60 protein-coding genes (2 of these 60 cut by a window edge) are annotated in these 57,671 nt (G+C 48.6%); 8 read left to right on the top strand and 52 right to left on the bottom strand.

The genetic code is table 11. The features are described 5' to 3' along the window. The 4 genes in view from AC6RNO_RS07250 to AC6RNO_RS07235 are tightly spaced (at most 37 nt apart) and all read right to left on the bottom strand, a layout consistent with a single transcriptional unit that may run on beyond the window. Positions 1-150: the 5' portion of a hypothetical protein gene (locus AC6RNO_RS07250; protein ID WP_497105061.1), read on the bottom strand. Its footprint begins 1,542 nt before the window's first position; 150 of the gene's 1,692 nt are visible here — the first part of the coding sequence; its start codon is at positions 148-150; its stop codon lies beyond the left edge, outside the window. Positions 151-183: 33 nt separating this feature from the next. Continuing rightward, positions 184-1,458, bottom strand: coding sequence for an efflux RND transporter periplasmic adaptor subunit (locus AC6RNO_RS07245; RefSeq protein WP_474682686.1), 1,275 nt, complete (start codon positions 1,456-1,458; stop codon positions 184-186). A 37-nt stretch (positions 1,459-1,495) separates the two neighbouring features. Beyond that, positions 1,496-2,155 (bottom strand): CpsD/CapB family tyrosine-protein kinase, encoded by a 660-nt coding sequence (locus AC6RNO_RS07240; RefSeq protein ID WP_474682687.1) that lies wholly within the window; start codon positions 2,153-2,155, stop codon positions 1,496-1,498. Position 2,156: 1 nt separating this feature from the next. Beyond that, positions 2,157-2,903: a YveK family protein gene (locus tag AC6RNO_RS07235; RefSeq protein ID WP_474682688.1), complete on the bottom strand. Its 747-nt coding sequence runs from the start codon at positions 2,901-2,903 to the stop codon at positions 2,157-2,159. A gap of 546 nt (positions 2,904-3,449) precedes the next feature. Between AC6RNO_RS07235 and AC6RNO_RS07230 the strand changes: the two genes are divergently transcribed. Continuing rightward, a complete protein-coding gene (locus AC6RNO_RS07230; protein ID WP_474682689.1) occupies positions 3,450-3,779 on the top strand; it encodes a TM2 domain-containing protein in 330 nt (109 codons plus the stop codon). Positions 3,780-3,784: 5 nt separating this feature from the next. Then, positions 3,785-4,192, top strand: coding sequence for an NINE protein (locus AC6RNO_RS07225; RefSeq protein WP_474682690.1), 408 nt, complete (start codon positions 3,785-3,787; stop codon positions 4,190-4,192). A gap of 728 nt (positions 4,193-4,920) precedes the next feature. Here AC6RNO_RS07225 and AC6RNO_RS07220 read toward each other — a convergent pair. The 8 genes from AC6RNO_RS07220 to AC6RNO_RS07185 form a co-directional block, all read right to left on the bottom strand. Next, a complete protein-coding gene (locus tag AC6RNO_RS07220; RefSeq protein WP_474682692.1) occupies positions 4,921-6,714 on the bottom strand; it encodes an Ig-like domain repeat protein in 1,794 nt (597 codons plus the stop codon). 103 nt (positions 6,715-6,817) lie between these two features. Next, on the bottom strand, positions 6,818-7,918 hold the full coding sequence (locus tag AC6RNO_RS07215) for a GIY-YIG nuclease family protein (RefSeq protein WP_474682693.1): 1,101 nt from the start codon (positions 7,916-7,918) through the stop codon (positions 6,818-6,820). Positions 7,919-7,949: 31 nt separating this feature from the next. Continuing rightward, the gene (locus tag AC6RNO_RS07210; RefSeq protein WP_474682694.1) at positions 7,950-9,452 is read right to left on the bottom strand and encodes a PH domain-containing protein; all 1,503 of its coding nucleotides are present in this window, start codon (positions 9,450-9,452) and stop codon (positions 7,950-7,952) included. Further along, positions 9,439-9,918, bottom strand: coding sequence for a PH domain-containing protein (locus AC6RNO_RS07205; RefSeq protein ID WP_474682695.1), 480 nt, complete (start codon positions 9,916-9,918; stop codon positions 9,439-9,441). The genes AC6RNO_RS07210 and AC6RNO_RS07205 overlap by 14 nt, the downstream gene beginning before the upstream one ends. A gap of 147 nt (positions 9,919-10,065) precedes the next feature. After that, positions 10,066-10,923 carry a spore coat transglutaminase TGL gene (gene tgl, locus AC6RNO_RS07200; RefSeq protein ID WP_474682696.1) on the bottom strand — a complete coding sequence of 286 codons (858 nt, stop codon included), beginning with the start codon at positions 10,921-10,923 and terminating at the stop codon, positions 10,066-10,068. A gap of 180 nt (positions 10,924-11,103) precedes the next feature. Then, positions 11,104-11,430 carry a DMT family transporter gene (locus AC6RNO_RS07195; RefSeq protein ID WP_488435822.1) on the bottom strand — a complete coding sequence of 109 codons (327 nt, stop codon included), beginning with the start codon at positions 11,428-11,430 and terminating at the stop codon, positions 11,104-11,106. 176 nt (positions 11,431-11,606) lie between these two features. Further along, on the bottom strand, positions 11,607-13,214 hold the full coding sequence (locus AC6RNO_RS07190; RefSeq protein ID WP_497105060.1) for a stalk domain-containing protein: 1,608 nt from the start codon (positions 13,212-13,214) through the stop codon (positions 11,607-11,609). Between the two features lie 465 nt (positions 13,215-13,679). Next, positions 13,680-14,432: a GTP pyrophosphokinase gene (locus AC6RNO_RS07185; protein WP_474682811.1), complete on the bottom strand. Its 753-nt coding sequence runs from the start codon at positions 14,430-14,432 to the stop codon at positions 13,680-13,682. Positions 14,433-14,696: 264 nt separating this feature from the next. On the opposite strand from AC6RNO_RS07185, the gene AC6RNO_RS07180 reads away from it, so the two are divergent. Then, positions 14,697-15,512 (top strand): hypothetical protein, encoded by an 816-nt coding sequence (locus AC6RNO_RS07180; RefSeq protein ID WP_474682699.1) that lies wholly within the window; start codon positions 14,697-14,699, stop codon positions 15,510-15,512. 48 nt (positions 15,513-15,560) lie between these two features. On the opposite strand, the gene AC6RNO_RS07175 is transcribed toward AC6RNO_RS07180, so the two are convergent. The 3 genes from AC6RNO_RS07175 to AC6RNO_RS07165 form a co-directional block, all read right to left on the bottom strand. After that, positions 15,561-16,820 carry an MFS transporter gene (locus tag AC6RNO_RS07175; protein ID WP_474682700.1) on the bottom strand — a complete coding sequence of 420 codons (1,260 nt, stop codon included), beginning with the start codon at positions 16,818-16,820 and terminating at the stop codon, positions 15,561-15,563. Positions 16,821-16,985: 165 nt separating this feature from the next. Continuing rightward, positions 16,986-17,624, bottom strand: a complete 639-nt coding sequence (locus AC6RNO_RS07170) for a bifunctional 2-keto-4-hydroxyglutarate aldolase/2-keto-3-deoxy-6-phosphogluconate aldolase (protein ID WP_497105059.1) — start codon at positions 17,622-17,624, stop codon at positions 16,986-16,988. A 29-nt stretch (positions 17,625-17,653) separates the two neighbouring features. Further along, positions 17,654-18,448 carry an IclR family transcriptional regulator gene (locus AC6RNO_RS07165; protein WP_474682702.1) on the bottom strand — a complete coding sequence of 265 codons (795 nt, stop codon included), beginning with the start codon at positions 18,446-18,448 and terminating at the stop codon, positions 17,654-17,656. Between the two features lie 318 nt (positions 18,449-18,766). Here AC6RNO_RS07165 and AC6RNO_RS07160 point away from each other — a divergent pair, with 318 nt between their 5' ends. Then, entirely contained in the window at positions 18,767-19,336 is a 570-nt protein-coding gene (locus AC6RNO_RS07160) for an AAA family ATPase (protein ID WP_497105058.1), read from the top strand. Continuing rightward, entirely contained in the window at positions 19,336-19,578 is a 243-nt protein-coding gene (locus AC6RNO_RS07155; RefSeq protein ID WP_497105057.1) for a hypothetical protein, read from the top strand. Before AC6RNO_RS07160 ends, AC6RNO_RS07155 begins: the two co-directional genes overlap by 1 nt. Before the next feature lie 93 nt (positions 19,579-19,671). Here AC6RNO_RS07155 and AC6RNO_RS07150 read toward each other — a convergent pair whose 3' ends face one another. The 15 genes from AC6RNO_RS07150 to AC6RNO_RS07080 all read right to left on the bottom strand — a co-directional run bounded on the left by AC6RNO_RS07150 (position 19,672) and on the right by AC6RNO_RS07080 (position 31,164). Beyond that, positions 19,672-19,980, bottom strand: coding sequence for a helix-turn-helix domain-containing protein (locus AC6RNO_RS07150; protein ID WP_474682704.1), 309 nt, complete (start codon positions 19,978-19,980; stop codon positions 19,672-19,674). Positions 19,981-19,985: 5 nt separating this feature from the next. Next, the gene (locus AC6RNO_RS07145) at positions 19,986-20,393 is read right to left on the bottom strand and encodes a type II toxin-antitoxin system RelE/ParE family toxin (RefSeq protein ID WP_497105056.1); all 408 of its coding nucleotides are present in this window, start codon (positions 20,391-20,393) and stop codon (positions 19,986-19,988) included. A 183-nt stretch (positions 20,394-20,576) separates the two neighbouring features. Further along, entirely contained in the window at positions 20,577-20,936 is a 360-nt protein-coding gene (locus tag AC6RNO_RS07140) for a TfoX/Sxy family protein (RefSeq protein ID WP_497105055.1), read from the bottom strand. Between the two features lie 59 nt (positions 20,937-20,995). Then, entirely contained in the window at positions 20,996-21,418 is a 423-nt protein-coding gene (locus AC6RNO_RS07135) for a DUF6526 family protein (RefSeq protein ID WP_497105054.1), read from the bottom strand. Positions 21,419-21,447: 29 nt separating this feature from the next. Then, complete coding sequence (locus tag AC6RNO_RS07130) at positions 21,448-21,906, bottom strand: SRPBCC family protein (protein WP_488435817.1); 459 nt, start codon at positions 21,904-21,906, stop codon at positions 21,448-21,450. A 13-nt stretch (positions 21,907-21,919) separates the two neighbouring features. After that, positions 21,920-22,336 carry an ArsR/SmtB family transcription factor gene (locus AC6RNO_RS07125; protein WP_488435816.1) on the bottom strand — a complete coding sequence of 139 codons (417 nt, stop codon included), beginning with the start codon at positions 22,334-22,336 and terminating at the stop codon, positions 21,920-21,922. Between the two features lie 64 nt (positions 22,337-22,400). Beyond that, on the bottom strand, positions 22,401-23,774 hold the full coding sequence (locus AC6RNO_RS07120) for an MATE family efflux transporter (RefSeq protein ID WP_497105053.1): 1,374 nt from the start codon (positions 23,772-23,774) through the stop codon (positions 22,401-22,403). A gap of 11 nt (positions 23,775-23,785) precedes the next feature. Beyond that, positions 23,786-24,829, bottom strand: a complete 1,044-nt coding sequence (locus AC6RNO_RS07115; protein WP_497105052.1) for a substrate-binding domain-containing protein — start codon at positions 24,827-24,829, stop codon at positions 23,786-23,788. A gap of 30 nt (positions 24,830-24,859) precedes the next feature. Then, positions 24,860-25,582, bottom strand: coding sequence for a glycerophosphodiester phosphodiesterase (locus AC6RNO_RS07110; protein WP_474682712.1), 723 nt, complete (start codon positions 25,580-25,582; stop codon positions 24,860-24,862). A 76-nt stretch (positions 25,583-25,658) separates the two neighbouring features. Beyond that, positions 25,659-26,645, bottom strand: a complete 987-nt coding sequence (locus AC6RNO_RS07105; RefSeq protein ID WP_497105051.1) for a CehA/McbA family metallohydrolase — start codon at positions 26,643-26,645, stop codon at positions 25,659-25,661. Continuing rightward, positions 26,642-27,109, bottom strand: coding sequence for a hypothetical protein (locus AC6RNO_RS07100; protein ID WP_497105050.1), 468 nt, complete (start codon positions 27,107-27,109; stop codon positions 26,642-26,644). The genes AC6RNO_RS07105 and AC6RNO_RS07100 overlap by 4 nt, the downstream gene beginning before the upstream one ends. A 30-nt stretch (positions 27,110-27,139) precedes the next feature. Further along, positions 27,140-28,033 (bottom strand): ABC transporter permease subunit, encoded by an 894-nt coding sequence (locus tag AC6RNO_RS07095; RefSeq protein ID WP_497105049.1) that lies wholly within the window; start codon positions 28,031-28,033, stop codon positions 27,140-27,142. After that, entirely contained in the window at positions 28,030-29,250 is a 1,221-nt protein-coding gene (locus AC6RNO_RS07090; RefSeq protein WP_497105048.1) for an extracellular solute-binding protein, read from the bottom strand. Before AC6RNO_RS07090 ends, AC6RNO_RS07095 begins: the two co-directional genes overlap by 4 nt. A gap of 34 nt (positions 29,251-29,284) precedes the next feature. Beyond that, positions 29,285-30,325: an ABC transporter ATP-binding protein gene (locus tag AC6RNO_RS07085; protein ID WP_474682717.1), complete on the bottom strand. Its 1,041-nt coding sequence runs from the start codon at positions 30,323-30,325 to the stop codon at positions 29,285-29,287. A gap of 14 nt (positions 30,326-30,339) precedes the next feature. Beyond that, entirely contained in the window at positions 30,340-31,164 is an 825-nt protein-coding gene (locus AC6RNO_RS07080; protein WP_474682718.1) for an ABC transporter permease, read from the bottom strand. Positions 31,165-31,436: 272 nt separating this feature from the next. Here AC6RNO_RS07080 and AC6RNO_RS07075 point away from each other — a divergent pair, with 272 nt between their 5' ends. After that, positions 31,437-32,348 (top strand): Fic family protein, encoded by a 912-nt coding sequence (locus AC6RNO_RS07075; protein WP_497105047.1) that lies wholly within the window; start codon positions 31,437-31,439, stop codon positions 32,346-32,348. Positions 32,349-32,479: 131 nt separating this feature from the next. Here the strand turns inward: AC6RNO_RS07075 and AC6RNO_RS07070 are convergent, their stop codons facing one another. From AC6RNO_RS07070 to AC6RNO_RS07035, 8 genes are all read right to left on the bottom strand, one after another. After that, on the bottom strand, positions 32,480-33,496 hold the full coding sequence (locus tag AC6RNO_RS07070; protein WP_497105046.1) for a substrate-binding domain-containing protein: 1,017 nt from the start codon (positions 33,494-33,496) through the stop codon (positions 32,480-32,482). Between the two features lie 71 nt (positions 33,497-33,567). Next, positions 33,568-35,205 carry a hypothetical protein gene (locus AC6RNO_RS07065; RefSeq protein ID WP_497105045.1) on the bottom strand — a complete coding sequence of 546 codons (1,638 nt, stop codon included), beginning with the start codon at positions 35,203-35,205 and terminating at the stop codon, positions 33,568-33,570. Between the two features lie 43 nt (positions 35,206-35,248). Next, the gene (gene hxlB, locus AC6RNO_RS07060) at positions 35,249-35,803 is read right to left on the bottom strand and encodes a 6-phospho-3-hexuloisomerase (protein WP_488435805.1); all 555 of its coding nucleotides are present in this window, start codon (positions 35,801-35,803) and stop codon (positions 35,249-35,251) included. Then, positions 35,800-36,435, bottom strand: coding sequence for a 3-hexulose-6-phosphate synthase (gene hxlA / locus AC6RNO_RS07055; RefSeq protein ID WP_497105044.1), 636 nt, complete (start codon positions 36,433-36,435; stop codon positions 35,800-35,802). Before hxlA ends, hxlB begins: the two co-directional genes overlap by 4 nt. 12 nt (positions 36,436-36,447) lie before the next feature. After that, positions 36,448-37,407, bottom strand: a complete 960-nt coding sequence (locus AC6RNO_RS07050; RefSeq protein WP_474682724.1) for a sugar kinase — start codon at positions 37,405-37,407, stop codon at positions 36,448-36,450. Positions 37,408-37,457: 50 nt separating this feature from the next. After that, the gene (locus AC6RNO_RS07045; RefSeq protein ID WP_497105043.1) at positions 37,458-38,300 is read right to left on the bottom strand and encodes an ABC transporter permease subunit; all 843 of its coding nucleotides are present in this window, start codon (positions 38,298-38,300) and stop codon (positions 37,458-37,460) included. Next, positions 38,300-39,184 (bottom strand): carbohydrate ABC transporter permease, encoded by an 885-nt coding sequence (locus AC6RNO_RS07040; protein ID WP_488435802.1) that lies wholly within the window; start codon positions 39,182-39,184, stop codon positions 38,300-38,302. The genes AC6RNO_RS07045 and AC6RNO_RS07040 overlap by 1 nt, the downstream gene beginning before the upstream one ends. A gap of 117 nt (positions 39,185-39,301) precedes the next feature. Next, positions 39,302-40,627: an extracellular solute-binding protein gene (locus AC6RNO_RS07035; RefSeq protein ID WP_497105042.1), complete on the bottom strand. Its 1,326-nt coding sequence runs from the start codon at positions 40,625-40,627 to the stop codon at positions 39,302-39,304. A 337-nt stretch (positions 40,628-40,964) separates the two neighbouring features. On the opposite strand from AC6RNO_RS07035, the gene AC6RNO_RS07030 reads away from it, so the two are divergent. After that, positions 40,965-41,729 carry an SDR family oxidoreductase gene (locus AC6RNO_RS07030; RefSeq protein WP_497105041.1) on the top strand — a complete coding sequence of 255 codons (765 nt, stop codon included), beginning with the start codon at positions 40,965-40,967 and terminating at the stop codon, positions 41,727-41,729. A gap of 72 nt (positions 41,730-41,801) precedes the next feature. On the opposite strand, the gene AC6RNO_RS07025 is transcribed toward AC6RNO_RS07030, so the two are convergent. The 5 genes from AC6RNO_RS07025 to AC6RNO_RS07005 all read right to left on the bottom strand — a co-directional run bounded on the left by AC6RNO_RS07025 (position 41,802) and on the right by AC6RNO_RS07005 (position 45,495). Continuing rightward, complete coding sequence (locus AC6RNO_RS07025; protein ID WP_488435800.1) at positions 41,802-42,890, bottom strand: low temperature requirement protein A; 1,089 nt, start codon at positions 42,888-42,890, stop codon at positions 41,802-41,804. 72 nt (positions 42,891-42,962) lie between these two features. Beyond that, positions 42,963-43,574: a flavin reductase gene (locus AC6RNO_RS07020; protein ID WP_497105040.1), complete on the bottom strand. Its 612-nt coding sequence runs from the start codon at positions 43,572-43,574 to the stop codon at positions 42,963-42,965. A 41-nt stretch (positions 43,575-43,615) separates the two neighbouring features. Then, positions 43,616-44,566 carry a VOC family protein gene (locus AC6RNO_RS07015; protein WP_497105039.1) on the bottom strand — a complete coding sequence of 317 codons (951 nt, stop codon included), beginning with the start codon at positions 44,564-44,566 and terminating at the stop codon, positions 43,616-43,618. Positions 44,567-44,648: 82 nt separating this feature from the next. After that, positions 44,649-44,876 (bottom strand): DUF896 domain-containing protein, encoded by a 228-nt coding sequence (locus tag AC6RNO_RS07010; protein ID WP_474682732.1) that lies wholly within the window; start codon positions 44,874-44,876, stop codon positions 44,649-44,651. Between the two features lie 154 nt (positions 44,877-45,030). Then, the gene (locus AC6RNO_RS07005) at positions 45,031-45,495 is read right to left on the bottom strand and encodes a MarR family winged helix-turn-helix transcriptional regulator (protein WP_474682733.1); all 465 of its coding nucleotides are present in this window, start codon (positions 45,493-45,495) and stop codon (positions 45,031-45,033) included. Positions 45,496-45,626: 131 nt separating this feature from the next. On the opposite strand from AC6RNO_RS07005, the gene AC6RNO_RS07000 reads away from it, so the two are divergent. Further along, the gene (locus tag AC6RNO_RS07000) at positions 45,627-46,493 is read left to right on the top strand and encodes an SDR family NAD(P)-dependent oxidoreductase (protein ID WP_474682734.1); all 867 of its coding nucleotides are present in this window, start codon (positions 45,627-45,629) and stop codon (positions 46,491-46,493) included. On the opposite strand, the gene kimA is transcribed toward AC6RNO_RS07000, so the two are convergent. The 9 genes from kimA to AC6RNO_RS06955 form a co-directional block, all read right to left on the bottom strand. Beyond that, positions 46,484-48,394 carry a potassium transporter KimA gene (kimA, locus tag AC6RNO_RS06995; protein WP_474682735.1) on the bottom strand — a complete coding sequence of 637 codons (1,911 nt, stop codon included), beginning with the start codon at positions 48,392-48,394 and terminating at the stop codon, positions 46,484-46,486. The genes AC6RNO_RS07000 and kimA overlap by 10 nt on opposite strands. 252 nt (positions 48,395-48,646) lie before the next feature. Continuing rightward, the gene (locus AC6RNO_RS06990) at positions 48,647-49,102 is read right to left on the bottom strand and encodes a fibronectin type III domain-containing protein (protein WP_474682736.1); all 456 of its coding nucleotides are present in this window, start codon (positions 49,100-49,102) and stop codon (positions 48,647-48,649) included. A 490-nt stretch (positions 49,103-49,592) separates the two neighbouring features. Then, entirely contained in the window at positions 49,593-49,985 is a 393-nt protein-coding gene (locus AC6RNO_RS06985) for a type II toxin-antitoxin system death-on-curing family toxin (protein ID WP_474682737.1), read from the bottom strand. A gap of 1 nt (position 49,986) precedes the next feature. Continuing rightward, positions 49,987-50,388 (bottom strand): AbrB/MazE/SpoVT family DNA-binding domain-containing protein, encoded by a 402-nt coding sequence (locus AC6RNO_RS06980; protein WP_474682738.1) that lies wholly within the window; start codon positions 50,386-50,388, stop codon positions 49,987-49,989. A 99-nt stretch (positions 50,389-50,487) separates the two neighbouring features. Next, positions 50,488-50,874, bottom strand: coding sequence for an aspartyl protease family protein (locus AC6RNO_RS06975; RefSeq protein WP_497105038.1), 387 nt, complete (start codon positions 50,872-50,874; stop codon positions 50,488-50,490). Next, on the bottom strand, positions 50,871-51,128 hold the full coding sequence (locus AC6RNO_RS06970) for a hypothetical protein (protein WP_474682740.1): 258 nt from the start codon (positions 51,126-51,128) through the stop codon (positions 50,871-50,873). The genes AC6RNO_RS06975 and AC6RNO_RS06970 overlap by 4 nt, the downstream gene beginning before the upstream one ends. A gap of 298 nt (positions 51,129-51,426) precedes the next feature. Beyond that, complete coding sequence (gene sigI / locus AC6RNO_RS06965; RefSeq protein ID WP_497105037.1) at positions 51,427-52,161, bottom strand: RNA polymerase sigma-I factor; 735 nt, start codon at positions 52,159-52,161, stop codon at positions 51,427-51,429. 33 nt (positions 52,162-52,194) lie between these two features. Then, entirely contained in the window at positions 52,195-56,250 is a 4,056-nt protein-coding gene (locus tag AC6RNO_RS06960; RefSeq protein WP_497105036.1) for a glycosyl hydrolase, read from the bottom strand. Positions 56,251-56,312: 62 nt separating this feature from the next. Then, positions 56,313-57,671, bottom strand: the final stretch of a protein-coding gene (locus tag AC6RNO_RS06955) for a glycoside hydrolase family 48 protein (RefSeq protein ID WP_497105035.1). It continues 1,941 nt past the right edge of the window; only the last 1,359 of its 3,300 coding nucleotides appear in the window; the start codon falls outside the window, past its right edge; it ends in the stop codon at positions 56,313-56,315.

The following is a 57,671-nucleotide window of genomic DNA, read 5'->3' as shown; positions in this document are numbered from 1 at the left end:
GCTCTTCACTTCAACCTTTATCTTATCGGCTACATAATATTCGGCTGAATTTGCCGAAGTCGCTGCCTCGGCCGGATACGCCCCCGATAAAAGCAGCATCGAGGTCGAAATTACGGCGGCAGCCAGCTTTTTCTTCATGTATAGTTTCACGTTGTGTCACTCCATTTTCCTTTTTGCCTTACTCTACGGCCGCTCTACTTTCTCCTTGTCAACCAACGACTGTTGACCGGATGTAACGACTTCCTCGCCTTCTTTTACGCCCGACAGCACTTCCTGGTAGGGTTCGCTTATACGGCCGAGCTGTACCTTCCGTTTTTCGACGGTATCGCCATTGAGCACAAAAACGTAACTGTCGTCACCGTCTTTTACAACACTGTATGTCGGCACAGTCGTTGCAACCAGTTCATCGGCGCTGGTTAATTGAACTTGCACCTTCATTCCCGGTTTCAAATTCATATCCGGATTGGGAACTTGCAGGATAAGCTCGTAACCCTTGGTCTGCGGATCGATGATATCGGCGAAATAGCTGATTTGACCTTTTACATAGGTCTTCGTCTCGGCGCGATAATAGTTTAGCTCCTTTTTTCCGCGGACAAGCTTAGCCTCTTCTTCAGGCAGATGCGCTTTTATCAGGATCGGATCGAGCTTCTGGATTTGACCCAGCTGGACTCCCTGCTGTACGGCAAATCCCGGCTGTATCGGCTGCTCTCCGGTCAATAGGCCGCTGATCGGCGCTTTGATTTGAAGTGCCGCCGACGCTTGATCGGCTTGCGCCTGAGTAAGCTCAGCATCGCGAAGCTCCTTGTCCATCTCCGAGAGAGGGTCCTCCGCACTCAGCGTGCTTCGTTTATGTTTAAGCTCCTCTAAATCCAGCGTAACGCTCTTCCAATCTTTTTCCGCTTGCTCCAGTTGGGCTCTTGTCGTCATTCGATCGTCGTAGTCATTTCTCGCTTTATTGTATTTTTTTGTCGCTTCGTCAACCTTCTCCTCCATTTTGCGAATCGAAAAATCCATCTCGCTCTGACTGTTTGCCAAGTCTTTGGCCGCTTTCGCTTTCGCTTTAGCCATAGCATTCCGGACATTTTGCACGGCAAGCGCAGCCTTTTGGCTTTGCAGTTCGATTTCCTGCGAATGGAGGGTCAGGATGACCTCGCCTTCCTGCACGAATTCTCCGCGGTTCTTCATCACTTCCTGAATGGTCCCGGAAGCCTCGGCCAGAAGATTGAATTGAACGGAAGCCTGAACTTCGGCCGTACGTTCCAGCGGGTCGGCAATTTTTTGCTTGGACGACTTTTCCACTTTTACTTGTTTAAGCCCGGGCGTGGCTTCGCCGCCGTATGATTCGGGGTTAGCGTTCGAATTCAGGCATCCTGCAAGGAACAAGAAGCTCAGAACCACAATGCCGGCTGTTCTTATTCCTCGCAGAGCTGACCCCCGCTTCCCTCTATGTTGATTCATAATCGTTAGTCCTCTCTCTCGCTTTATCTCCAAACGGCTATGCTTCCTTGCCGCTCGTTCTGTTCATTACAATACCGAGCAAATTGGCATTCACCTGGTTAAGCTCTTCCTTTACCTTCAAACCGATTTCCCGCTTAAGCTTGCCCTGATCGACGACAAGGAGCACGCCGTCACATTTGGCCGCCATAATCTTCGCATCGGTGAGCCTGAGCACATGCGGGGCGTCAACAAGCACGATGTCAAAGCGATCCTTCATCTCGGCCAACAGCGCATTCATTCTTTCCGATGACAACAATTCCGAGGGATTCTGCGATGCGCTCCCTGACGGCAGGGCGAACAGGTTGTCGATGTCCGACGTGCGGATCGTCTCGGCCGCCGCACTTTCCCCAGCGAGGACATTTGCCAATCCTGCGCCCTGATCACTTTGAAGCGCAAGCGCCTCGCGGATTGCCGGATTTCTCAAGTTCGCATCGACCAGCAGCACTTTCTTGCCTGCCTTGGCGAATGCGACTGCCAAGTTGAGCGCCGTCGTAGTTTTGCCCTCCCCCCGGTTAGCCGAAGTTATCACAATCGTCTTAACCTCGCGTTCATTCGAGAGCGCTTCGATATTCAGGCGTAAGTTCCGGTACGTTTCGGAAATAAACGAGTCGGGATTCGACAGCATGATGATATTGGGCCTGGCGGCTGTTTGCGGCATACTAGGCATCCCCCGTTTTTTGTATAGACATGCTTCTTCCCGGCTTCGACAGCTTCGAATTCTTTTCCTTGATTTTGGGGATCATCGCAAGCGTCGGAGCTTCAAAGATAGCCCGCACATCCTTGGCCGTCCTCACGGAATCATCCAAAGTATCCAGAAAAAGAATGAGCCCGATGGCGGCAACGAACGATGCGGCAGCGGCCAATATGATGTTTCTGCTCGATTTTTGATTAACCGGTCTCGGATACTCGGCCTCTTTCGCTTTATTCAAAATCGCGATATTATCAATCTTCATAATCTTGGGCACTTCCGTCTGGAACACTTCGGTAACATAGTTGGCAATTCTTACGGCCCGCTCATGCGAGGAATCGGTAGCTACAATAGCCATTAATTGCGTGTCGTTTACGGCGGTCACGTTGATTTTCGAAATGATTTGTTCGGGGGTCATGTTCAAATCCGGGTGCCGCTGCACAACCTTCTCCATAATCGACGGAGTTTTAATAATTTCTTTATAGGTATTGATCAGCATGATGTTCACCCCAATAGCCCCGAAGTCGATCTGCTCTTTACCGATTTGATCGTCCCGGATCGTATTGTTGATAATAAGCTTGGTGGATGCTTGATACATCGGCTGATAATTGTAATTGCTGTAAAGCGCCATCCCGGTGGTGCATATAAATACGAATAAAAAAATAATCCATAAACGTTTCTTAATCATGTTGTAGTAAACCTTCAAATCTATTTCCATTGGTATCCTCCAATTTCATATTTTTCAAAATAAACATTTAAAAACAAAGGGGCCCTTACCAGATCGCACGGAACTGGAATGACCCAAAACATTTCCGCCGGCAAAGTGATGCCGGGAAGTTCATTTTGAAAAACAGGCTCGCATAAAAATAGGTCTAAATACCCATATATTTAGATGGACTATTTCCACTGTTCGTTTATTTCCGCGAATTTCAAGTTAACCGGCTTATATTTAAATGGCAGGTAGTTCCATTATGACATGAGACTATTGAACCAGTCCAGATAATATTTCTTTTTTGTGCCATAAAAAACCACCGTCTATCGTAAAAAAGCGCCGAAAGTCGAGCAGAGACGACATCCGCACTAAAATTTACTCATATGAATACCATAATTAACAATTCGGCATGTGTCGGTGCGCGGATGTGTGGTCGACCGACCGCCGTCATGCAGCGCAGCACCGCTCAAATAAATATGTATAGATTCCATGGCGAAATTTTGATATCATCGCTTTGATTGTAATTTTGTATATTTTGGGAGGTTTTGTCGAATGAATCATACGATAGCAAGAAAAAGCCAGTTGGACACGAGGGAATTGCTGCTGCTGGACTCGGAGTTGAAAAACCGCGGGAAAAACATGGTCGTCGCCTACGTACTCTGGTATTTTTTGGGCATGTTTGGAGGGCACCGTTTTTATATGGGGAAGACAGGCTCGGCGATAGCGCAGTTGATTCTTACACTTACGGTTATCGGCACGATCATTACTACAATCTGGTGGATTGTCGACGCATTCCTGCTCCACACTTGGGTTAAAGAGCACAACCAGGTCATTGAAGATCAACTGCTCGATCAATTCCTATCTCAAAAACATGTGTTTTAATTCCTATGAACATTAGCAAACATGAACTGACCACCAATGAGCTGCTCATTTTGAATTCCGCACTGCGGGACGCGGAGAAATCGCTGGCGATCGGATACTTGATGCTAATAGGCGGCCATCTCGGCGTCCACCGCTTCTATTTAAAACGCATCGGAACTGCAATTGTTCAACTTGTTTTGTTTGTCATTTCCGTGGTGAGCTATTTCCTTTTCTCTCTATTTCTCGGCTTTGAGCACACGCCGCTGTTCGTCGTCTTTTTGATTGTTTTATGTATCGCTGGAGGTACTTTATTTGTATGGGTGATTGTCGATCTGTTCCTTTTGCCGGGAATGGTTAGGGAGTGGAACGCTCGTGCGGAGCAAGAGATCGTCCATGAAATTTATAAACACCGCCAACGTCAACAGCATTTATGAGATAAACCTCTATCCAGGTCTTTTCGAAGATGTGAGGGCCTCTCGGCACTCAGAATATCGAGAAATTCGGCCCACGGGGAGATAGCGCAGCTGTTTGACGCCGCGAATGTCCCCCTGCGTTAGAGAAGATAACCATAAACCGTCCGCCTGCACAAAGAAAACCTGCAAAAATACATGAATTTGCGTCCTTGATCGCTGACCGCGAACAATTCCTGCAAAAGTGCAGGCTTTTCGCCAAACACATAGACTCATGCCCACTTTCAGCGAAAATTCCTGCACTTTTGCAGGTTTTTCACGAAAATAGGCCGCTTTCTCGGAAAAAAACTGCACTTTTCAGGCTGTTGAGAAAGTCTAACGGGTTTCCTCTCAGATCAATTTTTATGTGGGGGCACTCATCTCGAAGAGAAAAAATTGATTTAAAACGATCTGAGAGGGGTATTTGGCTCATGCTTTTGGTGCTTTTTTTGAGCAGCCGGGAAAAAAGGGGGTTTCTCAACAGCCTGACTTTTGCAGGTTTTTTCATTATCACGCTGCCTTCTGCCCATTTTGTTCGGTTCCGCAACCTCACAAGGAGAGGTGCGCGCCCAGAAAAAGCGACTGGGACTCACTGTTTCCCACAGCACTAACCGCGTATCGAGACTTTTTCAACAGTCTGAACGCTTCTCAGCGCTGTAAATGTTCAAAAAGCTCAGGACACCGCACGGTATCTTGAGCTTTTTGCTTTGCATCTATCCCTTTGGGGTTACGTATAGCGGCGGAATTTGCGAAAGGATGCGCCGCACGTCCGCCTCGTCAAACACCCCGTCCCCATTTATGTCAAACTGGGACGCAATTTGCCGCACGACGTCGGACATGTTCGCGCTGCGCTCGGGATGCCTGTAGACCGTCAGCGTATAAACGGAAGAGGTCTGACGGTCTCCGGACGTGACCTTTATATGAACGACGTTCATTCCTTCCCGAAGCGGAATGGGCGAGCTCGCCTGATTGGCGGATGCAGGCTGACCGTTGATTTCGAGCGCAGCGGCGCTGCTTTCTATGACCGGAATGAGCGTGATGCCGGCTGTGTCGTGACTGACGACCGCCGTGTAGTTCATAACGCTCCCGTCAAACGGCCGGCTAAGCTCCGCTCCGAGCACGCCGAGTCCGCTCATGCGGGCCTCGCTCCAGGACACAACCGGAACCGTCAGCGGACTGGAGACGCTGCCTTCAAAAACAGGAGATCCCGTATAGGAGGCCTTGATCGTATGATTCCCCACAGACAACGAGGTTAGCGTAATCACCGCGTTTCCTTCCGCGTTCAGAAGCTCCTTCCGCACGATCTGATCGTTGTCGCTGATCTCTACAACGCCATCAGGCACATACGCGCTTCCGGCCGCCCCTTTTACATATACGGCAAGCGTCACCGAATCCATCGCAGGAGGCGCGCCCGACGTTTCGATAGTCGTCGTTGTCGGCTGCTTCTTCGAGACGTTCTGATTCAGCACGAGCGAGACGCTTTCCAAGTAGTTGGCATCCCCCGAATAAACGGCATGAATCGCATGCAGTCCCGGCTGCAGGGAAGAGGTCGTGTAAGTAGCCGCCGCAACCGTATTGGCCTGATTCGCGGATAGTGCCCCTTCGCCTATCGGCTTATCGTCATCGTAAAAAATAACTCCACCTGACGGCACCGCCCCCGCCGTCGGAACGAATTGAGCGGTGAACGTAACCGGCTGTTCGAATACCGTCGATGCCGAGCTGCTGGCTACGGTCAAGCTGCTGCCGATTTTGTTCACGTTGATATCAAGCCCGCCGGACATACCGTCCGCATGGACATTATCATTAGGCACATATACGGCCTTAAACGTATGCCGGCCGGGAGTCAGATTGGACACGATAATATCCGCGTTGCTGTTGGCCGCCTTAAGTTCGCCCCATTCGATCGTGACGCTCGCGCTGCTCTGTCCTATAAAAGTTGCCGTTTGCGCGTTAGGGTTCACGGCGATTTGGTACAAATACCGCGCTCCGGCCTTCTCCAACTGGTTGACGAATTGACCTTTGCCGTCATATTGGACAATTCCAAACGAAGTTCTGTTGTCATTGTAGCTCAGCGCCCAGAAGGTGTAGTCTCCCCATTCCAGGACCGGGCATGAGGAAGCACTATCGAGGGCATCCGGTTTAGCCAGACAAACGGCGCGAAGCCCGAGCTCGGGCGGAGTTTGCGGAGGATATCCCGTTCTGGAAGATACGGACGGACTCCCCGGGGTTAAAACCGCTTCATTAACAACCCGTTCGTTATCCAGCAAAAGAACGCTTCCCCCCGGAGCAATCGTCGATCCCGTAGAATCGGTGACGGTCACATGAAAAGAAACGGTGTCGCCGTAATTCACAGTCGCCTTATCGGCCCGCAACGAAACGGCAACAGGCTGCGTGCCGTTCGCATAACCAAGCCCCGGAAATCCCATAATGGCAAGAAACACGATCAAAAAGACCGGCAAACCCAACCTGCTTACTCTTAAAAAGGAAAGCAATAATCTGCTGCGCATATGAAATCCCTTCCTGTAGCCTTAATAGTCCGCTTTCCTTAATTATACTACAAATTCGTATAATTCCCCGGCAAAAAATACAGGTAACCGAAAACATTCATGTTCAAGTGCCCCGGTTCAACCGGTATTCAAAATTGCTTTTGCACAGCTGAAGCAGATCGTATTTCACGCCCCGTTTGGGCACCGTGATGGCAGGGGCCTTCGCCCCTCTCCGGCGCAGAAAAGCGCGCACTTTCCGGATATCGCCGATCGTGTTGACGATGATTTCGTCGGGCCGCTCCCCCGCATACCGCGCAGCGAGAAAGCGGTCGCAGACCATTCCCCCGCCGGCCGCATCAAGCTCAAACATTTGAAAGTGCCGCAGCATGCCCTCTTGAACTTTGGCTACCATGGCTCTGTTTTCCCCGAAGTAGACGACATCCTGGTCGACGGCGGCATCCCTGTCTACGATTTGCTTGTCGGGCACTTGCTCCAGATTGCGGATATGGCCGAGCATGTTCTGTGCTTTTTCAAATTCGAGCCGCTCCGCATACGCATGCATTTTGGCCGACATCGCTTCTATTAAAGCTTGTCCTTCATTAGCCAGCATGGCCGCCGCCTGGCGGGCCCGGTCCCTGTAATCCTCTTCGCCGATCCGGCCTTCGCAAACGCCGCTGCATTTGCCGATATGATAGAGCAGGCATACTTGCTTCGGCATAGTCAGACATGAGCGCAGCCCGTAATGATCCGTCACGAACTCAAGCAGCGCCTCCAGAAACCGCCTGCTGCGGAACGGCCCGAGCCGATGCCCCGGCGCCAGCTCCTGCTCTCCGTTCTGATAAGCCGGCGCTTCCGGAGCGGCGCCGCGTTGATTCCGGTAAAACACTTCGAGCCTCGGCACCCGCTCCCCTGTCAGCTGCAGATAAGCGTAGCCGCTCTTGTCTTTTTTCAGGGCCCGGTTGTACGGCGGCTTGTGAAGCTTGATCAGATTGTTTTCGAGAAGCAGGCTTTCCGTCTCGTTATTCACCAGCACGACATCGATTTGAGCGATTTCGCGTACCAATTGAACGATTTTTTTGCGCGTGTGCGTTTGTTGAAAATAGGAGCGCAGGCGGCTGCGCAAGTTTTTCGCTTTGCCGATGTAAATAATGTGCCCCGCGCCGTTCAGCATCAAATAGCAGCCCGGGCTTTCGGGATATTCGCAAGCTTTGAATTCAAAAGACACGCAGGCTCCCCCTCCCGCACAGATCTTCAGCTTATTTGCGCTGCGGGCGATACCAGTCCATAACGGCGCAGCACTGCGATTCGCGCATTCCCCGCAGATGAAAGTGAACGCCCAGCGAACGCGAAGCTACGCTAATGCCGAGCGTCGCCAAGCCTCTGCGGCGCTGCAGCGGATTGCTCACGGTCCGGCACGACTGGATTCTGCCGCGCGGCACGATGACGGTGATAAGCGCAAGCCGGCGAAACCGCAAAATCAGCAAGTCGTTCGCAAGCAGCCAGCCCGCATCCTTCAACTGTTGGCGGCCAAGCACGGCCGCGGCCAGGCAGAGCGGTGCGCCCAGCCAGCCCCATGGCGTAAACGTGACCGCCACCGCCGTCGCTATCCCGAGGAACAGCGTCCATGGCACAACGTAGCCTATCCACGCTCTGCTCGGCAAGGTTTCGACCGGCGCAGGCCGCACGTGGAACCCGGGGGCCATCTGCTCCAGGAAGCCGCCGATTTCACTGCGCCGCAGCAGCGGAAACAGCAGGCTGGTTTCCCCTTTATCGCTGCCGTATCCGGCGCTTTCGACATGTACTGCGGCAAAGCCGAACGGCTGCCACAGCAGATCCTCCACGATGCGGATAGCTTGTATGCGGGCAAGCGGCAGCGTAACTTGCCTGCGCTCCAGCAGCCCCCGCGAGATCACCAATTCGTCCCCGGAACGAACGACGGTGAAATTCGCGAATTTAACAGCTGTGATGCCGACGCCCAGCAGCCAGGCAAGCGCGACCACGATCACAATGATGACGGGCACGGCGGCCGATTCGAAGATTTTGCCCGTATTCCGGTATACATGCAGGTTCGGAAAAATTTCATCCAATTTGGACATCAGCGCAAAAATGAACGAAATCGACAAGCCCATGCTGCCCGAACTCATGCCCGCCACCAGCAAGCGGCCGAAAGAGATAGAGAAAGCGGGCCTCCGCTGCTGCGGCGTTCCTTCTTCCATGGGTTCCATCGCCCGATTCGCCGCCTGCTCTTCGGCGCCAAGCGCTTCCCCGGCTTCCGCATACGGCTCGCCCTGGTTGTGGCCGCGCAGCTGTTTTTGCAGCAGCAGCGCCTCGTCCCTCGTTACCGCTGTAAAAACCGCCTCCGGTTTGCCGCCTCCCGCCGTCTGCACCTGCATACGGGCAAGCCCGAGCAGCCGGTGCAGCGGCCCTTCGGTCAAATCGATCGTTTGAATGCGCTCCAGCGGGATGAACTGCCTTTTCACTACGAAAATGCCGTGCTCCACTTTCAGCATGCCTTCGGCAACTTCGTAGCGGTAACGCAGCCACGACAAAATGCCGCAGCCGATCGCGCCGGCGATAATCGTCGCGCTTGCCGCCATTCTCCACCCCCCTGCTCCCGAATGCCCGCCGCCGTTGAAAACAGCCGTCGCCAAAAAGATCAACAACGGGAGCAGCATATCCTTGATCAGCTTGAGCGAAGAGAGCACGGCGGCAAGCGGGTGCAGCCTCTTGCCGTTCTGAATGGGCTTAGACATCATCATTCGCCACCCTCGCCAGCACGGCAATCCGGCTGCGCACCCGATCGGCGGTTTCTTCGGCCAGAGCCGGGATGTGATGCTTGCCTGCCGCCGTCGAGAACGATACGCTCGACAGCCCGTATCGGCGCAGCAGCGGTCCCTGGTGCGTATCGACATGCTGGATGCGGACCATCGGAACAACCGTTCTTTTCACGAATACAATGCCCTGCAGCAGTTCGATTTCTTCGTCGCGGATTTCGTAGCGCCACCGTCTCCACCTGATCGCCGGAACGACCAGCACACTAACGGCTGCTTCCAATACAGCCAGAACCCATGCGAGTACCGGAATCCATAGAGGCCAGCCGAATCGATGAGCGGCGAACGCGATCCCCACCGCAACGGCTATGAAAAACAGGCTGGAAAGCGCTTCGCTCCACCGCCAAACGGCGATCGCGCGCTTGTCTATCCTGTGACTTGGTTGCGAGTGCAATATTAACAGCCCTCCTTAAGCTAACCATGAACTAGAGTTTCGAAATGTTCCCTTCCCCTAGCATAACTCATCTTCATGCAGCCCGCTATCTAATACTAAATAACGCATAAAAGGACACCCCCCTTCGGTGTCCTCGCCGGCCGCGGTTCATAGGATGTAACCCCCCACAGCCTCCAAACCCGGCAGCTCCCTGTACAGGTAAACACTCGTGCCTATCTTCGCAAACACCGGCACTTCCAGTCGATCCGGTCTTACCGTCGGCTCCAGTCTCGCCGGCAGCTCCCGCAAATGCTCGAAATCCGGGTGCGCCACCAGCTCCGACAGGAATGCCGGTATGGTGCTTCCCGATCTCCTTTTCGTGTTCAAAGCCGCTATCATTTGCTCCCCGTTTTTAATGCCTATGCCATGCCCGTAATACAGATTTCTATCGAGCAAAATGACGTTCTCCCCCTGCCACTGCGGCTTTTTGGGATCGTGATCGGGGTTTTTAAAATATTGAATATCCCCGGGCAAAGCTTCGCTGACGTGATTTTTGCCAATTAACCGCATATCGTTGTCCAGATTCCAGTCATACAAAAGTAAATCCCGGAAATGCCGGTTAAACGCATCCTTGCCGATCATATCAAGCGTAGCCTTGTACAGAACTACTGTCATTGCCGTAGCGCATTCAAATGCATAACGGCTGCCGTTTTGAAAAATGTCCAATATCCCTTCGGACGGCGAAACGCCTTCTCTCAGCCGCAATCCTCCGTTTGGCATCCGCAACCACAATTTGTCGTTACCGTGGGAATCCTTGAATGTAGCGAACGATATGCGGCTGGCGTTTAAGGCTTTGGCTGCATCCACAATCCTGCTTCTCATCTTCAACTCGAACTCCAAAGCTTCGGGAGTCTGGAACCGGTACTCTACCGGGCTGTGTTTCATGTGCTGCAGCATTTCTCTTTCCATCCCCGAAAGCATGAGTCTGTCTACTTGCGCCGGATCACCGTTTGAAATGAAGATCACGATCATTTCCTCCATTTTTCAGAGTATAGGTTATTGTACGTGTATGCGCTCAAATGGTGCGGTCCAAAAAAATCGGTTGAATATAAACGGGCATAACGGGCAAAAAGCAGCCGCCACAGGAGGAAAGGAATCCTGCGACACCCGCTTTTTTCAAATCAAATCTTTGCTCCGGGGAAACGATCAATGCGCTCCGCCTTTAAGGTTAAGTATGACTACGCCGGCGATGATAAGCGCGATACCCAGAACCGTTGTTGCGCTCACCGTTTCTTTCCAGATCATAACGCCTATAACCGCCGTGATGGCCGTCCCTACCCCCGACCAAATCGCATAGGCAACGCCCAAAGGAATTTGCTGCAAGGAAAGCGACAGCGAGTAAAAAGCTACGCCGAAACAAATCACCGTGCCGATGCTCGGGAACAATTTCGAAAAGCCCTCCGAAGCTTTAAGCAAAGATGTGCCGAAAAGCTCGCTCACGATCGCAATGGTCAAAAACAAATAGGCTTTCAAGATCATCCCTCCCTTTCAACCATATTCGATATAGTTTGTTCAAAATGATCACCCCGTAATGGCGTGCGAAAAAGCGTTAAAAAAGAATGCCTCTTAGCGAGACACTCTTTTTGGCAATTCCTGCTCCCGTATTTAGCGGCAAATTGATTCCTCGCCGGACCGGCCGGCGAAAGCATTTATTTCAAACTCTTCAATTGTGCGACGATGGTCGAATGCTGATTGTTCTCTTGCTCCAGCTCGGTTGTGTAGCTGGTTCGCAGCGTCGTCAATTGATTTTTCAAAACTTCGATACGCTGCTGGGCCGTTCCCTTGGCATTGATTTGCCCGACCAGCGTCTGAACGTCGGTGAGCTGCTTGTTCAGCTCGGCCTTGGCCGCTGTCGCCGCCTGGGAAGTGTCCCCGGCCAAGGAGTTTATTCGACTGGTGAGATTCGTTTGCTGGGTAGTCGCTTCCTGCAGCGCTTTGTTATAGTCCGCTTGGCTGGCGTAAACGCCCGGATTGTCCTTACGGATTTGGGCGATTTGATCGTCCAACTGCTTCTTGTTTTGATCGTAGCGGTCTTTGATCGCAGCCAGCGCCTTGTTGTGGCGGTCGTTTTCAACGCCTAATGCATTCGACTGCGGAGTGGTATTCGTATTCGGCAGCGTGCTGGTTCCATCCCCCATATCCACCTTGCGCACCAACACATCGTTGACATATTCGCTTACAGATAAAAGCTTGCCCTTCTTATCGTAATGATAAATGATTCCGTTCATCAGATTGTTTTTAAAATCCCCAACGACCTTCTCGCCTTTCGAAGTCGTGTACGTCCCTTTTCCTTCGCGGTTGCCGTTTACGAAATCCCCTTGGAAAACGTCGCCGTTTTTATAGGCGATTTTGCCGGTGCCGCTCGGTTTGTCGCCGTCGAAAGCCCCTGTATATTTATCGCCGTTGTCGTAATATAACGTTCCGCTGCTCCTCTCGTCGTCCACGAAAGTGCCGTCGAAAATCAGCTTGCCCCCGGAGGAGTACTGCTTCCCCGCCCCGTTGTTCACGCCGTTTTTCAAAATCCCGTCAAATTCGAGCTTACCGTCGGCGTAGTAGCTTTTATAACGCCCGTCGCTCGGATTCCCGCTCGCTAGCGTTCCGTCGAACACCGGCTTGCCGCTTGCATTCACGATTTTCCCCTTGCCTTCCGGGACGCCGTTCTGCATTTGGCCTGTGTATTTGTTGCCGTTAGGGTACGCGTAGTCCCCTCTGTCCGGTTTCGTACCTCCTGTGGTGCTGCCGCCAGACTGCGTTCCTCCTGCACTGCCGCCTGTCTGCGTGCCCCCTCCGGTAGTCCCTCCCGAATTGGCGGGCTGCTGGCTGGCGGCCGGACTTTTCAAGTAGATCGATGAGGTGTTCCCATCCCACGTCACTTCTTTGCCGCTTGCCTCGCCGACGAGCCGGAGCGGCACCAGCGTATTGCCGTCCACCAGGCGCGGCGCAAGCTCAAGCTTGTTCGGGCGATTGTTGATATAAGCGTCATCGCTGTCAATCGTCAGTTCGATTTGCAAGTCGTCCTTCGTGCCCGTTACGGTTTGCGTAGCCTCGTCCCACTGAACGGAAAGCCCCAGCTTTTCGAAAATAGGCCGGAACTGGACCAAAGTCGTCCCGTTCTCAAGAATCGGCTGCACCGCAAATTGTACAGGTTTGCCATCTATGTAGACACGTATCTGCTTGTCAGCCGCAGCTGCAAAGTCCGGTACTGCAAGAGCCGTCCACAATAAACAGGCGGGCAGTAAGGTATACCATTTTTTCATGCGCGTTCCTCCTCAGGCTTCCTCTTCACCACTATTTTACAATATTCTACATAAACTGTCGAAACTTAAAACTTTACAAACCGACTTTCCGCCTTAAAAGGGTAAAAAGCAAACCCGTGTAACGGGGCACTGGAACTGGCATTGCGTGCTAAAAGCCTGCAAAAGTGCATCTTTTGGTCCGTCGATACGCTTGCAACGAAATATTCCTGCAAATCTGCAGGTTTTTCAGCGAATGCGCAGGGCTCAGGCCGTCTTGACCGGGAATTCCTGCACAATTGCAGGCTTTTCCCCTAAACGGGCTGTTTCCATCCGAAAAGCCTGCACTTTCGCAGGCTTTGCAGGTTTCGCACGCTTTGCACACGCCAGGCCGCTTAACGAACTGCCGCGCCGCCTTTGTGCGCATGCACGTAAAAAGAGCGCCGAATCGGCGCCCTCGCGTGAAGCAATATAGGGACGCGGAGTTCCCTATTCGTTTTTGTCGCCCAAAAGCCCCAGCAGCGCCTGCGGCAAAGCAAACTGCTGATTGTTAATGATAATTCGATTCAGCTGGTCTACGGATATTTCCGATTGCTCTTCCTTGATCATTTCGATCTCTTTATGGATGCGTTCCATTTGCCGGTCCAGGGCGGACGCGGCGGACGCGGCTTGTTTCAGTTCCTCAAGCAGCCGTTCCGGTACGGCTCGGTTGTCTTCGTTATATTTGTAATAAATTTTGTGCTCCAGGCTTGCCCAGAAATCCATCGCGATAGTACGAATCTGCACCTCGATGCACACGCTCTCCTGCCGATCCGACATGTACACCGGCACTTCGATCAAAAGATGCAGACTTTGGTAACCGTTTTGCTTCGGATACTTGATGTAGTCCTTTTCTTCAATTACTTTCAAATCGCTCTGATTTTTCAACATTTCGCTGATCAAATAAATATCCGAAATGAAAGAGCAGGTTATGCGCAATCCGGCGATATCTTTAATCTTGTCCTTCATGCTGGCAAACGAAATGTCGCAGGCTTTTCTGTACATCTTGTTCAAAATGCTTTCGGGCGATTTCAAGCGCGATTTGGTATGCTCGATAGGGTTATATTCGTGAAGCATCTCAAATTCCTGTACCAGAATATCAATTCTTGTTTCCATTTCGTCCAATGCGAATTTATACATCATCATGAATCGGGTTAACTCGTTTTTAAATTGTTTCAATTGATGGATGGAAAGTTGGTTCATCATCGATTCGTTCCTTCCTTTATTTATCCGCTCCTCGTTAGTTTAATGCACTTGTGCGGCATTGTGCAAACTTGACGTCCGTAAACAGCGTGCAGCTTTCTTGCTTGACACCCGCCAAGCCTTCTTGTATAGTATCACATATATCTTCAAAAATTGATCGCTTACGACGGAAGCACCCGTAAGAGAAGGCTGAATGCCTTTCTTACAGGTGCTTTTTTTGTTGCGGTCCGCTTCTCATTCTAACGATTCAAGGGAGGATTTACGTTGAACATCACTGGCAAATTTTTCGCAGTTCTACTCGCCGCTCTTTTGTTTGTTTCCGCCTTTCCGGCGGCCGCGGCAGCCGCTTCGCTCGATATCACCGCCTCCATCCGGACATCGCTCGACCAAACGATCACGAATGCGGACCGCACGCAGGCAGCCAAGATCAAATCCCTGTACGACGAACTGCTGACGCTGCAGAAACAGACCGGGGAATGGGATGAAAAAACCAGTGCGCTGCATACAGCGAACGGGGAAGCTTTGGCCGCGCTGCAGAAACAAATCAAGCAAATCGACGCCGCCAAACTTGAAAAGCTGGAAGCCGACGCCGTTCAAACGCGAGAACGATACAAACCGTTATTAGACCAGTACAGCTCATTAAATAAACAGCTTGATGCAGCGCGTTTGATTAATAACAAGGACCTCGTCGGCATGGTTCGTTTTCAGATCAACGTTTTGAAAATCCCGGTTCAGGTGGCGCGCGCCAACATAAAAACAAAAGAAGAAGCATGGCGAACGGCCAAAGAGACCGCCTCCAAGACTGCGAAAAAAATTCGCGCCACCCTGTCGGATGCGGACCCTGTCAATGTGCAGCTCAAAGCCAAGAAAAAAGCGATCAATACGATCGAAACGAACGTAACTCCAGTATGGACAGCGTTCAAAAAAGCGGCAAAAAAAGGAGACGCCGGCAGTGTGCTTGGCACGCTCACATCCGTAGTCTCCCTTTCACGCCAAATCTGTGAAGAACAGCAAAAAGTTTATAAGCTTGAAACCAAGATCAGCGATATTCTTTCCGCCGCGAAGGCACAAATACCATAGAATAACGACGATCACCGATTAATATCCGGCTTCCCCGGACGGAATCGCTTATTGAGCCGTTATCGGCTTTTTCAGGAAAATTCCGTAGCTGATCGCCGAAACTACAAGCAAGACCGCGCCGACGAGAAATACGTATTCAAATGAACCTGTCGCCTGAACGATCGCGCCCGTAACAATCGGCGCAAGCGATGCGCCCACAAATCCGCCGAAGTTTTGGATGGAGCCAAGCGAAGCTACCATGTTTTTCGGCGCTACGTCCGTTGCCAGCGTCCAAATAACGCCTGTCGGCACGGAGGAAGCGAAGTAAGCTACCGCCAGCAAAGTTACGCAAGCGCCAATGCTCGAAACATAAGGGATCGGAATAACCGCAGCCGCTGCCACAATCGCACCGCAAACGAGAGGAATTTTGCGCGCCTTGATCGGTTGATAGCCTTTACGGATAAAGTAATCGGAAATAATGCCGCCCAGCGGTACGCCGATAATGCCCACCATGAAAGGGATCGAAGCGATCCATCCGGTTTTCAAAATACTTAAGCCGCGATCGTGCACCAGGTAACCCGGCAGCCAGGTTAAAAACGTCCACATCGTATATACGAGACCGAAGTTGCCGATAATCATGAACCAGGTTGATTTGTATTTAAACAGATCGCCCCAGCTTATTTTTGCCGCAGCTTGTTGTTCGGCCGGTTGTTCATCCTCTTGAATGACTTCTCCATTCTTCGGATCTCTATACGTGAACAGCCATATAGCCATAACAACCAAACCGGCAGCGCCAATGATGATGAACATGATTTTCCAGGAAAAAGACAGCATTAACGCGGTCAGCAGCGGGGGCGCTATACCGTTGGCAATCTGCGAACCGGTGTTGATCACGGCGAGCGGCGTCCCGCGGTCTTTTTTGGAAAACCAGTTGTTAATCGCTTTTACAGCCGAAGGAAAGAAGGGCGATTCGGAAATGCCCAGCAATACGCGAAGCGTATAAAATATAGAGTAGCTGCTCGTGAAGGCGCTCAATACCGAGACGACGGACCACGAGCCGCTTGCCCAGGCAAACATTTTCCGCGGCCCCACCCGGTCGACGAGCCAGCCTGCCGGAAGATTGGCCAAGGCATACGGCCACAAAAATGCAGACAGCAATACGCCCATTTGCAGCGGAGACAAGTTGAACTCTTTGGAAATAAGCGGATTGGCAACGCTTAAATTGGAACGGTCCAAATAGTTGACGATTGCCCCAATCAAAATCAGAATGACAAAAAACCAACGTTTTTTGCTTACAGCCGGAGCTGGTTGTAATGCTGCTTTAGCCATGACGACTAAACACTCCCTTGTTAAAATAATATTTGTCTATTTGAACGCGCTTGCATGTATCGGCTAAAAGCGCCGACTGCCTGCGCCTATAAAAACCGGCGGCGCCGGGAAAACTTGATACCAACCGCCATAGCGGCATCAAGTCCCGGCGAGCCTCACCGGAAATTAGCGTGCCGCGGCAACCGCTTGAAGAAACTCTTTTGCCGCAGCGGTCACTTTTCGATAATCGCCGTCTTTTTGCGCCGCTTTCGTAATGTAGCTGCCCACGCCAACCCCTACGCAGCCTGCTTGCAGCCATTCGTGCACATTTTGCGGGGTAACGCCGCCTGTCGGTGCAATCGGAGCTTGCGACATCGGCGCTTTGATCGCTTTTACATATTGCGGCCCAACGACTTCAGCCGGGAACAGCTTCACAATATCCGCGCCGGCTTCCAAGCTTTCCAAAACTTCTTTTGGAGTGAATGCACCGCTGATCGTAATCGCTTGGTACCGGTTGGCCATCTTGATCATTTCCGGATTCAATTGCGGGCTTACCAAAAGTTCGGCGCCGGCCAAAATAGCCGCTCTGGCGGTTTCGCCATCCAGAATCGTGCCCGCGCCGATTAATACTTCGCTATATTTGTTAGACAAGGTTTTGATCACTTGCAGCGCATTCGGCACGCTCATTGTAATTTCCAGCACTTTAATTCCGCCTTCAATTGCTGCTTCAGCGACTGCCAGCGCTTCTTGCTCACTATCGGAACGAATGATGAGAACAATTCCGCTTTCCGAAATTTTGTTTAGATTGTCCAATTTTCTCCACATATAGGTTATCCCTCCGGTTGAGTTTTCATTTATTCGTAATGCATGTATAACTTTTCGCCGCTGTATCCCAATTGACGGGAAAGCTTCAGAGCCGTGTTGGTAACCAACTTGACAATCAATTCCTCGCGCTCGGGCGTCATTCCGGCATACATGCTTGCAACGCTGATCGCCGCAACCGGTTGATTCGATTGGTCATACACAGCCGAGCCGATACAGTACATTTCCAGGTTATCTTCACGGTCGTCAATCGAGTAACCCCGTTCGCGTATCTCTTTCATATCCTGCAAAATATGGGGCAAAGTCACTTTCGAATAAGACGTCTTTCCGGGAATATCGCCGTCGCCCACAATGTACTGAATCTTTTCGTCAGGCAACGCGGCCAGCAGCGCTTTTCCAAGACCGGTTGTGTGCATAAATCTTCGCGAGCCTAATTTGGCCGTCGGCCGCACAACCGAGTAATTTTCCGCTTTGTCCAGGTAAACAATTTTGCCTTTATCTTCTATTCCCAGAAAAGCCGTGCTGCCCGTCTGTTTATTCAACTCCTGCAGCAAAGGTCTGGCAAGATGAGGAATTCCCATATTGGACAGGTAAGCCATTCCGGTTTCAAAAGCTCCAAGGCCCAGACGATACGTTTTCAGCCGCTCGTCATCGAATTCGATAAAGCCTTTGTACAGCAGCGTTTGAACCAATTCAAACCCGCTGCTCCTCGGCAAGCCCATCTCTTTGCAAATTTCATTTAAAGTCAGGGCAGAGCCGCTCTTGGAAAGCAGGACCAAAAGATCCAGTGCCCGTTCCGCCGATTTATTTACGCGAAATTTTTCCATAGATTCTCCTTTAAATAAATTGCGCTTATAATTCGCATATGTGAATTCATTTCATGGATACGAATATTGATTCAAGTATATTACACGTGGTTAAATAATTTCAATATCCCCGGCCAAAAAATTATCTTGCCCCAGTGGGAGAGGAAAATAATTAATGGCAAATATTATTTTGCGAATCAATATTGAATTGCGGTAAAGAATCGGATAATCTAAATATAATGATTCGCTATTTAGAATCAAATTCACATATGTGAATTTACAGTCCATTTTGGTAATACGCTTACATGATAACATCAGTTTTTTCGGGAGGTACGTGTTTTGGAGCCTACAGTTATTTTTTTAATCGGTGCGGCAGCATCCGGAAAATCAACGATCGGTAAACGGATCGCATCGGACTATAACTTTTGCTATCTCGATAAAGACGTCGTTTGCAACAAATTTACCGGCCTTTTGCTGGAATCCAAGGGATACTCCCCGCATGAGCGCGACGGCAACGCTTTTTACAGCGACGTGGTCATGGGGCTTGAATATCAAACCTTGCTGGACATCGCTAACGACAACTTGCAGATCGGCAGGTCTGTAGTTCTGGATGCGCCTTTCCTCGGTTATTTTGCAAATAAAGATTACATCCGCCAATTAAAAGAAAAATATGACTGGCGGAACGTAAGAACGCTGGTTCTGCAAGTCACGATCGATTTTGCGGTGCTTAAAGAAAGAATGTTGGCCCGGGCGCTGGAACGGGATGCCTGGAAATTTGCCAACTGGGATACTTATGTGCAAAGCCTGCAAAACAAGCAATGTTTATGGGAAGATATCGAAATCAAACGGTATGACAATAGCCACGCTGAAGTAGACATCGAAAAGCTCAATCAAGCGATATCGCTTTAATGGGCGGCAGCCTTTCCAAAAGCGCGGCCAGGCAGCCGCGGGCTGGCTATTCCATTTTGACGTCGGTCGGTTGGTCGGTTGATTCCGAGGATTTGCGGTTTTGGATCGGCAGCGGCACAGGCGCAAAACATCAAATCCGGCTAACATTAGCCGATTTGTCAAACAAGCTGGCCTACTCCTGTTCAACCGCACCCGATCGACTATACGCCGACCTGCAAACCAACTCGTTCAAGGGTGAATGATTGCGGGGGAACGGCAAGACTTTATAGGCAAAATAAAGGCGAACAGTGGCTTGGAAATCCACGGTTCGCCTTTGTGGGTAATGCATATCAAGATTATACCCAGGATGCTGCCGCTGCTTGGTGGTGACCTGAATGATCTGAAGGCACTAAGGCGAGATCCACATCAAGAGCCATAGCCACTCTAATAATTGTATCAATACGAGGCGCTGTTGTGTCACCCTCAAACCGAGCTATTGCTGATTGTTTCATGCCTGCTCTTTTCGCCAACTCAGCTTGTGTCCATCCTTTGCTTTCCCTTAATTCGATCAGCATAACAACCATTGCTGTCCGCTTGCGAATAACTTCAATCTCCTTTTGACTTTCAGAGCTCATTTCGTTGACCATGTTGTCCCAAGTTTTCATAAGTATCATCTCCTTTTCTTGCCGTTCTTCATTTTTTCCTTGATATTTTCAACCGGATGTTCTCTCATATATTTGTCTCTTAACCGTCTTGCCTTTGCCAATTCAAGCTCATCAGTTTCATCAGCATCTTTCTTATAATGTGACAACATGATAAAGTGATTTCCATTCCAAAGGCACATAAATATTCTTTCATCAAGCGGTCTCAATTCATACAAATTGCCATTTTCTTTGCCCTTTAGGTCCTTAATTATTTTTGTTCCGGCACGAAGTCCTTGCATACGAACGCGTTCTATACAATAAACTATCTTTTCGAAAATAATTCTTGCGTTTTTGTCACCGCTGTTTTTCTTAGCTTCAAGGTCCTTAATGAATTCATCGACTTCGGGCAAACTAGCGAATTCATACTTGTACACCGGAGCGACCCCTTATATTTTATCTTATGCAGAATTAACAAAAAATATAACTAATTTGTTATAATTATAACACAAACGTTATAAGCTGACTAATTTCGTCACTCCCAAACTAAACAAAATGGACACATCCTTTATACGGAAGTGCCCACTTTGTTTAATTGGCAAATCGCCTCATTGCCCCGCCTACTTCTTGCTCTTCTTCTTTGCCGGTACTTTCTCGGGCAAGGTTTCCGCCCATGATAGCGATTCGGCCATCAATCCGGTAATTTTATCCGGATCGTTCCGCCATTGCCCGGGAATCGCAACGTATTCCTTCATGGGCCTATTCGGCATTGGAGCGAACTCGGTCGCGCCTTCTTGGAGCAGTTGCAAGCGCCGTTCTTCCGGCAGACGGACGAAGAGTTCCTGTCCATACAGGCCAGTAAACATATTGCCGTTAATAAAGCCGGCCAAAGAGCCGAACATCGGTTTGATCTTAACCCGCGGGTCACCCGGCACAACAGCTGCGAATAAAGCTTTGGATTCATCGTCAGGACGTAACATGGAGTGTGCATGCCTCTTTTCAACAACTGTAAGTTAAGATTTGAGCCGCGGCCCCGCCGCTATATTCTATCATTGTCGCTTTTCCAGTTCTTGATTCCTTTTTTAATGTCCGTGGGGCTCAGATTTTGCGAAGCCACCTTCTGGCATAATTCCGGAAATTCCCCATCGCCTGCAAAACGCAAAGCGGCAATTTGAGCAAAAGTAAGCCTGGAATCCAGCAGTTTTCCTGTAAGAACGTAATGACGCAAGTTTTCCTCGGCTCTGATGGCTCTGTCTTGCGCTTTTAACGGGTAAGCCCTCATTAAGAAGAAACTTACTGCTATATAGATGAAAATCAGCAGACTGAGCAGCGAAGAGAGGCTTAGACCTTCTCGGACGACAAGGGTGACAGTTACGATCAATATAACCAGTAAAAGCAATGATAAAAAATAATGATAAATCGGGTGGAATCTTTTGTGATTCTGAAAATTTTGATTAGACACCAAGGAACCTCCTCGTTTTATTTATCGGATCATTGTTCCAAATAAGTTTTGAAGCTGGCTTCCAAGGTACTGCTCCAGCCTTTGTTGTGATTTTCCGCTTCAGCCTGTGTGGAGAAATTGTCATGCGTAACTAGAAGCTCAGTTCCTGTACCCTGCTCCACAAACTCAATGGTAACCACCGTATCCTCTTGATCTCCGCCGGAGCCTTCGTGCTCCCATTTCCAAGTAAAAACCAGCTTTTCGTTCGGAATAATCGCTACATACTTGCCGCCAAGAATATGATCGGCTCCATTGGGAGCATGCATGATGAAGCGGTAGCTTCCTCCTTCAACAACATCCATGCGATCAACGGTCGTCGTAAAACCTTCCGGTCCCCACCATTGCTGCAGCTGCTCTTGTTGCGTCCATGCTTGAAACACTTTGTCTCTGCCGGCTTTGTAGTTATAAGTAAGTTGTAGTGTAAATTTACCTGCTTGCATATTGATCATTAATATAGCTCCTTTAATTGTTGTTTGTATTTTGGTCCAAAAAGCGTTCCAGTCTGGATAATTGCGACGTCCAGAATTGCCGCAGGTCCGATAACCACTGATTCGCACAGTCAATTGACGCCGGATTTAGATAATAATAGCGATACCTCCCTTCTTTGCGCACAGAAACTAGCCCAGCCTTTTCCAGAACCTTCAGGTGTTTGGACACCGCAGGCAATGACATTTTAAAAGGCTCGGCTAATTTCATGACCGTCATCTCGCCTTTGGCAAGCTGCGTAATCATCTCTCGTCTCGTCGGATCGGAAAGAACGGAAAAAACGTCGTTTAAAACATTCTCGTCATGATACTTAACCATATGGTTAAATATAATGTTGTTCATGCGCATTGTCAAGTTGATAACCTTACCAATTGCAAAAAGCGCCAGTACCATCAGCAGCGCTACTCAATAGACGCAACTGACATTAACTGACGAAATGGGCGGGAAGACGCCCGGTTCACCCGTTTACTTTGCTTTTGGTGCCGCTCACAATCGCGAAGCGGATGTGCTGCCATTTCCGGGAACGCCAGCGCAGCAGCATGCCGATACCGCGCAGCCCTTCGTCGGCGATAAAAGCCAGCCATATGCCCGGCATCCCCAGGTGGCATACGATACCGAGCAGATAGGCGAGCGGGATGCTGATGCCCCACATGGAAATCAGCCCCATATACACCGGGAATTTGACTTCCCCGGCCGCATTTAGCGCTCCGATGACAATGACGTTGCATGCGCGCGCCGCTTCAAGCACGAGCGACAGCAGCATCAAGGTTTTCCCGAGGCTAATGACTTCCGGATCGTTCGTAAATATACCGAGGAGGGTATCGGAAAAAGCCACCAGCAAGCAGCCTACGCCAAAATTAATCAGCAGGCCGATCCGCAAATTGCGGTAACAAACGCGATAAGCGGTTTCATGCTTGCCCGCTCCAACCAGGCGGCCGATCAAAATCGACGTCGCTTGTCCGATGGAAACCGAAAACAGAAACACGAAAGTCGTCATGTTCTGGGTATATATTTTTGTAGTCAAAGCCGAAACGCCCAGCATGGAAACAAAATACGTAATAAAAACTTGTGAAGCGCTGTAAGAAATATTTTCTCCCGCGGACGGAATCCCTATCCTGATAATTTCCTTGACGTAGCTTATCGGCAGGCGAAACATATCCCGGTAGGAAAGAGGATACCGCAAAAATTTGATAAGCATCCATAAGGCAATCCCTACTCCGATCACCCGGCTCACATTTGTCGCAATGGCAACCCCCTGCACGCCGAGCACCGGAATGCCGAAAGGTCCGTACAAGAACAAGTAATTTCCAAGTATATTTATAGTAATGACAAAAAAAGATAACAAAAGCGTAGGCTTCACAAAACCATGCATCCGCAAAACCGCAGCTGCCGTACCGATTATAGCTACCGTAACCAAGCAACTTCCTATCATTGACAAAAATGCGCTTCCATCATTCATTAATTCCGCAGGCAGCTTCATCATGTTCAACAGCGGGTCGGCAAAAATAACGAGTACGATGCTTACGATCACGCCCAAGATGATGTTCAACCCCATCGAAATCGAGGTCACTTTGGCAGCCTCCCGCTCTTTCCCTGCGCCGATCAGTTGAGCGATAAGCACGCTGAGTCCGAAGGTCACGAATCCGAACAGAAGCTGGGCGACGGTCAAAATTTGGTTAGCCACGCCTACGGCGGCTACCGCGCGATCCGAGTATTTGCTGAGCATGAGCGTGTCGATGTTCAAAATAACCGTTTGCAAAAATTGTTCCAAAAAAATGGGGCCCATTAATCCGAATAAAGTTAATTGCCGCTCTTGTTGTTGTACTGCCATAAATCCTCCTTTTATTTGTTCAAGGAGCCGATCTGTTCATTGATTCTGCGGCAGGTGGCTTTCTCCACCAGTTCGTGTTCCAGCACGATTGTCCTTCCCGTCTGCGGGCTTTGCGAATGGCCGTTGCGCTCGATAAGTTCCATAAGCAGCTCAACGGTAACCTGGCCTATTTGATCCACGGGCTGCTGGATCGTCGTGAGCTTGGGCCTTACCACGTCGGAAATTTGGATGCCGTCGAAGCCCACAACGGAAATATGATCAGGCACGCGCAATTGGCGATCATACATACAGTTCATGGCGCCAACCGCCATATCGTCGCTCGCGGCAAATACGGACGTAAACGTCCCGCCGGCTTCGTTAAGCAGCTCGTTCATTAACCGGTAGCCGGCAGCAAGCTTGTAGTCGCCGAACCGGACAATCGACTCGTCCGCCTCTATTCCATTATCTTTGAAAGCAGCCAGGTACCCGTCGTAACGCTTTCTGCCCGCGCATAGATCCCGCATATCTCCCGCTATCATGGCAATGCGCCGATGGCCAAGGCGGATTAGATACGTTGTCGCATCGTAAGCAGCTTTGAAGTCGTCGATCATGACCGTCGGCAAATTCATGCCCAGATCGGCATGGACGACGAGCGGGATTTGGTTTTTTTGCAAAAAAAGCCGGGTATGCTCATTCAGCTTTTCATGCATAAGCACAATGCCGTCGACGCGCATCTCTTGAAAAACATTCAAATATTTCACGACTTTGTCGGTATCTTCAACGATGTTGGAAACGAGCAGGTTATAGCCTTTGCGCCCTACCGTCTCCTCGATGTTGCTCAGAATAGACGCCTGAAAATTGCCCGTTATGTCAGGGATAATAACCCCGATGAGATTCGTCTTATTCCGCTTCAGACTTTTCGCAATCAGACTGGGCGAGTAGTTCAACTGCTCGATCGCTTGACGCACTTTCTTTTCAAGCTTCTCGCTCACATGATCGCCTTTGTTCAAAACTCTGGAAACGCTCGTGACGGAGACGCCTGCCGCTTTGGCTACGTCCTTGATTTTCACACCCATTATGCTGCTGTCCTCATTTCCGATCTAAGTTCAGGAAGGAGAAGATGCCTGCATCCGAACCCGCAAAGCCGTCAGCCCGCTCACATCGAGAGTGGAAACGGCATCCACCTTCATTTCGGCATATGCTGTAAACAACCGGCTGTCCTGCAGCGTATAGATCCAAACCCGCAAGCCGTGTTCGTGGGCGCACTGTACCAAGCCTGGACGGCACGAAGGATAGTCCGCATTGACGCCCGCAAGCCCTGCCTGTTTGGCCATGCCGCATATTTGCCGTACAGCGGTTTCATAATCCGCGCTGCTCATGTCTTTCAACTGTGCCGGTGTATTCCATACTACTCTACCATGATATGGAGATTTTGTAATTAAACTTGTGTCGCCCGTAAAATAGATTTGGTCCCACATATCCAAAGTTTCAAGCAGACCGATGGCGGGAAGCGCCGCCTCATCGTTTTTGATATCCAAATTAAAAGAGACCGGCTGTCCCTTAAATTCCCGCAGCACCGTTTCCAGCCTTTCCAATTCTTTGCCCGGTTGCAGCTGTAAAGGGTTCTGCGCATGCAATTCCTCGTAAGTAAGCTCGGAGAAACAAGGATGATCGTCGTGATACAGCACGCAAATCCCGTCCTTGGTCGCCCTCACGTCCACCTCAAGCACTTCCGCTCCGGCGTTTCTTCCGGCAATACACGACTCCAGAGTGTTATCCGGCGTGCCTTCGCATCCGGTATGTGCAATAATCAGGGGCATAGTGTCCATTGCATTCGCTCCTCGTACATTATTCAAATTTTGCTGACAACTGACATCGCTTCGCGCATGTAACAGTTGCAGCGTGTTATCGGGCTTCAAAATAGACCGGATTCGTAAAAGCAAGGTTCGCTAACGCCCCGCCCAGCAAGCCATGCAGGCGAACCCGCAGCCACATGAGCCCTTCCGCCGGAATCGCGCAGCGGAACTCCGCCGCATTTGCCGATAGGCTGCCTCGGCATAGCTCTCCCAGATTGGATTCCACAATGACCGTATGGGCCTGCGTCTCCGCCGGGCTTTGCCGTTGATGGATCCGGACCACAAGGTCTACAGCTTCGCCTTGCGCCAACCGGTCCGATGGAACTGCGTCGCCGATACCGTAAATTCGTCCGCCCGCCTGAACTTCAAGCGTCACGAGCGGCCCCATGCTTACGCAAATGCGGCCCGAGCGGATCGCTTCGACGGCCGACGACGCCGATACGGCATGCTCACCGGATATCCCCAGATATGTAAATGCCGGAGGATCGCTTTCCCCGCTCGAATGATGCCAGTCCCGTCCGGCCGTAGCGGCGATGCGGACTCCTTGATTCAATAAGCCCGTCCATAGCTCGAAAGCGGGTTCGTTATGATTGCGAATAGGTGGCAGCGTTTCATGCCATACTTCCATATAGTCGATTTGATGCCAATCCTGTATATCGTATTCCCAATGGCACCCCGTACAAATGGGACTCCCCAGGGCAAACGGATGAGCGATGCCGACGACCCCGCCCTGCCGGTGGACTCGCTCGATGCCTTTGCCGATATCCTTCGGCCCAAGATCGCGCCACTCGCAATACGGAGCGCCCAGCGTCAGCATATGCCCGTAGAACGTCGTCCATTCCATGCCCGGGACGATGCATATTCCGGTTTCTTCGGTGACTTGAGCCGCATCGGCGAGCCCGGATACCGTGTTGTGATCCGTCAATGCGATCCCTCTCAAGCCCAGTTCCCCCGCCTTCCGGCACATGTCCGCGAGCGTATGAATACCGTCGCTGTGAGGCGTGTGAGTGTGCAGTTCAAATGGAAGCCACTTCATGATTGTTGTTCTCCTTCGCGAATGCTTAATTGATAACGGCATTCCGGCGTAATCACACAATGCACGCTAATCGTCACCCGCCATACGCCCTCGTGGATCGGGCCGGCCAAGAAGCCCGGCGAGCTCTCCCGGAGCGACAGCACATGATGCTGATCATTCGGGTGGCGGTGCGCCGATCCCCGGAAGCCCTGCGGGTCGTCTACCGATAGCGTCAGCAAATTTTTCAGCGGAGCGAACTTTTCCCATTGCTCCATGTAGACGGATTTTTGAGACGGGCGAACATATCGGTCAATAGCATCCTCAATCAATACGCGGGACATGTCCGTGTCGTCGAGTGTTTTGGGGCTGTAGCTGAAATCGATATGCAGGCTTTCCACAGCTTCAGGTATATACAATTGATACGCAATATGCGTTTTTGAGCTGAGCGGAGTCAACTTCCCTTCTACGATCAGAAGATCTTTCATTGAACGGGTTCCCCTTTTACCGTGATGGCCTTACTTGTCATCCTGCATCATGCTGCGAATATAGAAATAACCGACCAAGGAGCAGATGGCAAACATGAACACAGCGCAAGCGCTGGAAATACCGGTTTCAAAATAAACCGAAAACTGCTGCTGCATCGCCACCCCGAGCACTTGCGGCGCATTCGGGCCGATAAGAAACGGAGCGGTAAAGCTTCCGATAATGCCCATAACGACAAATGTGGCGGCTACCAGCATCGATTTAAACGATAACGGAAAAATAATTCGCGTAAATATTTGAACTTTTCCGGCTCCCACATCCTTCGCGCTTTCAATCAGAGCGTTCGGAATCCCCGAAAGGGCGGAACTAAGCAGCATGGTTGCAAACGGGATATTGAACCACAAATTGGCCAGCAGCAGCCCTTTGAAGTCGAACAGCACCTTCATAAACGGCGCACTCGTAAAAAGCATCATAATTCGGGCCAGCCAGCCATGATTGCCGTACATATTAATAATGCCGTACGTGGCGATAACCGATGGAATGAACATCGGAATATAATAAAGCCGTTCGATCCACTTCGCCATCCGGCCTGTGCTGAACCGTAAAAAAACGGCCAGCAAGTAAGCGATGAAGAGCACGAGCACCGCCGAAACGATCGTCAGTTGAAGCGTAAACCGGATGTTGTTCAACATCGCAGGATCGGTAAACAAAAACTTGTAGTTATCCCAAGTGAATTGACCTTCGTGCCCGCGCAAACTTTCCTGAATGGAGGTGACGATCGGCACCACGATCATAAAAAGCAGCAGCAAAAAGGAGGGCAGCACCATGAAAAGCCCGAGCGCGGAGCGTTTCGCTCCGCGGTCGAACCATGCCGGCTTGGACGATTTCCCGACGTTCATCGGCCGGGTCAGGCTATGCTCGCTCATTGACCGGCGACTTCCCTTTGCCAGCGTTTCATAGCGTCAGCTTCCAGCTCTCCCAGGTTGAAGGAGCGGTAGTTGACGGACACGCCTTCGAATTTTTTTTGCAGGTCCCCTGGCATATGAGACCATTCGATGCCCGGGAAGCCGTAAATTTTATTGACAACTTCAGCTTGCGCATCCGGGCTCAAAACAAAGTTGATGAAGTCGTATGCCGCTTCTTTGTGCTGGGACATGTTCGGCACTGTCAGCCTTCCGGGACCGCCGGTAAATGCAGGTTCAAGTTGCGCCAGCTTCGTCGTTTCCGGCAGCAGCTTTTTGTTGATTTGCTCAAGCGCCATATCCGACCAAGCCGGAATCATATCCACTTCGCCGTTCGCGAGCAAATCGAGCGTACCTTGGTTTTTCTTCGGGTACACGCCTTTTTGGTACATGTCTTTGGACAAGCTTTTGAGCAGTTCGAATCCTTTATCCCACTGCTGCTCGATGTTTTTGTCCTGATTGTGGATCGCATCTTCAGGCAAAGATTTGTAAAGCGCCGTGAGTACGAACGATCCGCCGGAACCGCCGGTTGCCGGGTCATTGTACGCAAAGCGGCCCGGATGCTCGTGAATCCATGTGTACAGCTCGTCCAGCGTTTTCGGCGGACTCGACACTTTAGCGCTGTTGTAGGCGAGAAGGACCGATGAAGAGCGGTAAGGAATCGCTTTATTGCCCATATCTTTCATATTCGCCGGGTTGATCAAGCTGATGTTCGGGATTTTTTTGACGTCCAGCTCTTCGAAAAGATTTTCTTTTTTGTCGGTGGCCATATCCGGCCCTCCGTTGGCTTCGTAAAGATCGACATCGATCGTGCTGTTGCCCGCTTTCTTGGCCGCTACAATCCGGTTCATCGTTGCTTGCTCGCCTTGTCCGGACGGAATGTAAACGAGCTTAACCTTCACTTTGTCCTGCTTTTTCTCATACAATTCTTTCAAATGCGTCCACAGTTCTTGCACGTTTTGCGATCCGCTGAAATAAAACGCAATTTCCGTCGGGCCGCTTGTGCTTGCGCCGGCGGGGCTTGCCGCGCTTGTTCCGCTTGGCGTGCTTGCCGCACCGGATTTTGCTCCGTTGCCCGCGCCTGTCGAACAGCCCGCCAGCAGCGTTACCGCAGAAAGGGAAGTAAAAAGCAGCACTTTACCTGTTTGTTTGAATCCGCCAAAGCCAAAATGGATACTCATGTTTTGTCATCCTCCTTGTATGTGAAAAGCGTTGTTAAACCGATGATCTAGGATAAGCGGCATGTTTGGAAAAGGTAAGCGAAACCGATTGCCCGCCGGTCAGCTCCTGCGCTTGTTCCCGCGGAAGGAACATGCGCACGATGCCCGCTTCGGTCAGCAGTGTTATTTCGGCATAATGTCCGAGAACCATTACTTGCTTCACGGTAGCGGCAAGGCCGGGCAGCGAGGCGTCATTCCATTTGACATCCTCCGGCCGGACAGCGACGACGACATCTCCGCTCAAGCTGCCGGGGTCGGCAAGCTGCAGGTTTTGCAGCGCAATGCTTCCGTTCTGCGCGCCCCCGTCCATCATGTTCATGCGCCCGATAAAGTTGGCGACGAACAGCGTTTGCGGGGCGTCGTAAATAGCTTGAGGCGAATCGGATTGCTCGATGCGGCCGCGGTTCATGACGATGATCCGGTCAGACAGCGACAGCGCCTCTTCCTGATCATGCGTGACGAACATCATCGTCAGCTTCGTCGCCGACTGAATTTCCCGGAGCTCCTCGCGCAGCTCTCCGCGCAATTTCGCGTCGAGCGCCGAGAACGGCTCGTCCAGCAGCAGAACCGCCGGCTCCAGCAGCAGCGCCCTGGCTACGGCGACGCGCTGCTGCTGGCCGCCCGACAGCTCGGTCGGCCGTTTTTTCTCCGCGCCGGGCAGGCGGACGAGCTTCAGCGCCCGGTCGACCGCTTCTTGAATCTGCTCCTTCTTCATCTTGCGAATTTTCAAGCCGAAGGCGAGATTCTCGAAGACGTTCATGTGCGGCCACAGATTGTAGCTTTGAAACACCATGGCGGTCGGACGCTTCTCCGGCGGCAGGTGCAGCACGCTTTTGCCCGCGATCAGGATATCTCCCGAATCAGGTTCCAAAAACCCGCCGACCGAGCGGAGCACCGTCGTTTTCCCGCAGCCGGACGGGCCCAGCAAAGTAACGAGCTCTCCGCGATGGATATCGAATGAGATCCCCGTTACGCCGTCGCCTGTTTTGTAGCGTTTGGACAAATTTTGAATCGATAATTGAACTTGAGCAGTCATTGCCTGCCTCCTTGCTATTTCATGGTGAAGCCGCTGGACATCACATCCGCGCTGACAAAACGCCGAGATACCAGCAGCAAAATGATAGTCGGCAGCGTCAAGATGATGGAAAACACGGCACCGGCCGTTGCCGGATAGTCTTGCACCGCTCCGTACATGATCAGCGGCATCGTTTTGAAATCGGGCATTCCTACCATAAACGTTCCCTGCGCTTCATCCAGAGAGGACAGGAAAGTAAAGATCGAAGCCACGATAATTCCCGGCAGAGCCATCGGCAGCGTAATATTCCAGAAGACGCGAAACGGCCCGGCCCCTGCATCTCTTGCGGCTTCTTCCTGCGCTTTGTGCACGCTTTTGAAAGAAGCGGCCGGAATCCATGTCATATACATCAACGTATTGATAACATGAATGAGAACAACGCCCAAAAAAGTATTCATCAAGCCGATTTTGAAAAAGAGCACCGCGATGGCCACGTATAACCCCATTTTCGGAAAAGCGTTGGTCAACAGGAACGAAAACAGGAACCACCTGCTCAGCGGAAATTGAATGCGCGCGAAAGCATAAGCTGCAGGAATGCAGATGGCGATCGACAGTAACGTCACTACGAAGGCAATCAGGAAAGACAAGCTAATCGACTTCAAAATTTCCGGTTGGGACAGCACGAATGTCCACCAGTCCAGCGACCAGCTTTGCGGCAGCGCAGCCGGGTACTGCCATTTTCCCGAGAATGCAAGCAGCGCCAGATTGATAAGCGGACCCAGGAAAAAGAAGACGAACACTGCGAAAATAATAAACTCAACAATTTTTCTTTTACCCAAGCTTTTGAAATACCAGCTCATCGTAAATCACCTCCTTTTGCATTGGTATCGATACCAATTTGAAAAGCAATTGATTTTGCATTGGCCCCCAAAATTGGTATCGATACCAATTTCGACCAAAAACGATTCATATCCGTATTTTTGTGCCTCCTTGTTTCTCGAACTCTATTACAGCTTAATCGTCGATTGTAAAATATAATCGCTTAAAATATTAAGAACTGTTCAAGATACTTTAATGAATTTGTTAAGAGCAAAAAGGGGCATTTTTCACAACCAAAATTGAACAGAATAAGTTGGAGTTCAGAGAGGTTGAGCAGCTTTATCAGAGCTACAAAAAAAATCCAATGACCATTAAACAAAAAGCACAAATTGAAGTAAAAAACGTCTTTGAAACTTACGAGTTTATTTATAGTTTAAATCCAAACAAAGATTTTTCGGATATGGATGAACCTGTACTAAAAAAAATACAACATACTTTAATGAGTAATTTAACCGGTTATCCTGAAGGATATAGGCATATTCCAGCAGCCCTTCATGATGGCGATGGGCAAATCAGTTACCAGCCTCCGGCATTTAACGAAGTTCCGCGTCTCATGCGGGCATACTTCTCTTGGCTTTACACTAGCGTGACCGGATATGCAAACCCGTATGAGACGACCCATGTTGACCATGAAAAAAAAATCCATCCCCTGATCATTGCTGGAATCACCCATCATATAATAGGTTATATCCATCCTTTTCCTGACGGTAATGGAAGAACAGCACGGGCATTTTCTACTTTGGTCGGTTTAATACACAACGATCTTGCCACGATTAAGGATGCATTCAGTGTAGAAGAATTCTTTGATAAACGCATCGAGGATTACTATGACACGCTTATGGCTGCAACTCAAGGAAACTTAAAACCATTTATTGTTTTTTATCTGGAGTGTGTCAACGCATCGCTTACCAAGGTTCTCAAAGAACTTCAACGTTACGATAGAATTAAACATATTCGTGAATTACTGGGCAAAGGGCATGCCAAAACAATGTTCGAATGGATCAGTAGAATGAATGACGGAGAAATATTTCATAGACAATTGTTCGACAACACTTTAGAAGCTTCACCCTCAAGCATTGCCAAGAACATTTCAAGGCTTAAAGACCTGGGCGTTATCAAGTCAGGAAGCGGCCGCGGAGAATATATCGTTTGTATCGTAGATTAGCCAAGAAAGCGAGCACTGGCCTCCGGAACAATTGGGGACACAGTGCTCGCTTGCCTTTCAGGGGGTAAGGATACTACAGGTTTCGCAGTTGTAACATAGCGAATTGCGATGAGGAACGTCGCATTTGCGCTCTAAGCGCCGCACGATTTTCTTACTTGTAATTTGCCGGTAAAGGAAATGACATTTGAGCCTATGTCCGGCAGTTCTCTTGATTTGATTTGGCCGAGCATTAATTCGGCGGCTTTATTCGCCATTTCCACCGACGGATGCTTGAAAGTGGTCAATGGAGGGCTGACAAAATCGGCAAAATTGACATCATCGATCACGGCTAATGCCAAATCATCCGGAACACGGATATTTTTTTCAAGCAAATAAGGCAAAATTTCCATGAGAACCAAATCGTTACCGGCTAACAAAGCCGTCGGAGGCTTTTCCAATTGAAACAATTCATCCAACTGCCGGGTGACCTCATTGATATTCACGCTTCTGGCATAGTTTTTGTCGAACGTAATCTCATGGTCTTGAAGCGCGGCCTTATATCCTTGAATCCGTTCGGACCGCGTGCTGATATTGAGCGGAGGCGTGATGATGGCAATCTGCTTATGGCCTCTGCTTATTAAATGAGAAGTGCAAGTGTAGGCGGAATGAATATTATCCATCACGACCATATTGATCGGCAGTTCTTCAACTTTTCGATCCAAAAAAACGACCGGAAAATGTTCACTCACGAGCTGCTCGTAAACTTCATTGTTTTGGCAGGTAGGTATGATAATCAATCCGTCCACTTGTTTAGCTTTTAACATATCGATGTACTTCTTTTCCTTGGACGGATCTTCATCCGTATTACAAACAATAACATGGTAATCATGTGCATGGCAGTAGTCTTCTATCGCTCGAGTGATCTCAGTCGAAAACCGATGCAGCAGATTCGCTACGATAACCCCTATCGTCGAGGTTGTTTTTTGTTTCAGACTTCTGGCAAGAACATTGGGCTGGTACCCCAGTGCTTCTATGGTCTGTTGAATTCTCATTTTTGTCTCGGCCGACATATATTCGTATCTTTGATTTAGATACTGCGAGACGGTGCTTTTCGATACTTTGGCCGTTTCCGCAACGTCGAAGAGCGTAGCTTTCTTACCTTTAATCATGTTGGTCACCCCCTCACTCAGAGCCAATATCCATTCGTTTTTTAGACCTATATTAACATTACGTTAATTTCTTAATCAACCTTTGTATCGACGCCATGCCGGAAAGAAGGTCCGCCGGCAGCCATATATCCGTTGCTGTGTCCTTCAAGATCCGCAGAAATCCAGAAAGCGTAGAATTGCGAATTCTCCAAATAAAAACGTACCCGTATGATGCTGTGATTCAACTCTTCCAGCGCCCGATCTCTCCATTTGATTTGTGCACTCGTACTATCCGTTGTAACCGGGATGCAATCCGACTTGGAATACCCGTCTATGACGTTGGACTCCTCATCCAGGAGCTCGGCATAGATTGCACCTTCGGTTGAGTCGACATTCACGAACAAATATTTACCATTGAACTCCATTTTCTTGGTTGTGACATACCCGCCTTTTCCTTCATCGGTCAATGAGGCGAAACCGTCTCTTCGCAGCTTGGCCAGTCCCACACTGCCTCCCGAATATTCATGGGTACCGAAATTAGGAGATTGACCGGAGAAAAAAGATACGTAAAAATATAATTCATCCCCTACAACGAGGCACACGCCATTAGGCGAATGCGCATATCCGTAATTCCATGTACCCGCTTCACGCGAAGACGAAATAAAATTGTCATAAGTAGGCCGGTCCCAATGAAAGCCGTCTCTGCTGTAAGCCAATTTCAGGTCATTGATTTTGGGCATTTTGGTAAGCTCGCAAATAGGGTTAGGCGGTCCCATAAATACGCTGTAAACACCTAGCATCATACTTTCATAAGGGGTTGCATCCAAATTATATAATTGTGTATAGTAACCCAGCTTCGGATCGGGAGAATCATAAATATCTGTTCTTGACCAAAAGCGGACTTCCTCGCTCTTCCACTTCGAGCCCCGGAAGAAATCATCCGTTTCATAGTAGCCTCTTGTCCTTACCCGGCTATCTAATGAAGAGAATGTTCGCAAACTGAAAGCCCATTTTTTCGTAAACGGGTTATGAAAAAATGTGGAATTGTCTCCGGCAAGGGTCGTTTCCCCCATCTCGGTCCAATCGATGCCGTTTGCCGACTTATACAATTTGATGACCTCAATAGGCGGGACAGAGCCGGGAATATCATGAAAATGCTTCGGCATCCTGTGATAATATTTCACTTCAAAATCATATTTCCGGAAAAATACTAGCATTTTGTATTTCTCGCTTGGATCTGAAGCCTCGTAATCGATCCATACGGCCGCCCCGTCGCGGAGCGCTCCGGATTCATACGGGATCACTCTGTCGTCCTGCCTGTCCGGGTACAGTTCCGACAATCGCTTCCAATGGATTCCGTCATCGCTTTCCGCGTAACCGACCCCGTCGAACCAGCCCGCCTGGTACCACATTTTAAACTTCTTATTGGTGTCGTCATAAAAAATGCCGTCATTGAAAGGGCATGCGCACGAACAGTATCCATCGTTCATTTCAAGCGGAGTTTCCGGTTCAAATACAGGCTGGTCCATAAGAACAGGCTGATGATATTGGGTCGTCAAATCCGTGGCCTCAATGACAAAACTATCGACGAACAATTGCCTTCCGATCGAAATATTCACGACCTCCGGCCAATACGCCTTATAATCCGACGGCAGCGGTTTATCCAGAGCGACCTCTTCGTATTTGGGCGGCCATTCGTCCGGCAGAATGATATTATTATACAATTTCATTGGATAACTTCCTTTCGCATGCCGATAACCGTCAGCCTCATCCTCATTGCAAATTCGAATGGCGCCGCGCCATCTCTTTGTAACTTGCATCGCCCGTTTCATCCAAAATGTCGATAACCACGGCATCAAGCAGCATGTGCAAACTTTGGTCGAACTGATTGCCGAGCGGCTGAATCGTAGGCGGCTCATCTTCCAGCCTTAATTTGGTCGCAGCCGGAATTCTTAAGACAAGATCGCTGTACTCCGCAATTTTCGAGTTCCGATTGGTCGTGATGAGCAAGACGGATGCTCCGGTCTTTTTCGCTTGACTTGCGTATAAATGAACGGCTTCCGTAGTTCCTGAACCGGAGATCGCCACCAGCACATCCTCCGGGCGAATACTCGGTGTAATCGTTTCGCCAACCACAAATGCGTTGAAACCTGCATGCATAAGACGCATGGCAAAAGCTTTCCCCATTAATCCGGACCGGCCCTCGCCCGCAACGAAAATTCTGGAAGCCCCTTTCATTCTTTTGCCAAAAGCTGCAAACTCCGTTTCGCTCACTCGATCTAATACCGCGGCAACTTCGCTATTCATTTGGACAAGCAAATTTTTCATAATCGGATCATCTTCTTTCTGATGGTTTCGGCTATCTCTCTTCGATGAGCGGATCCCGTAATGGCACTTCCGACAATAACGATAGCCGGTTTATATTGGACTATTCGTTCTATGGAATCAGCCGTTATTCCCCCTGCATACGCAAAATCGATCCCCTCCAGAGTATGCAGGAACGAAATCATTTCCGCTTCCCGTAACCCTGCTCCCTGTTGTCCTTGCATGTCTTTTCCTATATGTACGGAGAAGAGGCGGGCTCCCTGTTCATACAATCGGGCGATTGAACCCGTGTCCTGTATCCCCAACAAATCGATCATGACTTGTCCGCCCGATAAACGGGCTGCTTCCAACGCATCCTTGATTGTTTGTTCGGCTGAGAATGCCATCACCGTCGAAATGTCGGCTCCAGCGGACAAAGCTTGCACCGTCTCGTGCTTTCCCGCATCGCAAGTCTTCATGTCGGCCAACATTGTCTTATCGGGGTATCTCCGCTTCAAATCTGAAATGATGTCTACTCCATATTGCTTGATAACCCCGGTTCCAATCTCGATGATATCGATCAGATCCTTCACTTCTTCGACGATTTCCAGACATTCCTGCCGCGTCAACCGATCCAATGCCAATTGCAGCTTCAAGCTAACACCCTCTTATCGTTCAATAAACTCTCTTACCCCAAGTTTTTGCAAAACCTCTTCATAATACGGAAGCCCCTCATTATCTCCCGATACGCTTACAACCATGGATCCCACTGTATTCGCAAAAGTCAGCGTTCTTTCAAGCGGCCATCCTCTTACGATTCCCAACAGGAAACCCGCGTCAAATCCGTCGCCGGCCCCGACAGTATCTGCGATCGTATTTACTTTTACGGCAGGCATGTTAATCTTTAGCCCCTCATAATAACCTACACTGCCGGCAGATCCTTGTTTGATTGCAATACGGCCAATTCCGTACTCCGTAAATTTCCGTATCATCTCATCCAGATCACTGATGCCAAGCAAAAATTCGGCTTCTTCTTCGCCCGTAAGCAAAATGTCGACGTAGGGAAGCAATTGCGTGAGGCATTGTCTTGCCTCTTCTTTCGACCAAAGTTTCAAACGGATATTCGGATCGAATGCCACTAAGACATTATTGTTTTTCGCCGTCTCTATCGCCTTGTGAATGACGGACATATCGTTTTGACGGATTGCCGAGAATACGCCGGTTATGTGAAGAATTCTGGAGTTTTTGATGTCTTCCAACGGCAAATCTTCAGCTTTCATCGTAAGCGTAGGCGAATTCGTCCTGTAGTAAAATGTGCGCCCGGCGCCGTCTTCCCATATCTCTTTGAAATTTACCGATGTGGTGAATCCCTCCATCAACCTGACATTGGACACATCGATGCCTTCGCCTCTTGCAAAATTATAAATGTACCTGCCGAATTCATCATCGCCAAGCCGGCTAATCCACCCTGCTTTCATGCCTAATCGGGCGCAACCGATCGCCAGGTTTAATTCGGCCCCGCCAACTTTGCGTTCGAAATCAGCGACATAGCGCAGCGGCCCTTTGCTCTTAGGGTTCATTGTCACCATGCCGTCTCCTATTGTAATGACATCCAGACTCTTATCCAAAATGATCTCTCTTTTCTGTGCAAAATTGTTGTTTGTCAAACTTCTTAGCTTTACTTAACAGCTCCTTGCATAACGCCTTGAATGATGTATCGTTGAGCAAAAAGATAGATGAGTAAGACAGGCAAAGTAATCAATAAAATACCCGGCAAAAATTTGGCATAATCCGTGGAATAAATATCCTTGAACACTTGTATCGCCAGTGGCAATGTACGGTTCTCTTTGCCCGCATTTTGAAGAACAATTAACGGCAATAAGAAATCGTTCCAGATCCATAAAATATGCAAAATCGCGATCGTCACGGAAGTAGGACGCAAGATCGGGAACACAACCTTGAAAAATGTTTGATGACGATTGCACCCATCTATTTGGGCTGCTTGTTCCAACTCAAGCGGAACGCTTTTGATAAATCCATGATAGATGAACACGGCCAGCGGAGTGCCGAATCCGATATACATGAAAATCAAAGTTGGCTGCGGCATTGCGGTTATCCAGCCAAACATCTTTCCATAAATACTGACCAGCGGGATCATAATCGCTTGAAACGGAATAATCATCGCTGACACCATCAGCAAGAACAGGGTGCTGTTCAACTTCGATTTATTTCTTACAAAATAATGAGCCGTCATGGACGAGAACAGCAATATGATCAGTACGCTGCTGAATGTAATGATGACTGTATTGATAAAACTCCTAAAATAATTCATTTGCTGGATGGCCATTTTAAAATTTATGAAATCTAAGGTTGCAGGCAGACTAAAGGGTGAAGCCAAAATTTGCGCATTCGTTTTGAAGGAGTTAATCAAAAGCAGAACAAATGGAAGCATGCTAAATATCAGCGCCGCTACAACTATCAAATAAATCGACACCTGCCGGGCAAGGAGGCGGGTCTCCATTATATTTCGACCTCCTTTTTCTTGCTGAAATATACCTGCATAATCGTTACAGCTGCAACAATGAAGAACAGCACAAATGCCTCCGCTTGTCCCATGCCGTAATCGTAGCTTCTAAACGCTTTGTCGAATACATGCATAGAAACAAACACCGTACTTCCAAAGGGACCGCCTTCGGTTAAGGAATAATTCAAATCATAAACCATGAAGCCTCTCTGCAAAGAAAGGAAGATCGTCACAATAAACGAAGGAACCATCAAGGGGAGTGTCATATGGATAAGCTGCTGCCATCTGCTTGTACCGTCGATTGTCGATGCCTCCAGAATATCTTTGGGGACATTCATAAGGCCGGCGATAAAAATAACCATCATATAGCCTGCATAATGCCATACGGTGACGATGACCAAAGCCCAGAACGCTTTATCCGCGCTGCCCAACCAAGATTTGCTTAATAGAGCGAGCCCGTATTTAGTGCCGATATTTACGAAGAAGTTATTGAATAGAAATTGCCACAGAAATCCTAGAACCAAACCGCCAATTAAGCTTGGTGTGAAAAATGCCGCACGAAAGAAACTTTGACTTTTGATCCCTGACACTACCAAGTAAGCTAATAAAAACCCTACTGCATTTATTAGAAAAACCGTGGCGATGACATATTTAATGGTAATCCACATCGATTTCCAAAATTTTGCATCATGAAAAACCCCGATATAGTTTTCAAATCCCACAAACGGCATATTGGGCGAAATGCCATCCCACTTAAAAAATGTCAAATAAATACCATAAAGAAATGGAACGATCATCACCATGAAAAAGATCAATGTCGCCGGTCCGGTATAAAAAAGTTGGTTGCCTATCTTTTTAGTTAGACTTTTTTCTGAGATCAATTGGGATCTACTCCGCTCTCATTGATTTAACTTCGGAAAGCCGACGGATGGAAGCGAACCGCTTCTCATCCATCGCCTTTTGCTGCTTATCGCAGTGGACTTGACTGAAAAAGATAACTACTTTTTATCCTTCCAGTACCCTTCGATTTCTTTGATTAATCCAGCGCGGTCGGACTCGCCGGCAAGATATTTTTGCATGGATGCGCCAATCACTTTGGAGTGATCGCCAGGTACATAATTGGCACCGAATTGAAGCGTATTGCCGGCATTCATATATGTTTTGATTGATTTGGCAAGTGAATCTTTAGGTTCCAGCTTAATATTTTTGAAAGCGGGAAGAATGTTTGCTTTATTGACCAAGAAATCTTGACCTGCTCCTTCATATACGATCCAATTCAAAAATTTCTTGGCCGCTTCCTGTTGAGCTGGCGTAGCTGCCGTTTTATCTATAAATATTTGTTTCGTGGCGCCCACCGGGATCGAAGCGTTCTTTTTATCGGCTGCGTCATTGCTGGTCGGAACCGGTATGAAGCCGTACTCCCCGTTCGGTTGCACGCTATCCAATTGGCTGATCATCCAGTTTCCGTTGAATGTAATTCCTGCCTCGCCTTTTGCTACGGCGGCAGCAATATCATCAGCGGTTACAACGAGCGGATCGCCTTTCCGTTTGTTATACTTTTTCATCATATCAAAAGTATCAAGCAAACCGTTGAACACAGCATTGTCGGCCAGCTTTGCATTACCGGCTCTTAAATCGTTCAAGACCGCGTTAACATCGCCTTTCGGTTGAGAAGCATACGTAATCGGGATAAAATGATTGCCCAAAGACCATGGCATGGCGCCGATGATCAATGGCGCAGTTCCGGAAGCCTCAATCTTTTTAAAGAGCGCTTCCAGTGCAGAGGCGGAGTTAATTGTGGAGGGATCGAATGTGCCGCCGACTGCCTTATCTAGAACTTTTTTGTTGTAGACAAGCCCGTAGCCTTCTACTGCAAACGGGAAAGCTAGCGTTTTTCCGTCGAGCTGATTAGGCTGCGCGAGGTCTTTCACCCATTGTTCTCCGGATAAATCGAGAGCCTTATCTTGAAATTTAACAATGTCGCCTGCATCCAGCATGTTCAGTGTTGCAGGATTGCCTGATGCATACAACACAGATGCCCTCTCGAACGGAGACTGGCCGCTTGCCACTGTCAATACTTCCACTGTAATATTAGGATTTGCTTTGGTGAACTCTTTCGCAGCTTCCTCGGCTGCCGCCTGGATCTGCCCTTTCGAATTCAGGAACGAAATTTTAACAGGTTTACTTGAGTCGCTGGCGTTAGTATTGCCACCGGTTCCTTTGCTCTCCGAACCGCTTGAACTATTGCCGCCGCCGCATGCGGCAAGAACCATAGATAATGCTGTCACTAAAACTAACGGTTTTGCGTAAGTGAACGTTTTCACTTTTTGTCCTCCCTTTTGATTAACATGTCAAATCTCCTCAACAACCGGGATGTTAACTAAGATGCACAGCTCTTAATCACCTCCTAAGATTCGTCTGCCGGGAAATCGCTTCCAGATACGATACGGCAGTAGCGCCGAATTGGACGACTTGTTATGTACTATCGATTCATAAACCGATTTACTAAATCGGTTTATGAATCGATAGTACTATATGTTTCGCTATTTTACAACAAAAATCTTTATTTTTCGACTGTTCTAATTCCCGAATGAGAAAGCAACATTGCAAATGTCGCCTCGTGATATAACTAACATGAATTTCAAACAAGGAGATGAGAGCATGAGTAAGTTGAATGGCAAAATCGCTTTAGTAACCGGTGCAAGCAGGGGGATCGGTCGCGGCATTGCGCTGCGTCTGGCACAGGACGGCGTATTAGTCGCAGTGCATTATGGAAAGAGACAGCATGAAGCAGAGGAAGTGGTTCTTCAAATTGAACAAAATGGAGGTTCCGCATTCACGATCGGCGCTGACTTAAGTACGCTTAACGGCATTCACAATTTATATGCGGCATTGGATGGCGCCCTTCGGAATCGCACAGGCGATAATCGGTTTGATATTCTTGTGAATAACGCCGGAATCGGGCAAATTATAAGCATTGAAGAGACGACGGAAGCATCTTTTGACGAAGTCATGAACATGAATGTCAAAGCGCCGCTTTTTGTTATCCAGCAAGCTTTGCCGCGTCTGAAAGATGAGGGCCGCATTATCAACCTCTCATCGTTTGTTACACGAGCAGCCTCCCCTAGCGTTTTCGCCTATAGCATGTCGAAGGGCGCAATCGACACACTTACGCTTGCCCTGGCTCGCAATCTTGGGAGCCGTAATATTACGGTAAACGCCATCCAGCCTGGTATTATTAATACAGAAATGAATGCCGGGACGCTGCAAGATCCCAATGGACAGAAATATGCCGCCGGTCTTTCAACCTTCAACAGGTGGGGGGAGCCTGAAGATGTGGCGGATATTGCCGCTTTCCTCGCCTCATCGGACAGCCGTTGGGTAACCGGTCAACTCATTGATGCAAGCGGCGGATCTCACTTATAAAAAAACGAGTTCGAAAGCCTGGCCGATGCCAGGTTTTTGAACCCGTTTTTTTTATAAGGGCTTTGCATCCGCTCATGTCGTTAATTTCGCATATACGATAAAGAACACCATCATTTCTCCGGCGATTGCATAATTAGGCACATGATAGAGCAAGTCTAGCGCTATAAAACTTCCAATAACCCCTAGTAATATCGCCAAATGATAGGGCTTCAACCGCAGATGTTGATGTCTGTACCGGTGAAAAACCAGAGACGTAGATAAAAAATAAAGCAGCACAGACCCAAATACGAAACCCAGCATGAACGAATAATTTAGTTGTTCCAGATACAACAGCTGGATCGAAGCAGCCAACGTGCTCATGGATAAATAGATGAATAAATGGCCATAAATAATCGTTTGGCCGGCTGTCTGCATCTCTTTGCTTACTTTCTTCTCCACATTCTCGAAATACTGCCACCACATTGCGATAACTAATACACATGTAAAACTGACAAATAAAATAGATGGCAAATTCCAGTTACTGAACTGCAAAACAGCAATGATACTGATCACGGATTCACCAAGCAGAATGAGGGTAAACAAGGCAAAACGTTCCAATAAGTGATGGGTGTGTATGGGTGCTTTTACCAGGTGCCGCCGCCCGATTAAAGGCAGTATCGTATCTACAACGATTCCGGCATACAAAATGACGTATCGGATCCATGAGTCAAAGAACAGCGAACAAGCAGATATCAATATTCCTATCAAAAAGCAAATTCCCAAATATTTAGCGGTCCGCTGCTGATGCGCGCTTTTTGCTTTGTGTACCGTAAGATATTGAATGGCTGTCAATGCCCTCGAACCTATATAACCAATAAAAAAAGGAATGTAATATTGATCAAAATTAACGGATAGGCTTGCTGTCATGATTAAAACAAAAAACAGCTGAAGGATGAGGAATATCCTGTGACTGGCGATATCTTGGCCGAACCGATTTATAAAGAGAGTTTGACCCACCCATCCCCACCAGATCGGAATAAAAATCAATACGAATTTACTTAAATATTCAATAGGGATGGCCCCGTGGTCGGCGTGCAGCAAGACATGATTTGCTTTTGAAACGGCTGCTACAAAAAGCAGATCATAAAAAAGCTCCAGCCAGGTAACCTTTTTCTCAACCATAACCGTCAAAACTCCCTCGGGATCTTATTTACTGGAAAAGCAAGCTGCCTCGCCGCGGCCTATGAGAACTGCTCACTTAGGACGCTCCATGGAAAACAGGGAGCCTAGTTTGGCATAATAACTGCCTGCCATCCGACTGACAGGAGCCAATTTGCCCGGATCGATATGTCCGTTCTCATAAATTTCATCCGCGATATGGAAGCGAACAACTCGCCCAATAAGCAAATCGCAAGCGGGCTGTTCGCCGGTACCGCCGATTGGCATCGCTTGTTCCAGCAGGCATTCCATGCGAATTTTGGCCTCTTTCAAACCCGGCACAACAATCGCTTCACTCGCTATCGGCGTGAAACCTGCTCTCGCAACCTCGCTTTCGTCCGGGGGCAAGTTAGCAGCCGTTTCGTTCACTTTATCTATAATCGATTCGTCCGTGATATGGATGACGAAAGCTCCGGTCTCCGTCGCATTCCTTGACGTATCCTTCATTACCCCTTGTTTTCGTTGAACGGACACCGAAATTAGGGGCGGCGCACTGGATACAATCGAAAAGAAACTGAAAGGAGCGGCATTGAGCACCCCTTCCTTGGAAAGCGTAGTCACCAAAGCGATCGGTCTGGGTACGATACTGCCAATCAGCAGCTTATAATTTTCCTGATCGCTTTGAGTGGTTGGATCAATAGATGCCATTAGTTATCCACCGTCACTTTCTATTCTTTTAAAAGATTTGTTCACTCTTGTTTTGCCGTTAATGTTCTCACTTCGATGGGATGCAGGTTCGCTTCGATCTCAGCGCGATGCGGTTCAAACCAGTTTGGCAGCATGAGTTTTTGTCCTAGAGTCTCTGCAGGCTCATCGTTAACAAATCCAGGTGGATCCGTAGCGATTTCAAATAGTATGCCGCCTGCTTCTCTAAAGTATATCGCATTAAAATATTGGCGGTCTATGACCCGAGTCGGCTGATAGCCGTAATTTTGAACTGTACTTCTCCATTCTTCATGCTGTTCGAAATCTTTCGCACGCCATGCAATATGGTGTACCGTGCCTGCTCCGCCCACGCCGAACTCCATTTTGGCGAGCGGAACGTCGACGACGTTGCCGATTTCTCCTGTGGACCGATAACGGGCATATTCGGCATCCTCATCGACTTTCGTAAATCCGAGTATGTTTTCCAGCGCATCCATCGTTTTGGGCGGGTTGACGCTGAACAGCACGGCGCCTCCAAACCCCTTGATGGCTTTATCGGCCGGAACGCCGCCGAAAGACCAGGTGCTGTTCGCCCCCTCTTCACGTTCGACAAGCTCTAGGCGCAAACCTTCATTATCCTCGAATTGAAGATATTGTTCGGAGAACCGGCTCGTTCTCGTAACCTGAATGCCAAAGCTTTGCAAACGATTGTGCCAAAAATCAAGCGAGTCCGGCGGTATCACATACGAGGTAATGCCCACCTGGCCGCCTCCGATTCGCCCTTTGGGCGAGCCCGCTGCGGGGAAGAACGTAATGATGGTGCCGGGGCTTCCCGCCTCGTTGCCGAAGTACAAATGGTAAACTTCCGGGGCATCGAAGTTGATCGTTTTTTTCACTAACCGGAGTCCGAGGATACCGGCATAGAAGTCGACATTTTCCTGCGGATTACCGGCAAAAGCAGTGATATGATGGATACCTGTAGTTTGAAGTGACATATGAAATCCTCCTCTAAAAATCATTATTTAAATTATTTTCAATCGAAGATTCTTAAAATTAAGATATTTTGCAAAATGGAGTTCATTGTTGAACTATTTTGGCCTGTTCTTTTTTTAGTCTTTCAGGAGTCACATCATCTCCATTTGGATCATAAACGGTGACCTGCAAGAGCGTGCTTTTTATAGTACCCCGAAATATTTGGAGGTATTCCTTGCGAAGATCGGTTTGTTCCGTTTTTTCAATTTCAGTTAATCCGACTTCTTTTGCCTTTTTTGAAAGCTGATTAATTCTTTCTAATATTGTAAGCATATTTTTACCTCCTTATTCAAAAATGTCTTTGGTTGAGATATCTTCAAATCGAATATCTTAATATTAAGATAAAACATTTTCTTATCCATGTCAATACTTAATGCAAAAAAAGAAAAAGTCTGCGGTCCGCCACCAATCTTAATAACTAATCTCGTTATCCGCGACCATGACCGTTGAAGTGCCTGAGCATCTCAATAAAATTTTCAAGTTGGCCGTCATTCCATTCTGAAACGCATTCATAGAACACGGATTCTTTCTCTTTTAGAGCATCCACAGTCTTTTGTCGTCCAAGCTCAGTCAAAGATAATAGTACTCCTCTACGGTCTTCGGGAGAGGGTTCGCTTTTCACATAACCCAAGCGCTTGAGATGATTGACGAGTCGGCTAACCGAACTGCGGTCCATAGCCGTCGATTCCGCTAAAGCTGTGGCACTTGTCGGGCCGAATGAATACAACCAACGGACAATAAGGAAAGCCGCGGGTTGCAGTGATGAATCGAAACGTGCCGCAGCTCTGACATTGAGTGCATGCGCGGCGCTAATAAGTGCACTTAGCTGTTCACCCAGCTTCAGTTCCAACTGCACTCTCGCAGTATTTTTGTCTTTAGTATGTTCCGCCATAGTTTCCCCTAACAAATATAATTGACATATGTCAAACAAATGAATATAGTTGATATATATCAATTATAAATCTTTTAACTGCTGCCTGTCAAAAAGCTTCGATTCACTATCCAAGCATAAGGAGAATCTTTATGACGACTAACCAAATTATTGTAATTACCGGCGCGACCAGCGGTATTGGACAACTCGCTGCAATTGAATTGGCTAAGCGCGGTGCTCATCTTGTACTAACAGCCAGGAACAAGAATCGGGCCGAGACGACTAGGAACATGCTGAAAGATCTTGCGCCAAAAACAGAAGTGGACTTTTTTTTTGGAGATCTTTCCTTAATGGAGGATGTCAGGCGCATCGGAAATGAGATTAAAGCCGCATACCCCAAGATTGATGTACTAGTGAATAATGCAGGACTGCATGCATTCGAGCAGCGGATAACCTCTGAGGGCTTTGCTGAAATGATAGCCGTAAACTATTTGGCGCAATGGCTATTAACGCAAACATTACAGCAATCTTTGGTGAGGTCCGGAATTGCCAGAATTGTAAATGTTGCTTCTGAAGCATCGCGCAACCATGGTGAACTTAAACTGCCTGAGGATTTGGTCGATACATCTGCTTTTACCATGAGGGAATCGTCAGCGCTTTACGGCAAAACCAAGCTATTTAATATCCTATTTACTGGGGAACTGGCCCGTCAATTATCCGGAACCGGAGTTACTGTTAACGCGCTAAATCCGGGTTTTAATGTAACAGGTCTCGGGCGCGAGCTCCGGTTTGCCGCTATGCTTGAACGCATTTTGAATTTTTTACGTATCGGAGATCCGCGTAGAGGAGCTGACATCATTACACGCTTAGTTGTTGAGTCCAAATACGATGGGGTGACCGGCGGGTATTTCAACGTTGGAAACGGCAGTCCTATTACACCTGTCCACCCCGGCGGAGATACCGCTATGCAAAATAAGCTTTGGAACGATACGAAACAATTGCTGCGACACTATTTTTGAAGATGATACGGTACGGTCGTAATAATCACATCCTTATTCCTAAAAAACCAGGCGCGGAGCAGCAGCGCATTTTGGTTGTGCAGCACATGGTGCCACCATTTCTTGGGGATAAATTGTGGAACAACAATATGAATATGGTCGGGTTTCCCACCCTCCATTTTCTCCATTGTCTGAATGAATCTTGATATTGGTTCGAGAATGGATCGGTACGAGCTTCTCAGAACGACCAATCTGCACGGCTCCCCCCATTCTCCCCATTTTTGTTCCATTTTTTCGATGGATTCATCGTCAAAGCCTACATATACGGCAATGATTTCTGTACCGAGACTTGTCGCAAAAGATAGCGTGTTGTTGACCACGCGATGCACTCCGGAAACGAGTACAATAGTAATAACGCGATGCATAACCGGACGGGTTTCATTTGGATCTATCTTGAGTTCCGCCGCCACTTGATTATAGTGTCGTTTGATCAATATGGATATAGCAACAATTACGGGCAGTACGATCAATACAACCCATGCCCCGCTCACAAATTTGGTGACGGCAAAAATCAACGCAACGAGAACCGTTATTACGGAACCGATTAGATTAATAACAAATTTCACACGCCACTTGGCGCCCTTTACCCTTTTCCAGCGGCGCAATAATCCGATCTGAGCTACAGAGAACGAAATAAAAACGCCAATTGCATATAACGGAATAAGAGCGTTAGTATGGGCACGGAAAGCAACAATGAGCAGAATCGCGAAACCGGCTAAAACTAAAATGCCGTTCGAATAACCTAATCGGTCGCCGCGATTGGTTAGTGCACGTGGTAAATAACCATCAGCTGCAACAATAGCCGCTAACTGTGAAAATCCCGTGAATGTCGAATTCGCAGCTAATATTAACACGACAAATGTAGACCAAATCAGGATTTGGTAAAGAACCCCCCGTCCATAATATACCTCCGCCAACTGGGACAGCATGGTGTTATGCGGATTCGGCGCAATCCCTTGCACATATAAATGATACGCAAAACCGAGCAACGTAACCGCCGTGATAGCGCCTAGGGCAATGTAAGTTTTAATGGCGCTTTTTTGCCGAGGCTCCCGAAAAACCGGCACCGCATTGGAAATCGTTTCAATACCGGTCAATGCCGAGCAGGCAGAGCTGAAAGCTTTTAAAATAAGCAGCGTCGTCAACCCTTGAGGAAACGTGCCAAAGGAAGGCGTAACATCCTGAATAAATCCATGCCGCGCTTCATTCAATAAACCTGAAACAATCAAAAAAAGCATGCAAGCCATGAATACAAATGTAGGCCAGGCAAAAATCTTAGCGGACTCTGCGACTCCGCGTAAATTAATGACAACAAGCACGCATATGCAGATGATGGCAAGTATCGTTTCATAAGGCCCCACCGCCGGATATGCAGAAGAGACCGCTTCTACAGCCGCCGAAACCGAGACGGCAACCGTCAACACATAATCAACGAGCAAAGAGCTCGAAGCAATTAGAGAAGGCACACGATTTTTAAAATTGTCCTTTGCAATAGCATAAGCGCCACCACCGCTCGGATACGCAATGACTCCCATAATATAAGACGTAATGAGAATTGCAAGCAAAACGACCGTTGAAGCCGTGATGGGCAAAATGAACCATCTTGCGGAAGCGCCCAACCCGATCAGTTCCGTTATTCCCGCTTCAGGACCGTAAGCTACCGAAGAGTAAAGGTCCGCGGATAAAATGGGAAGAGCGATCATCCAGAAAAGCTTGGTATGCTGTGCATGAAGTTCTTTCGTTCGCAAAGGCCGACCGATGAAAATTCTCTTCACGCTTGCGAAATTTGAAAACGAATACCACATGGCAATGAAAGCGAGCAAGATAAACACGATTTCAAGCCAAAACACATGATGATGCATGGCAGTAGTACTCCTTTAGTAAGGGATTATTTCCAGAAAACCGGAAAAGTGACATCTTGGCCGAGGATCAAAAGCATTACACATATTGTTTTCCGAGGGATCGATTTACATACACAGGAAAGCTTCAATAAACAAAAAAAGGAAATCAAGACTTAAAGTCCTGAGTTCCTTTTTTTATTTTATGGATTATTTACGGGCTAATGTCCGTCATCTAAAGATCTGCATCTTCGTGAGCGTCAAATCAATCGTTTATCAGTTAGCAGTAAAATAGAAATCGTAACCGGATGTGCTGACAGTACCGGTTGCCGAATAGATTCGGAAAGTGATTTTCTCACCCGGCTTGAGATTCGTAAGAATAAAAGAGTCCTTTTTTCCGACTCCATTATCGTTAACGGCCAACTTGGTTCGGTCTTTGTCTGATCCGTTTATGTACCAGAATGCATCCAAGTTATAGTTTTGCCCGCTAGGAGGAGTCATAGAGGCATTTATAGTTACACTGCTAGAAGTGTTATTGGTATAAACGAACCAATCTACGTCGTCAGCGGATCTTTGGAGCGGAAACGTATAGTGCGTGTTAGGGGCGGCATAAATCGGTGACGATTCAGCGTCACCAAGTCCTTTAACCGCGAATGCGGACTGAGCGGATACAAGTAAGCTTAATACGACAACAGCGGCTGACAAAGACTTTTTAAATTTAAAGTTCATCATTAATAATCACTCCTAGTCTATGATTGTGAACTGTGAACTGGCCAAGAATCACATTCAATAATATACCTTAAATTCTTTTTTTTGTAAAGTATTATCCTCTTTATTGCTATATATCCTAAAAATTGTTATATTAATTAACACAATTTGGATCCCTGGAAGGAATCCGCCCAAGCCTGGAAAGGTATCCTTGAAACGCCATAAAAGGCATTTCACGCGTGCGGACGCTCGCCGTACGGCTAGAAAAGAAGCACTCCCTTCTTACCGGCGATGAAGACGATAAGAAGCAAGTGCTTCAAGAATACGTGGATCGTGTCATAATCCAGCCGTCCCGCGAAATTGACGCATTTGACACGGAAATCACTTACATGGGTTCCATGTATAGAGACGAAGGGAGTCGAACCCCTGTCCGAAATATCGCCGCTCAGGCATCTACGGGTGGTTGTTACAAGTAGTCATAATTTTGATGTCGACATAACAATGTTCCGAAGAATCAACTTTCATCCGAATGTTCTTCTAGAATACGAGAGATAGTTTCCAATGTATGCAATCCTGTTGCAATATCGACTATAAACTCCACCGCATACTTGCGTTCCATTTGCAAATGGTGTCCATTCAACAGCAAAAACGACTTGGTAACAAGATAGGCTGTCCGCTTATTCCCATTATGAAAACAATGATTTTTGACAAGGGACTCCAGTAAGGCCGCGGCCTTATCAAATAAGGATGGATAAGCATCTTCTCCAAAAATACTTTGCTGGGGCCTATGTACCGCAGATTCCTGTAGACCGTGGTTTTTTACTCCCGCTTGCTCTGCGTCGTTCATTCTTTTCATCATGAAATAGTGTGCCGAGATAACCTCTTCTTTTGTCAGAAATTCCGTCATATCATCTGTCCCTTAAGTCCTCAAGAATACCCTCGTCTTCTTCAAAAACATCAAAGAAAGCTTCTAAAACTTCAGGACGGACATTTTCAGGCAATTTACCTTGCCTTGCTTTTTTCAGCACAATTTCACCACGTTCATTCTCGATGAATTCGATTTCGTCTCCTTGTAAGACATTTAATTTTTCAACAAGACTTTTAGGCAGGCTTATACCCAAGCTGTTTCCCATTCGTCCTATTTTGCGAATCACCCTTCGTTTATCGCTCGTCAACTTGACCACACCTTTTATCAAAATCTTGCTCAAGACATAAAGCAAAAACCCACAAACATCATGCGGTTGTGGATTTACATGGTGTATGTGAGGGGGTATCGAAATCTTTAATTCCCGCGCTCCGTCTCTCTCCACACGTCTCCTAAATGCAAACAAACCGTGGTGTGATAAATCCACAACTCATCGCCGCGCGATGGTTCGGATGTTTGAGGAATTGGCGTGAAGGGAGAGGCCTTATTTTGCAACTGAATAGACCTGCATTTTTACTGCATCAATAACCAAACCGGCCGTTCGGATAAAGTCAAAACCGATGATCCCTTCGATATCTAACCCGTATTCCATATTCCCAATCTCAACCTGAAAATTGTTTATAGAAACACCATCGAAGTGAATCGCATCGAAGTTCTTCGTATATACGTACTCGATTCCGCCAACACCTTGAATGGAATCCACTACATCCCCGGATTCGGGAACCACTCCGATTACGCCAACAGCATCTGCTTTAAAGATCGTTCCTGCAGATCCCGTATCTAGTAAGACTTTTTCCAATGTCAGTTTCTGTCCGCGAAATTGGACCGTAACTGTAACAAATGGCAAACCAAAACTCTCGTTTAGTTTCATCTTGGCCCCCGTACGCCGACATAACGTTCACGGGCCACTAAAGAGGGACGAGACGTATGAAAGAAGCAGTATTCACGTTGAGGGTCCTGCTTATGCAACTCGTAGTATCGGCGCATCGCTGACGTTGAATCATCAAATCTATCAACGACAACCACTTCTTCAATGTAACGATTGCCATCCATAGAGTGTGCTTTTGTTGCTTCAAGAACTACCCATTCATTCGGAAATCGGTCCTGCACTTCTTCCCAGCGCATCCCATCACCCCCAGGCTTTCATAGATAATTAAATTATAACATAAACAAAACTCGACTGGACAAGATGCCCAAATCGAGTCGTTTCACAGGCTTTGCGCGATTTGAATCGTATTCATGTTAACGAGTTCCTCTGTAAATCGAAGTTCCTCCACCATAACAAAGAGTTACCGACACCTTTACGTCAGTAACTCTTCATTGTAATCCTATACTGTCACACCATGATACAACTCATCGGGATGTTTCGTCCGGCAAGGCGTTCCGCTTTAGTGGGCAAGGAAAGTGGCGCCGCGGGATCTCGTTACAACTGCTCTACGCGCCGCGTTTCCTCCTCCACGCTTGTAAAAGAGATGCTCTCGCGGATTCTCGTAAAATCCTCGCAGCCGAAAATCAGGATCAGCGATATCAGATACTTCCGGTTGCGTTCCAGCGTCTTTTTACTGACGTTGATCTCTTTGGTCATTGCCTTCAAGGGAAGCTTCTTTTTTTGAAAAAGATCGTTCAGCCACTCCCGGTTGTTGCAAAAATAGCGGGCAATCCGCACCAGCATTTGCCGGGTGTCCCGGTGGCTGGGCATGATATTTTCCAGTTCCCGAAGACAAATGCCGAATTCCTGGAGCCTTTCATCGTAGCTGACCAATTCCTCCGCCAGCGCCGCGGCTCGTTCCTGCCTTTCAAAAGCATCCAGCGAGCTTACCTTATCTGCAATGTACAGCATTTCCTCTTCGTCTTTCCAGTCGGCTTCGTTTTGGGAAATTTTGATTTTTTTCCGAAAATCATCGATCAATCGTCTGCGAATCATAAGAAAAGCGAAATTATTAAATGTTTTTCCATACTCCGTACGGTATCGATCGACAGCTTCATTGAAAGCGATCAAACCTATACTTGCTTCATCATCATTCCATCCAATTCGGCGCCTGCAGACGTGTTTGACAACCTTCAATATAAAGGGCCGGTATTGACCGATCAGAGCCGACCGTGCCTGCTCATCGCCGCTGCGAATCTGCGGCAAGCATTTTTCAGATAAGTTGTTCATCTGGCAACCACTTTCCAATTTGTAATCACTTCATTAATTAGCTGTCGGCTCGGTTCCCCAGACAAGTACGCCATTTTGATACAACGTAACTTTCGTATGATCGGCATATGAATTTTGCGTGCCTTTATACGAGTAATCGTTACTTTCGTTATAGTTCGACCAGTCTGTTTTGTTAATACGGGTTTGAATTTCACCCGTGCTGCCTCCAGGTGCTAACACGCCTGCATTCGAATTGAAGCTGACTTCCAAATAATAATCAGCGCCGGCTACAGCTTTGTCCATTTTAACCAGCTTACCGTTCAGCTTCGAGCAGCTCAGCGTCGCATAGTCGCAGTTGAATGTCTGCGCGCGGTCGCCGTCGATCGTATAGTAATAGCGAATCGTCAACTCACTGATCGGTACGGAAGTTGTCCCTTTGTTTAAAATTTGGAAGTGCGGCTTGAAGTGATTGTCGTTCACACTTGTATCCAGTGTGCGATACTGGAGCACCAGTCCGGTTGTCGGCTGCTGAACATCCGGTTTCGGTGCTGCGCTGGCCGTGTTCGAAAGCGTTTGGCCTGCATCGTTTTTCGCTACGACTTGGTAATAGTATGTCGTGCCTGCCGTCACCGCCGTATCTGTGTAGGTGATTCCGGTTACTCCGCTCGCTACCATCGTGAACGTGCCGTTTGCAGCCGTCGAACGCTTCACTTCATAGTTTGCCGCATTCGCCGATGCTGTCCAGCTCAGGTTTACTTTCGCCGTTTCGCCCGCTGCGCTCAGCGTGAAGCTGCCCGGTACCGGCGGCTGCTCGGAGATGCCATACGTTTTTAAGTTGGTCGGGAGCTTCTCCAACGTAATAACGTTCGGATGATTATATACTTTTTTCAGATGCTCAAGACTGTTTTGTTTGCCGTCTCTCAGGAAATCCCCGTACCATGTAGCGAACCAGCTCCAATGAGCTTGATACGCCTTCATCAGATCAGGGTCCGGGATAGGTCCGTTTTCGCTCATGGCAACTAACTTTTTGTCCTTGCCCAATGTAACCAGGTCTTCATATTTTGCAATTTGCGGACTGTAGTCGCCTGCTTGCGGATAAGAGTCAAAGCTCAAAACATCCACATAGGCGTCTCCCGGATACCAGTCGGGGGAAACAGAATTCCAGACCCAGATCAGATTGTTCAATTTGTGCACATTTGTCAAACGATCGTGAAGCAAAATATACAATTTTTTGACAGGCTCAGGACCTTTAGCGCCCCACCAGAACCATTTGCCTTCCGCTTCGTGCAAAGGACGGAACAGGACAGGTACTTTCGCATCCTGCAATTTCTTCAACTGCTCCGCAATCACATCGATGTCGCGAATAAGCAGTTTATAATCTTCAGACTCCGGATTATTCATCGCATATTCGATATCGAATGTAGTCGAATCGGTATAGAAGCCTCTCCACCATTCTTTTCCCGGCGTATCGATAAGACCTTTCGGCGCGTTCCAGTGCCATGCAAAGGTAACAATGCCCCCTTGCTTATCCCACTCAATCGCTTTTTCCGTCTCTGTGGAACGAAGACCGTGTTCCGCTCTGCTTGGCGAGTAGTCGATCAGGTCAAGCGCCGCAATAGCCGGCTTTTTACCTACATTTGCTTGAAGCCAGTCGATCTCAGTCATTTCCTCTTGACCGGAAAGGATGTTCTTGCCGTATTGATCAACGAGGTAGTTCATCAATGCTCTTGCTTCCACCGTCGCGTTCGGATTGGTGAGCGATTTGGTTACCGCATGCGGCGGACGGTCGGTGGCAGGCTCCAGCTTGACGTAGTCGATGTCATACCATCCCCAGCCCGTTTCAAAACCGATCGTATTCGCCCCCGCATTCAGCAGCAGCTTACCTCCGGAAGTTTCTTTGAAATCAGCCGTTTTCCAAAGCACCAGCTCTCCTGACGCATTGCCGTTTAAGGAGAAATTCGTGCGTTTGTCATCATAAGGAGAACGGTAGCCGATTGTAAGATTGTACAAACCTGCCGCCTCAGCCTGGATCGTCATCGTCAGCGAATCCCCTGGGTTATGGAAATTAGTTACGTAACCGGTACCGGAGAAGCCGGTCCCGCTGGATGACACAATAGTTCCCTTCAGTGTGCCGTTTTCGGCTTCATAGCGAACCGGGCCGTTTACAGGCGCCTGCGGAACCGCATTCACGGCATTGGAATCGCTCGTTCCCGCACTGTTGCTTGCGGTTACTTTGTAATAGTAAGAAGTGCCGTTCGTTACGTTGGTATCCGTATAAGACGTTGCGGTCAAGTTGGATGCTACAGCAGTAAACGGACCGCTTGCAGCCGTTGCCCGCTGTACGCTGTAACCTGCAGCTCCTCTGGAAACGCCCCAGGACAAAGCGACTTTCCCATCGCCGGCCTCGGCTTTCAGCGTGAAGCTTCCAGGAACTTGCACAGGCGTATCATTGCCGGCAGTCAACACAATGTGATAAGCCGTCAAAGGCGGCACTGTATAGGTAAAGCGGTTGCCTGCAATTTGCGCGATCGGCGCCGCTTCCTTCAATTGCGAGCTTGTTCCGTCGAAGCCCCAAACTTTACCGGAGCCGTAAGTCGTTCCGCCGGAAAGATTGAATTGGGCGTCTAATGCGCTGTCCATGCTTTTATTCATGACAACGAGGTGCAGCTCTTTGTTGGATGCATCCGTTACGGAAGCATGCACCGAACTGTTGACAATATCCGACGTTTGCGCGTTAACGCTGATATCGCCGAAAGCAGAACGATTTCCGTCATAGTTGCGGTAAAGCTTGTAAGCGGCGCTAACGTAGTTGTTGGCATCCTTTAACTTCCAGAAGTTTGCCATATAGACGCCGTTTTTGCCGAAAATGCCCAACACATCGGCCATAGCGATACCGCCGGAAATATCGGCTTCGCCGCCGTAGTTAAACTCGGTCAAAGCCAGTTTCGTTCCGGGGTAATACTTGTCCACCGACTGCTTCAATCGAGGCAGCAAAGGCAAAAATTCGCTATTCCATTGAGCGATCCAGCTATCTTCCTTGTAGGTCGGATCCCACAAAGTACGAGGCGCCTGCATTCTGGCTTTCTTCGTCTCGTCGTTGCCTACCTCATTCGTAATTCGTATGCCTCCGCCCATCGCTTCGGGATACCAGTGCACATCGAAGACATCCAGCAATCTCTTGCCTTCGGCTGCCGAACTGAGGCGCATTTGATCCAGGTAATAGTCCACGAACCAGCTGTAGCTGCCTTTTACGGAGTCCCAGTCAGGTGCGGTTTGAAGATCTTTATAGGCGCCAAATCCGTAAAGAACCGGGCCAAAAATTTCCGCGCCCGCGTCGACCGCTTTAACGGCTTTGGATAAGCTTACCGCCCGGTCTACCAACTCTTTCGCCCCGACCTTGTCGCCGTGAATGCGCGGATGCGTATGCGACCAAAGGGCAGGCTCATTGTCGAGTGAATACCCTTTCACGCCCGTCGTTGTTGAAGAAGCGCCGTATTTCTTCACCAAAAAGTTGACGAATTCATCCGCATAAACCTTATTGTCATTCAAATCGGGCTGCAGTTGGAACGGCGCATTTTTGGCGTTTACAACCTGATCCCAACGAGCGGAAGGGGCCTTTTCGCTTTCCTGCACACTTCCGTTTCCATCCTTGGCCACATAACCGGCCATCGGCAGCGTAACTAAAGAATAGGCGCCAAGCTTCAGCGATTGGTCATGAAACGAAGTCGTCACCGCTCCAGGCTTGTCGCAGTCGGATTTTGTCAAGCCGCTAACGGTGCATAAATAGTTATCGCTGGATTGCTGCCAATCGCTTCCCGCATTGGACATATTGTTTTCCCAGTTGTAGCCGGTCAGCCGATTTCCGCCAAGCCGTCTGGCGGCCATATTTTCATCCCCTGCCAAATCCTGATTCGTACCGTATATGTAAGGGCTAATAGGATTCCGATCCTTGGACGTATCGACTTGAATGGTGACATTTTTTTCCGTTTGGCCGTAAACGACAGTTTGAGCCGGTAGTGCGCCCCCCACTGTAACCGCACATGCCATGACGACAGGCAGCCATTTGGAACGTTTGGACAAAATAACACTATTACTATTTCTTTCCTTCATGTTACTTTCCTCCCTTCAATTTGAAAAGAGCGACACCCATACGGGTGCCGCTCCGTCAGGCTTTAAGGCTCCTGACCCCAAACGAGCTTATCGTTCTGGTACAGCGTCACCTTACTCCAATCCGCAAATTGGTTCTTTGTAGGATCATAGGAGTAGTCATCTGCCACATTATAGTTCGTCCAGTCGTTTTTGTTGATGCGCGTTTGAATTTCGCCGGTCGAAGCTCCGGCAGCCAACGTGCCTGCATCCGAATTGAATGTAACCTCCAGGTAGGAGTCCGCACCGGCTTTAGGGCTGCCCAGCTTCGTAAAGCTGCCTGAAAGCTTCGAGCATCCGACTTGTGCATAGTCGCAGTTGAATGTTTGAGCGCGGTCGCCGTCAACTGTGAAGTAATAGCGGAGTTTCAAACCGCTCAGCGATACAGGCGTCGCGCCTTTATTAACAACTTGGAAAAGAGGTCTAAATTGGTTCGTGTTTGCATTCGTATCAGCCGTACGGTACTGAACCACAAGATTGCTGTTCGTGTTTCCTGGGTCCGTAGGCTGCAGCGCCGCGCTGATCGCGTTGGAATCTTTGCTTCCGGCACTGTTTTTAGCCGTTACTTGGTAGTAATAAGTGGTTCCCGCAGTTGCTGTCGTATCCGTGAAAGCATTGCCCGTCACATTGGCGATCGCTGCGAAAGGACCATTCGCGGATGTTCCGCGCTTCACTTCATACTGTGTCGCGTTAGCCGACGGCGTCCAGCTCAAATCGATTTTCGCAGTATCACTTGTGCCGCTAAGCGTAAAGCTTCCAGGCGCTTGAACGACCGGTCCGGGGTCGGTAGAGCCCCCGCCTTGCGGAATTACAGACACTGGAGCCGAATTTGCGCTTTCGCCTGCCGCATTCACGGAACTGATCACATAGTAATAAGCAACTCCGCTAACTACATTCGTATCGATATAGCTAGTCGTTTTCAAATCACCGGCAATTGTCGTGTAAGGACCCGCTTCGCTTAAAGCGCGTTTAACATTATAGCTGGTCGCGCCAGGAATCGAATTCCAGCTCAGTTTAACTTCGAGTTTGGCTTCTACGCCGGTAGGAACGCCTGGTTTCTCGTCAGGCTGCGGATTCGGAGTTTCAGCGTTTACGATCAAACGGTCGAATTCCGCATAGGCAGTTGCGATATCAACTTGCGACCAGAAACGGTGGTACGTGTAAGTCGGCACGCCATTTTCCCATTTTTTAGTCGTTTGGTTGTACGATTTGTTGTAAAGATCGACAAGGCTCGACCATTGCGGGTCGTTTTTAATTTTCGGATACAGATCAGAGTAGCTGATGTATACGCCGTTTCCGCCTTTAGAAGGATCGGAAGGTACGCCTGCGTTGCCCGGAATTGTGTTTCCTTGGCCGTATTTACCGCTCCAGCCGTTAGGAACATA

This window comes from Paenibacillus sp. sgz302190, assembly GCF_059820445.1.
This window is presented reverse-complemented; position numbering and strand designations above follow the sequence as displayed.

Bases quoted from the DNA above. Each gene is read 5' to 3' on its own strand.
- AC6RNO_RS07245 (WP_474682686.1), bottom strand. From the start codon at position 1,458: ATGAATCAACATAGAGGGAAGCGGGGGTCAGCTCTGCGAGGAATAAGA.
- AC6RNO_RS07240 (WP_474682687.1), bottom strand. From the start codon at position 2,155: ATGCCGCAAACAGCCGCCAGGCCCAATATCATCATGCTGTCGAATCCC.
- AC6RNO_RS07235 (WP_474682688.1), bottom strand. From the start codon at position 2,903: ATGGAAATAGATTTGAAGGTTTACTACAACATGATTAAGAAACGTTTA.
- AC6RNO_RS07230 (WP_474682689.1), top strand. From the start codon at position 3,450: ATGAATCATACGATAGCAAGAAAAAGCCAGTTGGACACGAGGGAATTG.
- AC6RNO_RS07225 (WP_474682690.1), top strand. From the start codon at position 3,785: ATGAACATTAGCAAACATGAACTGACCACCAATGAGCTGCTCATTTTG.
- AC6RNO_RS07220 (WP_474682692.1), bottom strand. From the start codon at position 6,714: ATGCGCAGCAGATTATTGCTTTCCTTTTTAAGAGTAAGCAGGTTGGGT.
- AC6RNO_RS07210 (WP_474682694.1), bottom strand. From the start codon at position 9,452: ATGATGATGTCTAAGCCCATTCAGAACGGCAAGAGGCTGCACCCGCTT.
- AC6RNO_RS07190 (WP_497105060.1), bottom strand. From the start codon at position 13,214: ATGAAAAAATGGTATACCTTACTGCCCGCCTGTTTATTGTGGACGGCT.
- AC6RNO_RS07185 (WP_474682811.1), bottom strand. From the start codon at position 14,432: ATGAACCAACTTTCCATCCATCAATTGAAACAATTTAAAAACGAGTTA.
- AC6RNO_RS07175 (WP_474682700.1), bottom strand. From the start codon at position 16,820: ATGGCTAAAGCAGCATTACAACCAGCTCCGGCTGTAAGCAAAAAACGT.
- AC6RNO_RS07170 (WP_497105059.1), bottom strand. From the start codon at position 17,624: ATGTGGAGAAAATTGGACAATCTAAACAAAATTTCGGAAAGCGGAATT.
- AC6RNO_RS07165 (WP_474682702.1), bottom strand. From the start codon at position 18,448: ATGGAAAAATTTCGCGTAAATAAATCGGCGGAACGGGCACTGGATCTT.
- AC6RNO_RS07155 (WP_497105057.1), top strand. From the start codon at position 19,336: ATGGGCGGCAGCCTTTCCAAAAGCGCGGCCAGGCAGCCGCGGGCTGGC.
- AC6RNO_RS07150 (WP_474682704.1), bottom strand. From the start codon at position 19,980: ATGAAAACTTGGGACAACATGGTCAACGAAATGAGCTCTGAAAGTCAA.
- AC6RNO_RS07140 (WP_497105055.1), bottom strand. From the start codon at position 20,936: ATGTTACGTCCTGACGATGAATCCAAAGCTTTATTCGCAGCTGTTGTG.
- AC6RNO_RS07130 (WP_488435817.1), bottom strand. From the start codon at position 21,906: ATGATCAATATGCAAGCAGGTAAATTTACACTACAACTTACTTATAAC.
- AC6RNO_RS07125 (WP_488435816.1), bottom strand. From the start codon at position 22,336: ATGGTACTGGCGCTTTTTGCAATTGGTAAGGTTATCAACTTGACAATG.
- AC6RNO_RS07120 (WP_497105053.1), bottom strand. From the start codon at position 23,774: ATGGCAGTACAACAACAAGAGCGGCAATTAACTTTATTCGGATTAATG.
- AC6RNO_RS07115 (WP_497105052.1), bottom strand. From the start codon at position 24,829: ATGGGTGTGAAAATCAAGGACGTAGCCAAAGCGGCAGGCGTCTCCGTC.
- AC6RNO_RS07110 (WP_474682712.1), bottom strand. From the start codon at position 25,582: ATGGACACTATGCCCCTGATTATTGCACATACCGGATGCGAAGGCACG.
- AC6RNO_RS07105 (WP_497105051.1), bottom strand. From the start codon at position 26,645: ATGAAGTGGCTTCCATTTGAACTGCACACTCACACGCCTCACAGCGAC.
- AC6RNO_RS07100 (WP_497105050.1), bottom strand. From the start codon at position 27,109: ATGAAAGATCTTCTGATCGTAGAAGGGAAGTTGACTCCGCTCAGCTCA.
- AC6RNO_RS07095 (WP_497105049.1), bottom strand. From the start codon at position 28,033: ATGAGCGAGCATAGCCTGACCCGGCCGATGAACGTCGGGAAATCGTCC.
- AC6RNO_RS07090 (WP_497105048.1), bottom strand. From the start codon at position 29,250: ATGAGTATCCATTTTGGCTTTGGCGGATTCAAACAAACAGGTAAAGTG.
- AC6RNO_RS07085 (WP_474682717.1), bottom strand. From the start codon at position 30,325: ATGACTGCTCAAGTTCAATTATCGATTCAAAATTTGTCCAAACGCTAC.
- AC6RNO_RS07080 (WP_474682718.1), bottom strand. From the start codon at position 31,164: ATGAGCTGGTATTTCAAAAGCTTGGGTAAAAGAAAAATTGTTGAGTTT.
- AC6RNO_RS07070 (WP_497105046.1), bottom strand. From the start codon at position 33,496: ATGATTAAAGGTAAGAAAGCTACGCTCTTCGACGTTGCGGAAACGGCC.
- AC6RNO_RS07065 (WP_497105045.1), bottom strand. From the start codon at position 35,205: ATGAAATTGTATAATAATATCATTCTGCCGGACGAATGGCCGCCCAAA.
- hxlB (WP_488435805.1), bottom strand. From the start codon at position 35,803: ATGAAAAATTTGCTTGTCCAAATGAATAGCGAAGTTGCCGCGGTATTA.
- AC6RNO_RS07045 (WP_497105043.1), bottom strand. From the start codon at position 38,300: ATGGAGACCCGCCTCCTTGCCCGGCAGGTGTCGATTTATTTGATAGTT.
- AC6RNO_RS07030 (WP_497105041.1), top strand. From the start codon at position 40,965: ATGAGTAAGTTGAATGGCAAAATCGCTTTAGTAACCGGTGCAAGCAGG.
- AC6RNO_RS07025 (WP_488435800.1), bottom strand. From the start codon at position 42,890: ATGGTTGAGAAAAAGGTTACCTGGCTGGAGCTTTTTTATGATCTGCTT.
- AC6RNO_RS07020 (WP_497105040.1), bottom strand. From the start codon at position 43,574: ATGGCATCTATTGATCCAACCACTCAAAGCGATCAGGAAAATTATAAG.
- AC6RNO_RS07015 (WP_497105039.1), bottom strand. From the start codon at position 44,566: ATGTCACTTCAAACTACAGGTATCCATCATATCACTGCTTTTGCCGGT.
- AC6RNO_RS07010 (WP_474682732.1), bottom strand. From the start codon at position 44,876: ATGCTTACAATATTAGAAAGAATTAATCAGCTTTCAAAAAAGGCAAAA.
- AC6RNO_RS07005 (WP_474682733.1), bottom strand. From the start codon at position 45,495: ATGGCGGAACATACTAAAGACAAAAATACTGCGAGAGTGCAGTTGGAA.
- AC6RNO_RS07000 (WP_474682734.1), top strand. From the start codon at position 45,627: ATGACGACTAACCAAATTATTGTAATTACCGGCGCGACCAGCGGTATT.
- kimA (WP_474682735.1), bottom strand. From the start codon at position 48,394: ATGCATCATCATGTGTTTTGGCTTGAAATCGTGTTTATCTTGCTCGCT.
- AC6RNO_RS06990 (WP_474682736.1), bottom strand. From the start codon at position 49,102: ATGATGAACTTTAAATTTAAAAAGTCTTTGTCAGCCGCTGTTGTCGTA.
- AC6RNO_RS06985 (WP_474682737.1), bottom strand. From the start codon at position 49,985: ATGACGGAATTTCTGACAAAAGAAGAGGTTATCTCGGCACACTATTTC.
- AC6RNO_RS06975 (WP_497105038.1), bottom strand. From the start codon at position 50,874: ATGAAACTAAACGAGAGTTTTGGTTTGCCATTTGTTACAGTTACGGTC.
- AC6RNO_RS06970 (WP_474682740.1), bottom strand. From the start codon at position 51,128: ATGCGCTGGGAAGAAGTGCAGGACCGATTTCCGAATGAATGGGTAGTT.
- sigI (WP_497105037.1), bottom strand. From the start codon at position 52,161: ATGAACAACTTATCTGAAAAATGCTTGCCGCAGATTCGCAGCGGCGAT.
- AC6RNO_RS06960 (WP_497105036.1), bottom strand. From the start codon at position 56,250: ATGAAGGAAAGAAATAGTAATAGTGTTATTTTGTCCAAACGTTCCAAA.